We start from the raw sequence: 57,671 nt of genomic DNA on the forward strand, positions 1-57,671 counted from the left end.
GCGGTCGGACAACTGGAAGCGGGCGTCGAACACCGCCTGGACCACGCCGCCCTCCCGGGACTCGGTGCGCACGTGGTAGGTCGTGCCGTTCCGCGCGACAGTGGTGATCTCGGTGGCCCGGGTGACCGCCACGGTCTCCAGCGCCGTACGCAACGGCAGGCCCGGTGGCGGCGGGTTCGCGCCCGTGTACACGGTGGCGCCGTCGTAATGGAAGATCCAGCTACAGGCGGGTGGGCCGGCGATCGTGCCGTGTTCCGTGCCCCACTCCAGCTCACGCTGAATCTGCGCCTCCTGGCTGCGAACCAGGACCGCGTAGGAGATGCCGCCGGCCAGCAGCAGGAGGACGCCGATGGTCAGGCCGACAAGCAGGCCGATCCGCAGTCGGGCCCGTCTGACGATCGCCTGCTCGGTCGCTTCCATCAGAGTGTCCCGAGGCGGTAGCCGAGCCCGTGCACGGTGCGGACCACCGCACGGCCGAGCTTACGTCGCAGGTAGTAGACATAGGTGTCCACAATCGACGCCGCGGCGGCCTCCTCGAAGACCTTGCGGCGGAGCACGGCCCGGGGATGGACGGCGTTCGGCCGGGCGGCCAGCACCCGCAGCAGCTCGAACTCGCGGGCGGACAGCGCCACCCGGGTGCCGTCGGCGAGTATCGCGTCGCGTGGCGCCAGGTCGAGCAGCCCGGCCCCGATGCGGAGCACGTCCGTCGGCTCGGCCGTGCGCCGGCACAGCGCCCGGACCCGAGCGCTCAACTCGTCCAGGTCGAAGGGTTTGACCAGGTAGTCGTCGGCGCCCGCGTCCAGCCCGGCGATCCGGTCGTCGACCGTGCCGAGCGCGGTGAGCATCAGGGTCCGGGCCGGGACCGCCCGGGCGCGTAGCCGGGTGACCAGGTCGAGACCGTCGAGCGCCGGCAGCATCCGGTCGATGACCATCACGTCGTAGGATCGGGTCAGCCCGAGATGCAGCCCACGCTGACCGTCGAAGGCCCGGTCGACGAGGTAGCCCTCGTGACCCAGCGCCTCGGTGAGTAACTCCGTCAGATCCGCGTCGTCCTCGACCAGCAGCAGCCGGTTCGATCTTCCGCCCCGCATCCGTCCACGATCTCATAGATAAGCGCCGATGGAAGCAGTAGTAGTTGTCTATTCAATAATCTGAAACCGCCAGCACGGGCGTGCGTGCGGCATCTGGTCGTCGAGCCTCCCGGCGCTCGATCCAGCTCAGCGTCGGCGTCGTCATCAGCGTCGTGACAAGCGCGACAAGCACCAGCACGGTGAACAGGGACGGGCTCACGATGCCCGCCTCCAACCCGACGTTGAGCGCGATGAGCTGCATCAGGCCACGGGCGTTCATCAGCGCGCCGACCCGCAGCGCGACACCCGACGGCTCCCCGCGAAGCCGGGCCACCGCCCAGCAGGCGCCGAACTTGCCGACGATCGACACCGTCACGCAGGCGAGCGCGAACAGCAGCACCGGCAGGGAACCGAGCAGTCCGAATTCCGTACGCAGGCCCGAGTAGGTGAAGAACAACGGCAGGAAGAGCGTCGCGGCGACCGGGGTGAGAGTGCCCACCACCTTGTCGGTGTTCTCGGCACGGGGCATCACCACACCGACCGCGAACGCGCCGAAGACCGCGTACAGCCCGATCTCGTCGGTGTACCAGGCGACCAGGAAGAGCAGGGCGACCGTGCCGAGCAGCCGGGCGCGGTCGTCGAGGCCACGGCGGGTCATCAGCGCGGAGGCGACCCCCCGCCCGCCGAGCCAGAGCACCAGTCCGAAGACGACCGCTCCACCCGCGGTGACGATCGCCGGACCGGCCCGGCCGGAGGCGAAGGCCAGTACGACGGCCAGCATGATCCAGGCGACAAGGTCGTCGATCGCGCCACTGGCCAGGGAGAGGGTGCCGTGCCGGGTGCCGGCGTGCCCGTGTTCGGTGATGATCCGGGCCAGCATCGGGAACGCGGTGATGGCCAGGGCGACACCGACGAACGCGGCCGAGACGCCGAGCGACGTCCCGTCGGCCCGGATCGGCACGGCGTCGGCTGTCACCAGGACCAGCAGCACCCCCAGCAGGAGCGGCGCGGTGACCCCGGCCAGCGAGATCACCCCGGCGGTGCCGGCGAGCCCGGTGACCCGGTGGGCGCTGAACGCGTACCCGGCCTGGAACATGAACAGCACCAGGCCGACCTGACCGACGACATAGATGACCGGAAGCAGGGGGGTCGGGAACAGGGCGTTCTGCACGTCCGGCAGGAAGAGCCCGAGCAGCGACGGGCCGAGCAGCACGCCGGCGAGCATCTCGCTCACCACGGCCGGCTGGCCCGCCCTGCCGAGCAGCCAGGCGACCCCCTTGCAGAAGATCAAGATCACCGTCACCGCGATGAAGAACCGTGGCGCCAGCTCCGTTGGGGTCATCGGACAGCCCTCTCGAAGTAGGTGGTGCACAAACGCTTACGACGGGCGTCGACCACCATCCAGGAGCCGAACGCCAGTTGCCGGACACTGCGACCCACGTCGGCCCACCGGTCCCGCAGCCGCATCGTGGCCAGCCGCAGCCGCCCCGGGCCGGCGGACCCGACCGGTGTCAGATACGCCGGACCCCGGCTGGGCAGGGACCGGGTGTGTGCGGCCGAGGAGGCCAGGACGTACCGGCGCAGCACCTCGCGGGTCGCGGCGCGCAACATCACCGGCGCGACGCCACGGGCCGGGCAGGCCCGGTTCGCGGTGATCCCGTACGGGATGAAGTGCGCGTCGCCGCGCTTGAGCGTCCGCCACCGGTCCGGGTCGAACCGGTCGTCGCCGGCGGCTCCGCCGCGCTGGAACGCCAGGTAGTTGAAGAGCAGCACCGTTCCGGCCGGCAGCGACACCCCGGTGGGCAGGGTGATCGGCGCCGACGTGATCCGGTGCGCGACGCCGAAGAGCGGATGCACCCGCAGCGTCTCGTCGATCACCCGGTCCAGCGCGTCGTCACCGTCGAGTCCCCGCTGAAGGTCGGGATGCGTGGCGAGGGCGAGCAGCACATGCGCCGTCGCCTCGGACATCTGCACGACCGCGGTGTTGAAGAAGGCGCCCTGCAGATACCACGCCGTCTCCTGGGCGGTGAACGGCGGCGGCAACGTTACCGGGCAGGTCCCCGCCCGGATCCGGTCGTGCAGATACCCGGTCAACTCCTCACGCCGCCGCATGTGCCGCAGGCTTGTGCACTTCAACCCGTTGACCACGTCCTCGGCGTTGGCGACGATCAGCGCCCGGGCGTCCGGCGGACACGCCTCGCCGAAGACGAGCTCGTAGTAGACCTCGGCCCAGACCGGCATCATCAGGTCGCGCAGCCGTACGTGGCTGATCCGGTCGGTCGGCAACCTGTCGAGCGCCCGCCGGGTGCCGGCGCTCGCGAGGTCGTCGCAGCGCCTGTGGCGTACCGCGAGCACCCGCCGGGTCGTGGCGGCCACGGTCCGGTAGCGCTCGCCCGGCTCCAGATGTTCCTGGTGCATGTGCGGTCCGGGCGCCAGCCAGTACCAGAACAGGTCCGACAACCCGGCCCCCCGGCTGCGTCCGTCCGCCGCCGGATCCGCGTACACCCGCTCGAAATGCTCCATGCCGACCGTCGGACCCGGCACCGGCACGCCCTCGGCGCCGTTGACCCTGACGAACACCCACTCCCGCAGCCGGACCACAGTCGACGGCAGCCAGTAGGGGACGGTCCACGCCACGCCGATCCCCGCCAGGACCGCCAGGACGATGAGCGCGCTCATCCGCACGCCACCGTCGCGACCAGGTCACCGCGCAGGTCGGCCGGCCCGGTGACGCCGGCGAACGCCAGGGCCCGGTCGAGGTCGGCGTGGAGCAGGTCGAGCACGTGGCGTACCCCGGCGGCGCCGCCCACCGCGAGCCCCCAGAGAACCGGGCGGCCAACGAGCACCGCGGTCGCGCCGAGCGCCAGCGCCACCAGGACGTCGGCGCCCCGACGGACGCCGCCGTCGAGCAGCACCGGCAGCCGCCCCGCCACCGCCTCGACGACCGCGGGCAGGGCGTCCAGGGTGGCGAGCGTCCCGTCGAGTTGCCGGCCCCCGTGGTTGGAGACAAGCACACCGTCGACGCCGTGCGAGACGGCAAGCGCCGCATCCGCGGGATGCAGCACCCCCTTCAGCAGGATCGGCAGCGCGGTGACCTCGCGCAGCCAGGCGATCCGGGCCCAGTCCAGCCCGGCGTCCATCCCGATGTCGCGCACCCGGCCGCTGGCGTCGCGCATGTTCTCGCAGACCAGCCCGGGCGGCAGGTCGACGAAACCGTGCCGCAGATCGCGTTCCCGCCTACCGAACACGGGCGAGTCGACCGTGACGACCAGGGCGGTGCAGCCGGCGGCCTCCGCCCGCCGGATCACGGAGGTGGTGAAACCGAGGTCCGGTTGCGGGTAGAGCTGGAACCAGAGCTGCCCCCCGGCGGCGGCGATCTCCTCGACCGGCCGGGTGGCCGCCATGCTGACCACCATGATCGTGCCCGCCTCGGCGGCGGCGAGTGCGGTGGCCACCTCGCCCGCCGGGTGGGCCAGCCGGTGGAACGCGGTCGGCGCGATCAGCACCGGCATCGAGATCCGACTGCCGAACAGCGAGAGCCGCAGGTCGCGCCGGCGCACGTCACGCAGGACGCGGGGCACCACATAGCGCCTGGTGAAGGCCGCCTCGTTGGCGCGGACCGTGCGCTCCTCGCCGGCCCCACCGGCGAAGAAGTCCCAGTGCACCGGGTCCAGGCGACGCCGCGCGTCGGCGGCCAGCTCGGCCAGGTTCAGCGCCGGGCCGTTCAGCGCCGGGCCGTCCGACGCTGTGCCGTCCAGCGCCGGGCCGTCCGGCGGACGCATCTCAACCCTCGACACGGCTCAGGCAGCGGTCGAGGAACGCGGCAAGCGGCGCGACGTGGGTTTCCGGTCGATCCCACCGGTTCTCCAGGTTCTCCGCCAGGTGATGGGTGGCGACGACCTGGCCCGCCCGGTGGTGGCGGACCACCGGATGCAGGTAGGCGGCGTCGTGGGCCTGGCCGACGACGTCCTGGGCGACCCGGCTGACCGTGATGTCGAACGGATCCACCTGGTCGTGCTCGGGGCCGTACTCGAGGGTGACCACGAAGGCGTGCGCGTAGTCGTGGTCCGCGGTGCGCAGGCCGGTGCCGGCGAAGTACTCGACCGGAACCTCGTCGTGGTAGCGCGCCTCGGATCCGGCCACCGTGACCACGTCACCGAGGAAGCCGAACTGCTGCCACAGGGCGGAGGTGCGGTTGATCCGCGCGACGATGGCGTCGGCGATCAGCTCCGGGGTGGCGTCAAGCTTCTCCGCCGGCCACGGCGTGTCCCCGTACCGTCGCTCCAGAACCCGGTGCAACGCTTTCACGCAGTACCGGAAGCCGTGGATGAAACCGCTCGTCGAACGCCGGAAATCCCGTTCCTGGGAGATCGTACCGGCGAAGAAGAGGCCTGGTACGTTCACCGACTCCCACTCCGGGGTCTGCGCCGGAAAGCGGTCCCTGATCGCGAGCGCCGGCCGGCAGGTGTCGTCGAAGATCGACGCGTCGAAGGCGAAACCGGTGCAGGCGAGCACCCGGTCGTACCACAGTTCCTTGACCACCTCGTCCGCCCGGGAGAACGAGAACGTCACCCGGAAACCGGCGCCGTCGCGCTCGATGCGCCTGATGGTGCCGTCCAGGATCGCGTTCGCCGACTTCAGTTGGTAGGTGTCCAGGAAGTTGTTGTTCACCGCGCGCAGGTGCCCCACGTAGTGCGTGCGCCAGGCCATCCGGACCGAACTCGGCCCGGCGACGTGGATCAGCGTGGTGGTCTCCATCAGGCTGTCCGCGGTCTCGAACGCGGAGTTTCCCTTGCCGATGATCAGCACCTTCTGGTCGAGGTAGTCGCGCGGGTCGACGGACATCTCCGCGTACTCCTCGGCGAGCTCCAGTCCCGGGATCTCCGGCCGGTACGGCCGGGAGACGCCGGTGGCGACGATCAGCCGTCGCGCCCGGAAAACCTCACCGGCCCGGACCTCGAACGTCCCGTCCACCTTGCGGACCGACGTCACCCGGGAGTTGTACCGGACCCGCACCCCCGTCTTCGCGGCGAAGTCCGCCAGGTAGCGGACCATCACGTCGGCGTCGGGGAAATACCGTTCCGTGTAGCTGGTGAACCGCAGCGCCGGGTCGTCGCTGAGCAGGGAGTTCCAGTCCAGCCGCAGGTTCAGCTCCGGGTCCTCCGAGCCGGTGTGCGGCTTGTTTATGGAAATCAGTTGCCGGTGCCGGGGAAAGGTGGCGAAGAACGCCCCCGGGATCTCCGCCTGTTCGAGGACCAGATAGTCGCGTTTACCGTCGGCCTCCAGCAGAGCGGCGAGTTGCAGGCCGGCCGGCCCGGCCCCGACGATCAGATAGTCAAGCGTCATGGCGCCCACCCCTCACGACAGAGAAACGGAGAAATTCGCGATCACTTCGGCGGCCCGCCGCACGTCACCGTCCAACGGCCGGTCCGGGTCGACAGGCGGCACGGCCTCGGCCACCGCGGCCAACGCCTCGGCGCAGCCGGGCGCGGTCGGCGTACGCGCGCCGACGTGGGCGGCCTGGCGCAGCCCCAGCGCGAGCGACCCGACGATGAGGCGCAGCAGCCGGGCCTGGTCCAGCGCCCGCAGCGCGGCCTGGGTGCCGAGCGGGATGACATCCTGGTTGTGCAGGTTCGTCGGTACGCTCTGCATGCTCGCGGGCGTGGCGTCCCGGCGGATCTCGGTGATCAGCGCGGTCGCCGCCAACTGCACGCCCTGCAACCCGTGCTGCTGTCCCGGGCCGGCGGCGAGCATCGGCGGCAGGCCGCCGTTGCGGTTCGGGTCGACGAGCAGATCCAGTTGCCGTTCGGCGAGGTTGCCCACCTGCGCCACGACCATCGACAGCACGTCGGCGGCGAACGCGGCCGGCTGCCCGAAGAAGTTGCCGCCGTGTACGACGAGATCCTCGTCGGGAAAGAACAACGGATTGTCGGTGACACCGGCGAGGTCGGCCGCGACGACGCCGTCGACGTAGCGCAGGGCGTCCTCAGCCGCGCCGAGCAGTTGCGGCGCGCACCGGAGGCTGTACGGCTCCTGCAACGGACGTTTGCCGGACGCGACGAGTCCGTCGCTCACCCGTCGCATCCGCGCGCCCACGTCGATCGCGCCCGGATGGCCGTACGCCCGCAGCAGCCGAGAGTCGAGGAACTGCGTGCCGCTGCCGAGCAGATCGGCGAGCAGGCAGGTGAGCACCTGGACCGCCAGGTGCGCGGCACGGACCGCGTCAAGCGCCAGCGCGGTCGCCGCGGTGGTAAGCGACGTGCCGTTGACCAGGGCGAGGGCGTCGCGACCGTCGAGCGGCAGCGGTTCGAGGCCGGCCAGCTCCAGCGCCTCGGCCGCGGGCAGCCGCACCCCGTCCAGATAGGCGTGGCCCCGGCCCCGTAACGCCTGGGCAGCCGCGCCCAGCGGGATCAGGTCACCACTGGCGCCCACCGAACCCAGCCGGGGCACCGCGGGCACGAACGTGGTCGCGAGCATCGCCGCGAGGGCGTCGATGACGTGCGGGGAGACCCCCGACGCGCCGTGGGCCAGCGACCCGGCCCGCAGCAGCAGGGTCGCCCGGACCACCTCCGGATCGAGGTCCGGGCCCTGACCGGCGCCGAGGTGGGCGAGCGTGTTGTCGGCCTGGTCCCGCAGGTCGGCGCGGCCGGCGTACCCCACGAGGGCGCCGAAGCCGGTGGTCGCGCCGTACACCGCGCGGTCGTCGCCGAGCACCTCGGCCAGGAAGGCGCGGGCGGCCGTGACCCGGTCCCGGACCTGCGGTCCGACCACGACCTTGATCGGGTCACTGGCGGCGTGCAAATCGGCGATCCGCAACGGGACCCCGAGGTCCACCTCTGTCGTCATGCGATCGCACCCTAGAGACGAATTCTCAGAGCGCTCTGAGATCGGGTCGCTACGTTGCGGCGCATGACGCTCGACTATCTGATCATCGGAGCCGGACCTGCCGGGCTGCAGCTCGCTCACCTGCTCGAGCGCGACGGCCGCGACTACCTGGTCCTGGAGGCCGGCCCGGCGCCCGGCACGTTCTTCACCACCTATCCCCGGCACCGGCAACTCATCTCGATCAACAAGATCTGGACCGGCTCCGACGATCCGGAGTTCAACCTGCGCGCGGACTGGAACTCGCTGCTCACCGACGATCCGGCGCTGCTGTTCAGGAACTACAGCAGGCGGTACTTCCCGGACGCCGCGGACCTGGTGCGTTACCTCGCCGACGTCGCCCGCGGCCTGCGGGTCAGCTACGACACCCGGGTCACCCGGGTCACCCGCGACGGCGAACTGTTCACCGTCCACGCCGGTGACGACACCCGCACCGCCCGCCGCGTGGTCGTCGCCACAGGCGTGTCCCGGCTGCACGTCCCGCCGATCGAGGGCGCCGCGCTCGCCGAACGCTACGACACCGTGAGCGTCGACCCGGACGACTTCACCAACCAGCGCGTCCTCATCATCGGCAAGGGCAACTCGGCGTTCGAGACCGCGGACGCGCTCGTCGAGACGGCCGCGGTCATCCACGTCGCCGGCCCGCACTCGGTCAGGCTGGCGTGGCAGACGCACTATGTCGGGCACCTGCGCGCGGTGAACAACAACTTCCTCGACACCTATCAGCTCAAGTCGCAGAACGCGGTCCTCGACGGCACCGTCGAACGGATCGCCAGGCGCGACGACGGCGGCTACCGGATCGACTTCCGGTACGCCCGCAGCGTCGAGGCGATCCGGCAGATCGACTACGACCGGGTCATCCTCTGCACCGGATTCCGGTTCGACCCGAGCATCTTCGACCCGTCCGCCCGGCCCCGGCTGGTCATCGACGACCGCTTCCCCGAGCAGACCTCGGCGTACGAGGCGGTGAACGTACCCGACCTGTACTTCGCCGGCACCCTCACCCAGCAGCGCGACTTCAAGCGCTCCACGAACGGATTCATCCACGGCTTCCGGTACGGCGTGCGGGCCCTGCACCGGATCCTCAACGCCCGCCACCACGACACGCCATGGCCGGCCACGCCGCTGGAGATCAGCCCGGAGGCGATCGCCGACGCGTTCATCGCCCGGATCACGCGCACCTCGGCGCTGTGGCAGCAGTTCGCCGTCCTCGGCGACGTCGTCGTCATCTCCGGCGCCACCGCGCTGTATCACGAGGAGGTGCCGGTCGCGTACCTGCACGACGGCGGCCTGGGCCCGGAACCGTTCGCGTTCGTGATCACGTTGGAGTACGGACCGGACCACGACCAGGTCGACCCCTTCGACATCACCGTGCCCCGGATCGCCGAGAACGACGCCGCGCACGCACACGACGCCAGCTACCTGCACCCGGTCGTCCGGGTCCATCGCGGCGGCCGGGTCGTCGCCGTGCACCACCTCGCCGAGAACCTCGAGAACGACTGGGACCTGCCGGACGTGCACCACCAGCCGCTCGTGCTCTTCATCAAGGGCGTGCTCTCCGATGCCGGCTGAGATCTGGCCGCAGCCCGTGTTGGACCTGCTCGCCGCCGGCGACGACCGGCCGGTCTTCGAGGAGGGCGACCGGACCGTCACCACCGCCCAGATGTCCCGGCTGATCTGCCGGATCGCCGCCGGGCTCCGTGCCGCCGGGGCCGGTCCCGGCATCGGGGTGGCCCTGCGGCTCGGCGTCACCGCGGAGGCATTCGCCACGGTCATCGCGGCGTTCGCGGTCGGGGCGCGGGTCTCCGGGATCCGCCCCGACCTGACGCCGGCCCACCTCACCCGGCAACTCGACGAGCACACCCTGCTTGTCGACGACGCACGGGCCGCCGAACTGGCCACCACCCCCGACGACGGACGGACGCTTATCGCCGCCGGACGCCCGGACGAGGTCGCGCGGATCACCTGGACCAGCGGCAGCACCGGCAGTCCGAAGGGCTGCGCGCAGACGTACGCGGCGATGAGCGCCGCCTGGGCGCCGTACCCGGATCGGTGGCCTCCGGCGATCGCCGACCTCGCCACCCGGCTACAGCGGTATCTCGTCTTCGGTTCGCTGAGCAGCCAGGTGATGCTTGAGTACGGCATCCTCACCCTGGCCGCCGGGGGCACCCTGGTCGCGGCCCGGCCCCCGGGTTTCCCCGGCATGATCGCCAACCACCGGGCGACCGCGAGCGTGATCACCGTGGGCAGGCTGTACCAGCTCGTGCACGACCAGCGCACCGATCCCGTCGACCTGAGCAGTCTGCGGGCCCTGCTGGTCTCCGGCTCGCCGCTCGCACCGGGCCGGCTCGCCGAGGCGCTCGACGTGCTCGGACCGGTCATCTTCCACGGCTACGGACAGACCGAGACCGGCATGATCACGATGGTGACGCCAGCCGAGATGCTGGCGTCCCCGGCCGCGCTCACCTCGGTCGGCCGGCCGCCCCCGGTGACCGAACTGTCCATCCGGGACGCCGACGGCCGTCCCGCCGCCGAGGGCGAGCTGTTCGTGCGGACACCGGCGCAGGCCGCCGCCTACTGGGCGGATCCGGCCGAAACCGCAGACGTCTTCGTCGACGGCTGGGTGCGCACCCGCGACCTGGCCCGGCTGGACGGCGACGGCTACCTGCACCTGATCGGCCGGACCCGGGACGTCATCATCGTGCAGGCCAACCTGGTGTACGCCGGCCCGATCGAGCGGGTTCTCGGCGCCGACCCCACGGTCGCCGAGGCGTACGTCGTCGGCCGTCCCGACGACCTCACCGGGGAGGCGGTGCACGCGTACGTGGTGCCGGCCGCCGGTCGCGCGCCCGACACCGGGCGGCTCCGGGCCCTGGTGGCGCAGGCGCTCGGGGAACCGTCGGCCCCGCAGACGATCCGGTGCATCGACCGGGTTCCGGTGGGGCCGAGCGGCAAGCCGGACAAGCGCGCCCTGGCGCGCATGACGACCGGGTGATCGTGGTCGGACCGGTGGCACGACCTGACGCGACGCTCGGTGGCGGCATGACGGGTCTGGTCAGGTGCGGGTGGCCCATTGCTGGTTGGCGCCGCCGTGGCAGGTCCAGAGGTGGATTTTGGTGCCGTTGGTGGTGCCGTAGGCGCTGGCGTCGAGGCAGAGCCCGGATTGGACGCCTGTGATGGTGCCGTTGGGGTTGAGGTTCCATTGCTGGTTGGTTTGGCCGTTGCAGTCCCAGATGATCGCCTGGGTGCCGTTGGTGGTGCCTGCGCCGCTGGCGTCGAGGCACTTGTTGCCCAGCACCTGGAGTTGCTTGTTGGCGGTGTAGGTCCAGCGTTGCGCGGTGTTGCCGAGGCAGTCCCAGAGTTGGACCTGGGTGCCGTTGGTGGTGGTGCCGTTGGGTACGTCGACGCAGCGGTTGGACTGGCCGCCGACGAGTTGGACGTTCTGTTGGGGGCTACCGCCGCCGGCCGTGGCGTAGCCGGCGGCGGCGATGTTGGCCTGTACGGCGTTCTCGGTGGTCGCGGTCGGGTAGCCGGAGGTCAGGACGCCCTCGTAGAAGGTCCCCCGGCCGGAGACGCTGTTGTCGCCGCCGATGCCGAGCAGGATCGCGCCTTCCTTCTTCATCGGGTGGTAGCCGTTGGGACGCCGTCCGTCGAAGTAGGTCGTCAGCGCACCTGACTGGCCGTTCCCGCCTCGGATCGCCCAGTGGTTCGACTCACCCTTGACCATGGCGGTCACGAAGCGGTTGTTGATCGGCGCGATGTTGTTGTAGCCCGCGTTCACCCCGGAGAACAGCCCCCACTCCAGGTCGGCCATGATCCACGGGCCGGCCCCCGCGCCGTAGCCCCACTGCTTGTCGGCACCGAAGTAGACGGTCTCCATGATGGCGGGCGCGTCGGCCTGGCCGTCGGTCTGCGCGTTGCCGTAGTCGAAGCAGCACCACTGGTTGTAGTGCGTGCCGTCGACGACCGCGTAGATGCCCTCCGGCTGGTCGCCGGTGGCGACGCCGTTTGTGGTGTTGTTGCGGTATCCGGTGCCGGGGGCGATGTAGACGCCGTACGCCTTCTGGCCGCCGATGGTGATCGGGGCGGCCTTCGCGTCGGCGAGGTTGTCCCATCCGCCCGGCGCGGGACCGGGCCAGTAGCCGGGAGGCGCCTGGGTGAGGCGGTTGTTGCGGCCGGACTGGTCATAGATGATCGTGATGACGCATGTGGTGCTGGCGCAGAACGTGTCCTGGGTGGCGGCGTTGACCACACCGCCCGCGCCGAGAACGCCGACGTCGCGGGTGGTGTTGTCCGACGAGCGCCGGACCTGGTAGAGCGGACCGCTGTACGTCCCGTACAGGGCGCGGGTGGTGCTGTGCGCGGCCACGCACGGCGTGCCGCCGGAGGCGTAGATGTCGCACGGGCCGGTGCCGGCGGCGTGGGCGACGCCCGGCGCGGCCGAGAGCACACCGACGCCGGCGCCGAGGACGAGGCCCAGGAGGGTCCCCGTGGCGGTCGCCAGGCGACCCAGCCTTCTCGTCACATTCATCGAACTCTCCTCCGTGCGGCTCGGCGAATCGATTCGCACGGATGGTAGGACGATCCAGTGAAGACTGTCAATGAAAGGACGGTCTGGTGAACCGCAGTTTCGCCTGCGGGACACGGCGTGCCGGTGACACCGCTGGCCACCGCGCTCGGACGGTCCCACGTTCGTCCGAACCGATTTGTCGAATCGGTTCGGACGAACGTGGGCGTCCGGCGGGTACCGGTCAGCCGCCGCCGGCGATCGTGGCCGTCGGCCGCTGGGCGAGGGCCCGCCGCCCGACGACGGCGGTCACCGGCGCGACAAGCAGGACCACCACGCCGAGGACACCGAGGGTGACCAGCAGGGCGCCGGATCGCAGCAGGTCACCGGAGACCGTGATGGTGGTGGCGAGGACGGCGCCGGAGGCGACCACCAGCCCGGTGCCGACCCCGGTCAGGACGACAAGCAGCGACTCCACGCCGAGCATCCGGATGACCTGGCGTCGGGTGGCGCCGCCCAGCCGCAGCAGCGCCAGTTCCCGGCGGCGGCCGAGGATGGACACGCCGAGGGTGTTCACCACCGCGATCGCGGCGTAGGCGATCGTGATCGCGACAAGCAGCGCGTTCACGAGCGCCTGCACGTCCAGTCCGGCCCGCAGGACCCGGTCGATCTCGCTCCGACCGCCGATCGTCGCGCCTGACACGTCGGCGAGCGCCTCGCGGATCGCGGGCCGCACCGCGTCCGGGCGGCCGTCGGTGGACACGATCACCTGGGGAACGATCTGGGCGGTGGTGTGCCGCGCGACGAGTTCCGCCGGCAGGAGCAGGTTCTCGTATCCGGGCCGGTCGGTGAAGGTGGCCACCACCCGCAACTCCTCGGCGCCGCCGTCGCCGAATCGGAACGTCACCGTGTCGCCGACCTTGAGCCCGAGGTCACGGGCCGTGGCGTCCGGAACGGCGATGGTGTTTCCGGTGAGGTCCCCGAGCGAGCCGCTCACGATCGGGTTGTTGAGCACGCCGTCGGCGCCCGCGCTTATCCCCCGGACCGGCCAGGGGCGATCGCGGTGCGACGAGTCGAACGGCTGTTCGATCCAGCCGCCCGTCGTGACGAAGGCGCTCGCACCCCGGACCCCGGGCAGGGCGGCGAGCCGGTCGACGAGGGCAGGGTCGACGCCACCCGGGGCGCTCACCACCGTGTCCGCGCGGACCGTGGCGACGGCGGCGGTGGCTCGCGCGTGCCGCTCCACCGCTCCGGCGGCCAGGTTGCCGACGCCGATGCCGACGACCAGGGCGACGCACGTCGCCACGGTGGCCAACTGCGCGATCCGGGCCCGGGCGTTGTCCGCGGCGAGGGCGCCGAGGTCACCGCCGACGAGGCGACCGACGGGCCGTACGACGGCCAGCCCCAGCCGGAGGATCGCCGGCGCCAGAAGGGCCGCCGAGATGCTGCCGGCCAGGACCGCGGGCCCGCTCGTCGCGGACACCACAGATGGGCCGATCACCGCCGTGATGATGGTCAACGCCACCGCGCCGAGCCCGAACAGGACGCCGAGGACCCACCGCGCGGGCCCGACCCGCAGCCGGGGCACGTCCGCCTCCCGAAGCGCGTCGATCGGTCGCGCGCGGCGGGTGTGCCGGACCGCGCCGCGGGCCGACACCCAGACCACCAGGATGCTGAGGACGACGGCGATGAGGAACGGCAGCGGCCCGACCCGCAGTTCGAGCAGCCGGGGTACCAGCCCTCGATCGGTGATGATCCAGAAGACCCCGGCCGCCAGGGGGATGCCGAGCGGTACGCCCGCGACCGCGCCGAGGACGCCGACCACCATCGTCTCGGCGACCACCAGCCGGCGGACCTGCCGCCCCGTCGCGCCGGTGGCGCGCAGCAGGCTCAGTTCGCGGGCCCGCTGCCGGACGGACAGCCCGATCGTCGCCGAGATGACTGTGGCCAGCACGACCGCGACGATGCCGCCGAAAACCGCACCGACCACGATCGTCGGCACCCGCGACGCGGACACCGCCGGATCCTCGGCGGCTCCGCGGCGATCTCCGACCAGCCGGCGGGTGTCGGGCACGGCCCGACCGATCTGGGTGGCGAGGCGGTCCAGGTCCGCGTTCGGGTGCGGGAGGACCGCCACGGCGTCGGGTCCGTCCACCCCGCGGAGTGCGACCGCCTGGGAATCGGCGAAGAAAACGGCGGCGGGGGCGCTGGCGGCGCCCACGATCGCGCTGACCGTGTAGTCCCGGCCGGCACCGCCGACCGTGAGGCGCACCCGGCCGCCGGCCCGCAGTCCGAGGGCTTCGGCGTACGGCGCGCTCAGCGCGACCTCGTCGGCGCCGGTCGGGGCGGCCCCGGTCACCGGCGCGAACGGCCCGAGCCGGGCCGACGCCCAGTTCTGTCCGACCGTCGGCACCGGCGCACGGCCCGACGACGCGCCGCTGACCGTGATCAGGTAGACGGGAACCGCGGCGTCGACCCCCTCCACCTGGGCGATCTTCGACAGCGCCGCGCCGTCGAGCCGGTGCCGTTCCGGGTAGGGACGGTAATCGGTGGTTCGCTTGCCGTGGTCGTCGAGCATCGTGTAGCTGGGGTCGCCGATGACCACAAGCGGCGCCCCGGTCAGCCGCTGCGGCGGCGCGGCCAGCCGGATGCCGGTCTCGAACAGCGCCCCGGACAGCAGGAGCAACGCCGATCCGAGCAACGCCGCGACGAACACGGCGGCGAAGGCGGGCAGCCGGCGCCGGATGCCGCTCAGGATCATCGTCCGCATCAGCGTGCCCCGTTCGGCGGGACGGCGGACAGCAGCGCCAGTTGTTCGGCGACGCGCTGCGGCGAGGGCGCGTCCATCCGGCCGGCGATCCGGCCGTCCACCAGGAAGACCACCGTGTCCGCGTACGAGGCCGCGACCGGGTCGTGAGTCGTCATCATGACGGTCTGTCCCGAAGAGTCGACAGTCTGCCGCAACAGCCGCAAAATCCGATGTGCGGTGGTCGTGTCCAGCGCGCCCGTGGGTTCGTCGGCGAACAGCATCTCGGCCCCGCCGGCAAGGGCGCGGGCGATCGCGACCCGCTGTTGCTGGCCGCCGGACAACTGGCCGGGCAGGTGATGGCGGCGGTCGGTCAGCCCGACGTGCTCGATCGCGCGCGCCACCGCGTCGTCCGCGCGCCGCCCCGCCAGCATCAGTGGCAGCCCCACGTTCTGGACGACGTCGAGGGTCGGCATCAGATTGAACGATTGAAACACGAACGCCACCCGCTCGCGCCGTAACACCGTCAACTGGTCCTCGGACAACCCCGCCAGCGGCTGGTCGGTGAGCGTGACCGTGCCCGACGTCGGCTCGTCGAGCCCGGCCGCGCACTGCATCAGGGTGCTCTTGCCAGAGCCGGAGGGGCCCATCACCGCGGTGAAGGTGCCGGGCCGTAGTTCGAGCGTGAGCGCATCAAGCGCCCGGACACCATGTTCGCCGTCGCCGTACACCTTCGTGACGGTCTCCATCCGGACGGCGATCCGGCACCGCCCCCCGACCCCGTTGCTATTTCCCATGTCAGAGACGCTACTGCCCCCCTGGCCTGGGGATCCATCGTGCCGCCATCCCCATGGAAGGTGGGGTTTTCCCCACCCGCGCCGTAGGTGGATCATCCGGCGACCCGGCGCGCGTCAGTCGTCAGAAGACGCGCGTCCGGCGCGCACCGGACCGAAGGCCCGCGATCGGGCCGACGGCGCCGTCCCGTCCGGGTTGCCGGGGCGCGCCCGACAGGTCGACGTCCATGACGGCGGGGCTGCCGTCCACCTCCTCGAACTCCGCGTCGGCGCAACGGACCCGTGCCAGATCCCGCCCCGTGATCACACCGACGCGGGCCTCGTCGAACGCTTCGGGGAGATCGGTGACGAGCCAGAGCGCGCCATCCTCGTCGACAACTGTCGCGCTCGCGGCACCCAGTGACCGGGGCTCACGCTCACCGTCGAACGGCCGGGCGCCCGCGGCGTAGGCGTTCGCGCGGGCGTACACCGGTTGTCTCACCGCGACGTACTTCTTCTGGTCGCTTGGCGGCTGGTCGGCGAGGCGGGCCAGGTACTCCTCGAACGACGCGGGATGGCCGTCGTATCCGGCGGTGCCGGCAAGCGGTGGCCCCTCGCCCTCCGGGACCGCGCCGTAGGCCGCGCCCGGGTCGCCGCCCACGAAGAGGTTGCCCACGTACCTGTCGTCGCCGCCGTAGATCACCGCGTACCCGGCGACCTGGGTGCTGTGCGGCAGGTGGTACGGCGTCGCGCGGTCCAGCACCGGCTCCAGCCGCACCGTGCCACAGATCAGGTTGTGCACGAAGGCGCCGCCCTGGCTGAACAGCTCCAGCGCGGCGGGCGAGCCGAAGATGTTGTGCTCGACCAGGTAGGGGCCGTGGCTTACCTCGACGAAGAGGTCCCGGCAGTTGTCGTGGTAGACGTTGCGGGAGACCCGGGTGCCCTGCGCCTGCCAGTCCAGCCAGGTGCCGAGCGAGCAGTCGTGGATCCGGTTGTGCCGGATCACCACGTCGATGGCGGCGTGCAGCTTGATGCCGGCGATCTCGTACCCGTAGAACTCGCGCTTCACGCCGATGCGGTAGATGTGGTTGTTCTCGATCGTGGAGAACGCGCATCCGAGGTGACCCACTATCGCGTTCTGGCCGCAGTCGTAGATCGTGTTGCGTCGGATCACGTGCGAGCCGATGTGCTCCCGGTCCCACCCGATCTGGCGGGCCGCGAAGACCGACTCCAACTGGTACTGGTAGCCCGGCTTGTCACCGCGGAGAGCCGAGTGGTTCTGCCCGGTCGAGCCCTCCTTCCCGATCGAGATCGCCGAGCACTTGGCGTCATGGATCACGTTGTCCTCGATGACCCACCCCTTCGCCCAGTTGGGCCCGATCAGGCCCGGCTGGTCGGCGGTCGGCGGCGCCCACGGGCTGGCCGCGTGCGCCAACTCGAAGCCACGGACCGTGAGGTAGTCCAGGTGCGGCTGTTCCGGGTAGAAGACGCTGCGCCGCACATTGATCTCCACCAACTCCGTGTTCGGGTCGGCGCCCTGGAAGTTGGCCCAGATCGTCGTCCGCTCCCCGACCTCGGCATACCAGACGAGTTGCGTCTGGTCGGGATCGCCGACCGGACGGGTCATCCCGGTCCAGTCGTCGACGACGTCGGTGCGCCGGGGTGGATCGTCGACCTCCGCCCGGCTCGCCACCTCGAAGAAGCTCAGGCCGTTCAGATAGACGTCGCCGAGGTGCCGGCGCGGCGCGCCCTTGGCGTACACGATCCAGTCGCCGGTCACCTCCTCGGCGAACGGGTTGAACGAGCCGAACAGCGCGTTGTCGACGACCGCCCGCCACACCGTCCCGCCGAGCGGCTCCCAGCCCGTGACGCGTTCCGATCCCTTGATCACCACGTGCTCGCCGGGCGCCGCCTCGTAGGTGATGCGGCGGGAGTCGCTGAGGCCGCCATGGCGTGGCTTCACCCACTCGCGGTACTCCCCCGCGTGCACCACCACCGTGTCACCGGGCTGCGCGACGCCGGCCGCCCGGTTGATCGTCCGGAAGGGCCGCTCGGCGCAGCCGTCGGCGCGGTCCGAGCCGGTGATCGCCACATGGAATACGGATGCCATCCGGGGAGCCCTCCTCGACGGGTGGTTCAGATGTCACGCTTGTCCACACTCTACGCGGAGATCGAAGTGCGCAGATGTCATAGCCGCTCGCTCGTCCACATCGGCAGGTCGAGCCGGGACGGGTGGGCGCCGTCGTGGGAGATCTCCTGATGCGCCCGTACCGTGATGGTGGCGGTGGCGGCCGGTTCGCCGCTGCCCGGATTGCGGGCGTAGCGCGGATGCGCTCCGGAGCTAACCTGCACGGCGACGCGGTGGCCGGCGGCGAAGCGGTGGAACGCCGGCCACAGCGGCACCTCAAGCTCGACGAAACCGTCCGCGTCGGGCCGCGGGTCGGTAGCCGCGGCCCCCACGCCGCCGACACGGCGGATGCCGTCGCACACGCTCACCGAGCGACCGTCGGGGTGCACGTCGCAGAGCCGGACGAACACGTCCGCGCTCGCTGCCGTCGAGCGGAACCGGACATGGGCGATCGGCTCCCCGGCGAGGACGACAGCGTGATCAAGCGGTGGACCGCGGAAGACGACCACGTCCGCACGGCGTTCGTGGGCGCTGTTGTCGACCGGCCCGGAGGCCGGGCCCATGCCGGGACCGCCGAGCGCGGGTGTGGGCCGGTCGGGATCGTAGGTGTAGCGGGTGCTGCCGCCGGCGGGGACGGCCGTGTCGAGCAGCCCGTACGGATGCAGGTACCACCGCTGCGCGGCGGTGCCCGGCGGTGGCCACCCGGGTAGGTCGTGCCACTGTTCCGCGCCGGTGAGGAAGGCGCGCACGGGCGCCGGCCGGGCCGCGGGCGCGCCGGCGAAGTGTTCCCTGAGGAACGCGATCGACTCGGCGAGAAACGGGCTCTGTTCGCTGCGGTGGCCCCACGGGCCGATGGTGAGCCGCGGCGGGCGACCGGCCGCGGCGAGTTGGGCGTAGTTGCGCAACTGCCAGGGAAGGAAGATGTCGTACCAGCCGGCGGCCATGTACACGGGCGCGGTGACGTCGGGCACCGACGCGGTGTGCGACTGCCGGGCCCAGTAGTCGTCGGAGAGCTGCTCGTGGGCCAGCCAGTCCTGGTACCAGCCGATCGGATGGCCCGCCACCGCGGTGTCGCCGCGGGACAGGGGCAGCACGTCGAAGGCGTCGGCCAGCTTCCGGTCCGGCCGCCGCGCGAGCCGCGCCCGGACCAGGGCGCCGCGAACGCCCCGCAACGCCATCAGGCGCGACCAGCCGAGCGAGCCGCCGAGCGAGAAGGCGCCGTTGTTCCAGGTGACCGCGCCGAAGTCGGCCATCGTGACGTTCAGGCACAGGGCGTCCGGGGCGTTCCCGGGGTCGTCCCGGCACATCCGACCCGCCACCGCCCACTGGGTGTAGCCGAGGTAGCTCTCGCCGTACGTGGCGACCGTGCCGGTGAACCAGGGCTGGCGGCGTACCCACCGGTGGGTGGCCATGCCGTCCCGCTGCTCGTCGAGCTGCGGGCGGAAGCGGCCACCGGAGCCGCCGGTGCCCCGGCAGCTCTGCACCAGAACCGTGAACCCCGCGCCCGCCAGCGCCGGCGCGTGGGTGAGGGAGCCGTGCCGGCCGTACGGCGAGCGGACGACGACGGTGGGCAACGGCGGTTCCGCCGCGACGGCCGGCAGGTAGAGGTCGGCGAGCAGCTCGACGCCGTCGTCCATCGGCACGCGCAGCCCGCGGAGAAGCCGGCCGTACGGTCGGCGGCGGAGGCTCGCCATCACCTATCCTCGGGCGGGCTGTGCGGATGCGCGCCTTGTCGCATGCCGGCGTCGTGCCCGTACGAGAGGGAGCGGAAATGAACCCGATCCTCCCGGGCTTCTGGCCCGATCCGAGCATCTGCCGCGCCGGTGACGACTACTACCTCGTGTGTTCGAGCTTCGAGTACACGCCAGGTGTGCCGATCTTCCACAGTCGTGACCTGCTCAACTGGCGCCAGATCGGCAACGTGCTCGACCGCGCCGGCCAGCTCGGGTTGCCCGCCGACACGTTGGCCTCGCGGGGCATCTACGCGCCGACGATCCGCTACCACGACGACCGGTTCTGGGTCGTGACGACGAACGTCACGCTCGGTCGGCACCTGATCGTCACGGCGACCGATCCGGCCGGCCCGTGGTCGGATCCGGTCTGTCTGGACCTGCCCCACGTGGACCCGTCGCTGGCGTGGGACGACGACGGCACCTGCTGGATGACGGTGTCCGGGGTCGAGTCGTACCGGATCGACCCGCGTACCGGAGAGGTCTTCGAAGGGCCGGTGCCGATGTGGTCGGGAACGGGTGGCCAGTATCCCGAGGCGCCGCATCTGTACCGGGTCGGCGACTGGTGGTACCTGCTCGTCTCGGAGGGTGGCACGCACACCGGCCACGCGGTGAGCGTCGCCCGCGCGCGCTCGCCGCGCGGGCCGTTCCAGCCCGGACCGGCCAATCCGATCCTGACGCATCGCGGCACCGACCGGCCGGTGCAGGCGACCGGACACGCCGACATGGTCGAGGCCGCTGACGGCAGTTGGTGGATGGTCCTGCTGGGCATCCGCCCCCGGGGGCAGTGGCCGCCCTACCACGTTCTGGGGCGGGAGACGTTCCTGGTTCCGGTGCGCTGGGTCGACGGGTGGCCGGTGGTCGATCCGGTCTCGTCCGGGACCGACCCGGCGGGGACGGGCCGGTGGGCGGACCGGGACGACTTCGACGACGAGCGGCTGGGGGCACAGTGGATCTCTCCTCGTAGCCGGCCCGCCTCGGCCTGGTCGTTGACCGACCGGCCCGGCTGGCTGACCCTGCACGCGACAGGCGACAGCCTCGACCGGAGCGGCGCCACCATCGTCGGCCGCCGCCAGCAGCACCATGACTGTCGCATCAGCGCCCGCGTCGATCCCGGCTCCGGCCGATCCGGCCTGACCATCAGGATCGACGAGGCCCATCACTACGACCTGGAACTCGCGCGGGGCCAGGCCCGGGTCATCGGCCGGGTCGGGCCGTTCCGCCAGGTGTTCGGGGAGTGTCAGGTGCCGGCGGGGGCGGTGACCGTGGCCGTGAGCATCCGGACCGCCGACGTGCTGCCCCCGACGGTCACCTCGTCCGACGGTCTCGCACAGGCCGGCCTCGTGGGCGTCATGGCTGCCGGCAGTGACACGATCAGGTTCGAGGTCGAGACCGGAGACGGCTTGTCGCACCTGGCGGAGCTCGACGGGCGCTACCTGTCCACCGAGGTCGCCTCCGGCTTCACCGGACGGGTCATCGGCATGTACGTCACCGAGGGAACCACCAGGTTCGACTGGTTCGACTACCGGCCGGCCGGCTGACGGGACCGCCCGGGACCTCACCCCTTGAACGCGCCTTCCATGATTCCCTGCACCAGACGACGCCCGACGAAGACGAACAACACAAGCAGCGGAATGGTGGCCAGGAAGGAGCCGGACATGGCCAGGCCCAGATCGATGTCCCGGTTCTGTTGCAGTGCCTTGATGGCGATCTGGACGGTGTAGTTCTCCGGGGACTTCAGGACGATGAACGGCCACAGGAAGTCGTTCCACGCGTAGACGAACGTGAACAGCCCCAGCACGTATGCCGCCGGGCGGACCAGCGGGAAGGCTATCCGCCAGAAGATCTGCCAGGTGGTCGCGCCGTCCACCCGCGCCGCGGCCATCAACTCGTCGTCGATGGTGCCGCCGATGTGCTGGCGCATCCAGAAGATGCCGAACGCGCTCACCAGCCCCGGGACGATCACCGCCTGAAGGCTGTCGACCCAGTTCAACTGGGAGATGATCAGGTACTGCGGTACCACTGCCAACTGCGCCGGCACCGTCATGGTCAGCACGACGATGAGGAACAGCGTGTTGCGGCCGGGGAAGGACAGCTTGGCGAAGGCGAAGCCGGCCAACGCGCAGAGCACCGCCTGGCCCACGGCGATCGTGGTGGCGACGATGAGGCTGTTGAGCAGGGACTGCACGAACGGCACGATGGTGAAGACCAGATCCGCCAGGTGCAGGAAGTTGCCGCCGGGTGTGATCGTCGGGGGGAGACTCGTCGCGGTGGCGGAGTCCGTCGTCGCCACCACGAACATCCAGTAGAGCGGAAAGACGCTTACCAGCGCCATGACGGTGAGCAGCGCGTACACCAGGATCGGGACGCGGTTGGCCGAGCGCCGCCTGGCCCGCGTGGGTGCGGCGGTCGAGGGTACGGGCTTCACGGGCGCTCCGAACGGATGCGGGTGGCCAGCAGATAGTTGAGTCCGGCGAACGCCACCACGATGACGAAGAGCGCGACGCCGACCGCCGCGCCGTAGCCGAAGTGGAACTGCCCGAAGGACTGCTCGTAGAGATAGAGGGTGACGGTCTGACACTGCCGGGCCGCGCCGCACGTGAGTCCGCCAACCGGGTTGGCAAGCAGCGGCTCGGTGAAGACCTGTAGCCCGCCGATGGTCGACGTCACGACGGTGAACACGATGATCGGCCGTAACGAGGGGATGCTGATGTGCAGGAACTGTTTCCAGCCGCCCGCGCCGTCGGCGGCGGCTGCCTCGTACAGTTCCCGGGGAACCGCCTGTAGCGCGGCGAGGTAGAGCAGTGTGTTGTATCCGGTCCAGCGCCAGGCGATCATCGTGGCGATCATGATGTGGCTGCCCCACAGCGACGCCGTGAAATCGATGTGCTCGAAGCCCAGCAACCCGAGGAACCAGTTGATCATGCCGTAGTCCCGGTCGAACATCTGGGCGAAGACGATGGTCGTGGCCGCCACCGAGGTGACGTAGGGAACGAGCACCGACATCCGGAACAACGCGGCCAGCCGCAGCCGCGCGTGGTTGAGCAGGTGCGCCAGGCCGAGCGCCAGGAGCAACTGCGGCACCGTCGACAGCACCCAGATGCTGAACGTGTTCCGCAGCGCCCCCCAGAAGCGCGGGTCGTGCAGGAGTTCGGCGAAGTTGTCCAACCCCACGAAGCGGTGCTCGCCGATGGGGTCCCAGTCGAACAGGGAGATGTAGAACGTGAACAACAACGGGAACAGGCCGAAGACCACGAAGAGCACGAAGAACGGCGAGATGTACGCGTACGGCGCCAGGAACTCCCGTGCGCCGTGCCGGATCCGCCGCCTGCGATCGGGCCTCCGGACGTCCGGTGGGACCGTGGCCGGGGTGAGCATGGTGGTCAAAGCATCACCTTCCCGAGGTGCGGCAGCCGGACCGAGTCCGGCCGCCGCACATCAGCCCTCCGTCATTCGCGTACGGCGTTCTTGACATTTGTCAGCGCGGTGTTCCAGGCGTTGGCCGGGTCCACCTTGCCCTGCTCGACGCTTGTGAGCGTGTTGAGGAACTCGGTGCCGGTGGGGCCGTCCTGCGGGCCGAAGTAGAAGGGCTTGATCCCCACCACCGACTGGGTGTAGATCTTGCCGATCGGCGCGTTGCTGAAGAACGGGTCGGTCTTTCCGACCAACTGCGGGTGCGTGTAGACCGACGGCGTGGTGGGCAGCGATCCCTGCAACAGGAAGTGCGCCAGTTGGCCCTGCGGCGACTGCATCTCGGAGATGTAGTTCCACGCCGCTTTCGCGTTCTTGGCGCGCTTGGGGATGGCGAGGAAGCTGCCACCCCAGTTCCCCGAGCCACCGGGAATGGTCGCGATGTCCCACTTGCCGTCTGTTTCGGGAGCATTCGTCTTCATCTGGCTGAGCATCCACGACGGTGAGCACACCACCGCGTAGTCGCCCTTCTTCATGGCCGCGGTCCAGCCGGACGAGAACGACCCCTGTTTGGCGGAGATGCCGGCGGCGTATGCCTTCAGCGCCACGTCGAACGCCGCCTTGACCTGCTCGTTGTCGTAGTCGAGCTTGCGGTCGGCGCTGTAGTAGCGCTGGCTGCCCTGGTTGACCGCCTGGAAGAAGACGCTTGTCGGCGTGTTGTCCACGAACGGCTTCCCGGTCTGCTGGACGTACTTCTTGCCGACGTTGATGAACTCGTCCCACGTCGGCCAGAGCTTGGCGACCTCGTCCCGGTCGGTGGGCAGGCCGGCCGCCTTGAACAGATCGGTCCGGTACGCGACCGCCAGGCCGCCGACGTCGGTCGGCACGCCGATGATCTTGCCGTCCGTGGTCGTCGACTGCGCCATCACCCAGTCGAGGTAGTTCCCCTTGATGTCGCCCGCGCCAAGCGTGGTGAGGTCGACGAAGTTGTCCGCAGACTGCATGAACTTCGGCAGGTCGTCGGCCTGGATCAGCACCAGGTCGGGCACCTTGCCACCGGCGAGCGCGGCGGTGAGCGCCTGCGCGGTCTCGGTCGTGCTGCCCACCTCGGTGAGCTTGACGCGCACATCCGGGTGCGCCTTGGTGTAGACGTCGACGTCGGCCTTCTGGTTGATGTTGGCAAACGACCAGAAATCGAAGGTGTTCGGGTCGGATTTGCCATCTGATCCCCCACACCCGGCGAGGAGGAGCGCGAGGGTGGCGAAGACGGCTGCGGTGGTCCGGACGCGTTTCAACGGCCCTCCATCGGTGATCGTGAGCGGCGGCGGTCGGGTGACCGCGGCGAGTCAGGGCGACGGGTTCTCACAAGCGGGGACGCGCGGGCAGAAGCCGACGAGTGGCCGCACCGACGAGTCGGCTCGGTCCCGTCGGCGGCGAGATCGTCGCCTCCGAAAATTATCGAGGAATTTACATGTGATGATTCGTGGGCTGAGGCTACTAAGCGCGCCCGTCATCCGTCAATGACCTCGCTGCCAGCGAGAGCGTCGGACGGCAGTGCGGCTTCCCGACCGGCACGGCGCCGAAAGTTTCGGAACAAGGAGCGCGACTCCGCGCGAAGAAAGCCACCGGCAGCCTCTCGCGCGCTCTTTCGGATACGATGAGCTACATCCGCCCATGTCGATGAACGCCTGGGATCGATCGATGACCGCTACCCGAGCGGACGACGCGTCCGCCCTGATGCCGGACCCGGGCCGGGCTCAGACGCTCGATGAGCTCACCGCGGCATTGAGGTCCCTGAAGGTCTGGGCCGGAAACCCGTCCTACGAACGGATCACCAACCAGGTCAACACCGCGTGGCGGGCCGCCGGTCGCCCGGCCAGCGAGTTGACCAAGCGGCCCACGGTCGTGGACTGTTTCAAGCCCGGTCGGCGCCGGTTGAACGCCGACCTCGTCACCGCGGTCGTGCAGGCCCTGCACCCGGACGAGGGATACGTGCACCAGTGGCGCCAGGCGCTCCGGGTGGTCGGCGGGGAGGCCCGGGCCGCCGCGGTGGTGCGGGTCCAGGACCGGCTGCCGCCCGACCTGGCCGGGTTCACCGGCCGTGCCAGCGAACTCGACAGGCTCCGGCACGCCCTCACCCACGACCGACACGCCGACGGGGCGACAGCGGTCGCGGCGATCGAGGGGATGGCCGGGGTCGGCAAGACCCGGCTCGCCGTCCATGCCGGGCACCTCCTGATCCGGGAATCCCGCTTCGATCGGGCGCTCTTCGTCAACCTGCGCGGATTCTTCCCCGACCCCGCCCGGCCTCCCGCCGATCCGGCCGCCGTCCTGGACGGCTTCCTGCGCCTGCTCGGCGTACCGGCACACGAGATCCCCCACGATCTGCACGCCCGCACGGCGGCCTACCGCGACCGGCTCACCGGCACCCGTACCCTGATCGTGCTGGACAACGCCGCCGATGTCGACCAGGTCCAGCCGCTCCTCCCCGAGGTTCCCGGCTGCCTCACCCTGATCACCAGCCGGCGGATCCTGTCCGACCTGCGCCCAACCACGCGCCTGGTGGTCGACGTGTTCGCCGCGCGCGAGGCCGTCGACTATCTCGTCCAGGTCGTCAGCCAGGTCCCCGCCGGCGACGATCCCGACGCGGCGGCGCGCATCGCCCGGCGCTGTGGCTATCTCCCGCTTGCCCTCGACCTGACCACCGGACACATCCGGGCCACACCCGGCTGGACCCTCACCGACCACGCCGACCGGCTCGACGAACGCCACCGCCAGCGACGCCTGGAAACCGGCGTCGAACTCGCCCTCGACCTCTCCTACCATCATCTGCCCGCCGGCCAGCGCCGGCTGCTGCGGCTGCTGGCGCTGCACCCTGGGCAGGACAGCGACGCCTACGCCGCCGCCGCCCTGACCGGCACCGGCCTGGACACCACCCGCGCACACCTGGACCACCTGTGCCGCGACCACCTCCTCCAGCAGTCCGCCTCGGGCCGGTACACGTTGCACGACCTCGTCCGGGCGTTCGCCATCACCCGCGCGCACGACGAGGTCCGCCCCGCCGACCGCCGGGCGGCTCTGACCCGCCTGTTCGACCACTATCTCGCCACCGCCGCCGCCGCGATGAACGCGCTCCACCCCGCCCAGGCGCATCTTCGTCCGCACATTCCGCCGACCGGCACGCCCGCCCCCGACCTGGCCGACCCGGACTGCGCTCTCGCCTGGCTCGACGTCGAGCGGCCCACCCTGGTCACCGTCGCGGTCCACACCGCCGGCAACGGCTGGCCCACCCACACGACACGCCTCTCCCGCATCCTGTACCGCTACCTGGCCGGTGGCCGTGGCAGCGATGCCGTGACCGTCCACAGCCACGCCCACCACGCGGCCCGGCAGACCGGCGATGTCACCGAGCAGGCCCACGCCCTGACCGACCTCGGCGTGGCCCACCTCTGGGTCGCCAGGTACGAGGCCGCCGTCGAACACTTCACCGCGGCCCTGCACCTGTTCCGCGAGGCCGGGCACGAGTTCGGGCAGGCCCGGACCCAGACCAACCTCGGCGTCGCCGAACAGCGGCTGGGCCACTACCGCAAGGCCGCCGCCCACTTCAGGCGGGGCCGGACCGCGCACCTGCTCGCCGGCAATCAGATCGGTCAAGCCCTCGCGTTGAGCAACCTCGGCGATGTGGAACAGCGGCTCGGCCACTACCGCGGGGCCGCCAGGCACCTCCGAGAGGCGCTCGCCCTGTACCGACAGAGCGGGGACCAGGCCGGCGAGGCGGTGTCGCTTGCGAACCTCGCGGAGGTCGACACCCGATCGGGCCGGTACGAGACGGCCGCGGCGAACCTCGCCCAGGCGCTCGTCCTGTTCCGTCAGGCCGGTCACCGCAACGGCGAAGCCTGGACCCTGGACGGGCTGGGCACCCTCCACCGCCACCTCGGGCAGCCCGTCGAGGCCGCCCGGCACCACCGGCAGGCCCTGACGATCCTGCAGACGACAGGCGACCGGCACGGCGCCGCGTGGGCGCTCAACGGGCTCGGCGAGGCCATGCTCGCCGCCGGCCACGCCACCGACGCGCTCACCCAGCACACCGCCGCCCACGCCATCGCCGCCGAGATCGGCGCCCGCGACCAGCAGGCCCGCGCCCAGGCCGGGCTCGCCGGCGCCCACCGCGCCCTCGCCGACCCCGACCGGGCCCGTGCCCACTACCGGCACGCCCTGACCATCTACACCGACCTCGGCACCCCCGAGGCCGACCAGATCCGGACCTGTCTCGCCGCCCTCGACGACGCGGACGCCCGCACCTAACCGCGAGGTCTCCGGGGATGCCCGGTCGGTGGACCCATCCCCGGAGACCGCACGTTCCCTGCCGACCGGGGTTACCCGCCGGCCCGGCCACATCCCGCCGGGGAACACGTCGGTGTCGGGCAGACCGGACGGGTGTCTCCGGGTACGCAGAACGGCGGCTGCTGGGGGTTGGCGTCGACATCCGGCCGCTGGAGTCCGACATAGACGATGGCGGCGTACGCGCTGCCGAACACGCCGACGTCCAGGGTGCACGTGTCCAGCCACAGCGTGTTGACCTGCCTGTTGCGGCAGACCTCCTGCGCCCACGCGCGGGTGGTCGTGCTCAGGTTGCCGGCGTAGAACGGCGCCGTCGGGTTACCCGGGGTGACGGCGGTGCAGGGTTGCAGCAGGGTGGCCGACGGGCTGACCCGCCAACTGTTGCCGAACGTCTCGTAGAGGGCGGTATGGGTGACCGGAACGCGCAGCGGGTTGCCGCCCCTGACATCGAGGTAGTGCGGGTCGTCGTTGGGGTTTCCCAGGAGGCCGCGTACCGTCGACGCCCCGGGTCCGACGCCGACGCCCAGGTCGAGGTATCCGCTGTTGGCGGTGGCGCGGACGCTGTTGCCCAACGGGTCCGTGAAGGTGTACACGTTGTTGACCCGGTCGATCGCCACCCCGTTGGGCAGCAGCAGTGAGTCGCCGGCCGGCAGGCTGGTGGTGGTGCCGTTCACCACCAGGCGGGTCCCGTCGCACAGCGCCAACCTCGAGGTGCCCATCCGCATGGCGACCGACCGGTTGACCGAGGTGTTGGGCCAGTTCGGGGCACCTGACGCCTTGCGGGTCTGCACCTCGAACGTGGAACCGGCCTGCGCCTCGACGAAGTCGCCGGCCGCCTGGAAGTCGTAGAACAGACCGCCGAAGGTGTACTCGTGGGTGTCGCCGACGGCCAGGGCGACGCGGCAGGCCGACGGCGCGGCCGGCCCCTGGACCGACTCGTTGATGACGACTGCCGGCGCCGGAGTCGACGGAACCGGACCCGGAGGTCCGAAGTTGAGGTTGTTCCGCTCGCTGCTGAAGCCGAAGTTCTGGCAGCCGGGCTTGACCGGGCTGCCGTCCTCGACAGTCGTACGGACGTTGAAACTCGCCTCCGGATTGAACCTGGCCGTCGCGCCGTGGCCGTAGCCGAACACGTTGAACTCGACCTGGGTCCACTCCGACGCGGGCTCCTGGGGCGCCGGCGGCAGCACGTGGAGGACGCCCACCCCGGTGGACGAGTAGATCCGGCCCGCCCCGTCGTTGAAGGTGGCGGTGTCGGTCTCCTGCCCGTCGGCAGCCGTCGTGACCGCGCCGTCAAGTCGCAGGGCCGGCCTCGCGATGCTCTGGATCGACAGGTAGGGAAGCTGGACCGCCTCGGACTTCCGGGTGCAGTGGACTTCCCCGTCGTCCGCGACCTCGGTCCACCCGGACGGGCACGGCTGGCCCTGGTCCGGGTCCGGGTTGTAGTGCAGCAGCCAGTACTCGACGTAGAGGCGGCTGGGGCTGGGATCGGGATTCGGATTGCCGCCCTTGGTGCCGTCGTTGGCGAACACGAACTGCTTCCAGCCCCGGCACAGGCCGGCGGTCGGCGACCCGTTGCACTCCTGGACCCTGAGGTGGTTGGTGTTGAGCTGGAACGAGTAGCTGCCCGCCATCGTCTGCCCGCTGGGCTCCCCGGGCGGGGCAGCCTGCGGGACGCTCGTCACGCTCAACAGGTTCTGCTGGTTCACCTTCTCGAAGCTGCCGTACGCGCGGGTGATCGGACCGGCCCCCGTGGGCCTCTCCGTCACGATCCCGATCCCGCCGCCCATGTCCCGCCGCGGAGCCTGTTCGAGGTTCGGGGCCATCGGGGCCGACGGCGGAGCCACGCACCCGGTCTCCTGCCAGGCCACATCGGGATAGGCCGCGGTGAAGCACCCCTGCGCCGACGGCCGCGGTATCTTCACCATCCTGGCGTGCCAGGTCCGCAGATCCCCCTGGCTCGCCGGTGTAGTCTCGCCGCCGCTTGTGTACACCCCCATCCCCACCAGGACCGCCGCGATCGTGATGCCCGCGAGCCTGGATCGGGACCGGCGTTCCCGTGGTAGCAACCTCATCATCGTTTCCTCCCACCGCCTGACGCCCGCTCTCGGGACGGGCCTGGCTGATGAGCGTCGCGCGATGTCGGGCCGGGCGGGGGAACCCCATACAAACCCATACCCGGGTTCCCCGCCCGGTCAGCGCGCCGGGCCGGTGCTCTCCCGCTCGACGAGGTGGAAGGCGGGCTGGCTGCACGTGCGCCGGCGGGCCCGCCTCGCCCTCGATCCGGACCGCCATCCGGCCGATCGCACGCTTGTCCGGGGCGACGGTGGTCAGGGTGGGATTGCTGAAGCGCCCCTCCTCGATGTCGTCGATGCCGGCCACCGCCACGTCGTCGGGCACTCTCCGGCCGCTGCGGGTGAGCGCCCGCAGGGCGCCGATCGGCCGCCCCTCACACCCACCGCCAGCCGCCAGCGGCGCTGCTCGGCCCTGACGGCCCGTCCGATGGAGACGGCATGACACGTCCCGATCCCGTCCGCCTCGCCGCACCCCTACTGGTCGTTCTCACCCTGTTCGCCGGCCTGCTCACCGCGCCGGCCACGCCGGCGCGCGCCGTGCCGGCCAAGAACCCGCCGCTCACCACTCCCTGGACCGCCCAGGCTCTCGCCGGCACGCCACTGCCGGACTATCCGCGACCGCAGATGACCCGGCCGGACTGGCTCAACCTGAACGGCGAATGGCAGCTCCGCCAATCCGCCACCGACGACGCCCCCCAGTTCAACACCGATCTGCCCGAGCGGATCAACGTGCCGTTTCCGGTGGAGAGCGCGCTGTCCGGGGTGCAGCGCGCCGCCGGCGACAACCGCAACCACCTGTTCTACCGACGGACCGTGACGGTGCCCGAGAGCTGGAACGGACGCCGGGTGCTGCTCCACTTCGGCGCCGTCGACTGGCAGACCACCGTCTGGGTCAACGGCGCCGCGGTCGGTGGCCACACCGGCGGCTACGACGCCTTCACCTTCGATGTCACTCCGCAGTTGCGGGGCGGCGCGAACGAGATCGTGGTGAACGCCCGCCGCTGGTCGCCCGATGATCCGTTCCTCTACGGCCTGCGCGTCACCCTGCGTAATGCCGCGGGCGGTCAGGTCGACCGGACCACGCACTACTTCGGCATGCGCGAGATCAGCACCGGCGTGGTCAACGGCGTCCTACGACCCAAGCTCAACGGCCAGTTCGTCTTCCAGACCGGCACGCTGGACCAGGGATTCTGGCCGGACGGGCTCTACACCGCGCCCACCGACGCCGCGCTCGCCTTCGACCTGCAGAAGCACAAGGATCTCGGCTTCAACATGGTGCGCAAGCACATCAAGGTCGAGCCGCAGCGCTGGTTCTACCACGCCGACCGGCTCGGGTTGCTCGTGTGGCAGGACGTTCCGTCACTCACCGCGCAGGACATCAACGCGACAGACGCGCAGCAGGCGCAGCTTGAGGTCGAGGCGCGCGAGATCGTGGACGAGCATCGCAGTTCGCCGGCCGTCGTCACCTACACCGTCTACAACGAGGGGTGGGGGGAACGCGCGCTGGCCGACACCCGCCGGGTAGCCCAGAATGTCAAGAACCAGGACCCGACCCGGCTGGTCAACGCGCACAGCGGCTACAACTGCTGCCAGTCGTTGGGCAATCCCGGCAACGGCGACATCGACGACTGGCACGTCTATCTGGGGCCGGACTCGCCGGTGCCGTCGAGCAGCCGGATCGCCGTGCTCGGCGAGTTCGGCGGCCTGGGCCTGCGCGCGCCCGGACACGAGTGGAGCCCGAACGGCAGCTTCTTCGCCTACGAGTGGCAGCCGAACTCCACCGCGCTCACCGACCGCTACGTCGGCCTGGTGCAGGGCACGCAGAACCTGATGCTCGGCAAGGGGCTGAGCGCCTCGGTCTATACCGAGATCGCCGATCAGGAGGGTGAGCTGAACGGATTCCTCACCTACGACCGGCAGGTGGTCAAGATGGACCAGGCCCGGGTACGGGCCGCCAACCTGGCCCTCATCAACGCGTCGCGGTCGGTCGGCAGTTCGGTGCCGGTGGCGCTGCCGCTGAACAGCAGGCGATCCTTCCAGGTGACGACTCCCGGGTTCACCAACCGCTTCCTGCGGCACCGGGACAGCCTCGCCTACACGGAGGTCGTGGACGGGAACAGCTCGGCGTTGCTCAGGAACGACGCCACGTACACGGTCCGGGCGGGCCTTGCCGCCGCGGCGTGCTATTCGTTCGAGTCGGTCAACTTTCCCGGGCAGTTCCTCCGGCACCAGGACTCGCGTGTACGCAACTCGCCGGACGACGGCTCGGCGCTGCTCCGCGCGGATGCCACCTGGTGCGCCCGGGTCGGGGTCACCGGAAGCGGGGTCTCGTTGGAGTCCTACAACTTCCGCGGCAGGTACCTGCGGCACTACAACTCCGAGGTCTGGTTGAGCAACGGCACGGGTGGCGAGGCGTGGAACTCGCCCGCGCTGTGGGCCGCGGACAGCACCTGGAACATCACGACACCCTGGGCGCCCTGAGAACCGATCGAACAACATCTATTGACAAAGAATGTTTACCGTTTCAGGCTGAGAGCGCTCTCTCGCGCCCGTGGCACGGCGCGACGCCGCACCGACCGGAAGGAGTTCGATGACCAGGACCATGGCGCTGCTCACCGCCGCGACGCTCGCCCTGCCGATTCACGCCGCCGCACCACAGGCTGCTCACGCCGCCCCCCGGGCGGAAGCACAGGCGTCCGGCCTGCCGGCCGGCATGGCCGCGGCGATGCGCCGCGACCTGCACCTGACCGACGACCAACTCGCCGCCCGCCTCACCACCGAGGCCGCCGCGGCGGTGGTCGACCGACGGCTGCGCTCCCGCCTCGGCGCCCGGCACGCCGGCTCGTGGCTGGACCCCACCGGTCCCCTCACGGTCGCCGTCACCGATGCGTCCGCCGCCGCCACGGTACGCGCCGAGGGCGCCCAGCCCCGGCTCGTCTCCCGGACGCTCACGAGTCTCACCTCGGCACGGACCACGCTCGACCGGCACGCGCGCAGCCATCCGCCAGGAGCCGCCGTGCGCGGCTGGTACGTGGACGCCGCCGCCAACGAGATCGTGGTGCGGGTCGCGCCGGGCCAGGAGCGCACGGCCCGGGCGTTCGTCGACGGCAGCGGCCTCGCCGGCGGGCTCGTCCGCTACACCACGGCTCCCGACGCGCCGCGCCCCCTGCACGACATCCGTGGCGGCGACCAGTACGTCATCAACGGCAACGTGCTCTGCTCGGTGGGCTTCGCCGTCACGGGCGGCTTCGTCACCGCCGGACACTGCGGGGCCACCGGCAGCCCCACCCGGGGGTTCAACAATGTGGCGCAGGGCACCTTCGCCGGCTCGTCGTTCCCGGGCAACGACTACGCCTGGGTCCGCACCAACGGAGACTGGACGCCGCGGCCCTGGGTGAACAACTACGCCGGGGGCAACGCTACCGTCGCCGGCTCCCGGGACGCGGTGATCGGCAGCTCGGTGTGCCGGTCCGGACGCACGACCGGCTGGCGCTGCGGCACCCTCCTGGGCAGGGAGGAGACGGTCAACTACGCGCAGGGCGCGGTCTACGGACTCAGCCGCAGCAACGCCTGCGCCGAGGGCGGCGACTCCGGCGGCGCCTGGCTCTCCGGCGACCAGGCCCAGGGGGTGACCTCGGGCGGATCGGGCAACTGCACCTCCGGCGGCACCATGTGGTTCCAGCCGGTCAACGAGATCCTCGGCGCCTACGGACTCAACCTGGTCACCACCGGCGGTGGCGGCGCCGGGACCCGGATCATCAGCAACTGGAACAACAAGTGCATCGACGTGCCGAACTCGAACTTCTCCGACGGCATCCCCCTGCAGACCTGGAACTGCAACGGCACGGCGGCGCAGAGCTGGACCTTCACCGGCGGTAGCCTGCGCACGCAGAACAACATGTGCATGGACGTCGCCTGGGGCTCCCGGGACAACGGCGCGGTCATCCAGATCGCCACCTGCAGCGGCAACGCCGCGCAGCAGTTCGTGTTGTCCGCCGCCGGGGACCTGGTCAACCCGCAGGCCAACAAGTGTGTCGACATCAAGGACTGGAACGGCAAAGACGGCGCGCGGTTGCACCTCTGGGAGTGCGGCGGCACCGCCAACCAGAAGTGGCGCACCGGCTGAGCCGCCGGCCCTGAGACGGCGCCCCGCCCCGCCCGGTCCGACACGGGCCGGGCGGGGCGATCGTCGCCGACGATCAGCCGATGCGGAACTGCTCGCCGTAGACGGCGAACACCAACGGCGTGTGCAAATCGAGGTTGCCGTTGGTGAGGAACACCCGCTGGGCGGTGTCGACGCGGGAGGTGTCCGAGTGGGCCGCCTCCTTCTTCATCTCGATGACCCGCTCGTCGAGGAACGCGTCGAGCCAGGTCCGCTCGTTTCCACCCTGTGCCGGGGGCTTCGCCCGGGCCAGCGCGCGGCTGCGGATCTGCCGCATACCGTCGTACCCGTGCATGACCGACGCGTCGTAGTAGGCGAACTGGCCGAGTGCCCGGACCCCGTCGTTCCTGCCGTCACGAACCGACGGGTTGAAGTAGACCCGGTCCCGTTCGGCCTCCTGCGCGGCCCGGAACACCGGGTCGGTAGCGGCGGCGCGCCAGTCGCGGGGGTAGTTCGGATCGAGGCCCGCGTGCGACGCGCTGCCGTTCACGGCGCGCAGCGCCGGCAGGTAGCCGGCCAGCACGTGGCCGGGCCTGGCCTTCGTGTACGCCTGGACCAGTGCGAGCATGTCGCCGGTGCCGGAGCAGAAGCCGATGAGGCCGGCGGTGTAGCCGCGACCGTCGCCGATGTCCTCGATGTAGGAGAACCGGGCGCGCCAGTCGAGCGAGGAGTTCTCCGCCGCCGAGACGAGCTGCATGGCGACGTCCTTCTTCGCCGGGTCGTCGAGGTCGGTGGGGGTCGGGACGGTAGGGCTCGGAACGGTGGCGGTCGAGACGGTGGGGGTCGGGGTGGGCGTCGCGGCGTCGGCCGGCGGCAGGACGTATCCGGCCGCCGCGATGCCGATCAACAGGGCACCCGCGACGTGGGTGCCTGTTCCTCCGCGCAGCATGGCGTCCTCGGGAAGGGGGCAGGTGCTTCGGTTCAGGCCACGACAAGTATGCGACGCCCGCAGACGTACGCCAAAGTCACCGGGCAGCAGGTCAGGGCAGCGCCTTCAGGAACGGTCCGTGATTGAGCCGGAACTCCCACGAGTAGTAGCGGTCCCAGTTGATGGACCAGGTCATGAGGCCGCGGAAGTCGGGGTTGGTCCCGCTGCGGGGTGCGTACACGCCACAGTTCTGGCCTCGGACGAGGCAGGTCACCGCCTGTTGCACGCCGGCCGGGGCGAGGTAGCCGTTGCCGGCGCTGGTGGAGGAGGGCGCGCCGAACGCGACCTGGTCCTCGCGCAGGGCGGGGAAGACCGCGTTGGCGTTCCCGGCGACGGGGAAGCCGGCCAGCAGCATGTCCGTCATCGCGATGTGGAAGTCGGCGCCGCCCATGGTGTGGTACTGGCCGTCGAGCCCGACGATCGGGCCGGAGTTGTAGTCCTGGACGTGCAGGACGGTGAGGATGTCCCGCAGCGCGTGGATCACCGGCAGGTACGACCCGGCCCTGGGGTCCTGGCCGCCCCACGGGCCGGAGCCGTAGAACTGGTAGCCGAGCTGCACGAAGAACGTCTCCGGGGCCATCGTGAGCACGAAGCCGCTTCCGTAGCGCTGCTTGAGGGTGCGGATCGCTGAGATCAGGTTCACCACCACCGGGGTGGTGGGGTTGCGGAAGTCGGTGTCGCCGGTGTCGAGATAGAGGGAGTGGCCCTCGAAGTCGATGTCCAGGCCGTTGAGGCCGTACCTGTCGATGATCGCCGACACCGAGCGGACGAACGCGTCCCGGGCGGCGGTTGTGGTGAGTTGCACCTGCCCGTTCTGGCCGCCGATGGACAGCAACACCTTCTTGCCCTGCTGCTGCTTGGCGCGGATCGCGGCGGTGAACTGGGCCTCGGTCTCCAAAGTGGGGCACTCGGCGGCCGGGCAGAGTTGGAAGCGGATGTCGCCGGAGGTGACGGAGGTGGGTTCGCCGAAGGCGAGGTTGACGATGTCCCAGTCGTCGGGCACGTCCGCCATCCGCAGGTACCCGGCGCCGTTGGCGAAGCTGGCGTGCAGGTAGCCGATCAGGGCGTGCTTCGGCAGGCCGGTGCTCGGCGGGCTGGTGGGCGGCGGGGTCGTCGGCGGCGCGGTGGTGGGCGGCGCCGTGGTCGGTGGTGGTGTCGTGGGCGGCGCGGTGGTCGGCGACGCCGTGGTGGGTGGTGTGCCACCTCCGCACGGCGCGCCGTTGAGCGTGCAGTCGACTGGCGCGCCGGAGCCGGTGGCCAGAAGTCCGAACGACGCCGACGCGCCGGGGGCCAGGGTGCCGTTCCAGGACCGGTTGGTGAAGGTGTGTCGCTGCCCGACGCTGCTGACCGTGGCATCCCAGTACGAGCCGAGGGTGGTGCCCGCCGGCAGGGTGAAGGCGACCTGCCAGCCGGTGATCGTGCTCGGCCCGCCGTTGGTGATGGTGTAACGACCCTCCCAGCCGGTCCCCCAGTCGGAGGTCCTGGTGAAGGTGGCCGTCGGGCCGGCGGCCAGGGCTGGATGAGCGAAGGTCAGGGTCGCCGCGGCGGCGGAGACCAGGGCCGCCACGGCGGCCAGGAACGGTGTTCGGAATCTACGCGCCATCCGGTCCTCCCGAGGTTTGCCCGACCGAGGTCTATCGACGGACGGGGTCTCCGGTTTCCGGTTCTGCCTGGTCGCTGAACCTTCCACCGGAGACCTCGCCCACTTCCGATCTCGCGATGCGGCCCTAGAAGCCGGCGGAGATCCGGCTGAACTCCCAGTCGCTCTGGGCGATGCCGCTGCAGTTCGACACCACGCCGCCGCCGGCACAGCCGCGATCCCGGTTCACCGCCCAGAACGTGAACCGGGCGAGCCCGCTGCTCTTGGCGTAGTCACGGATCCGCGTCCAGGTAGCGGGGGTGGTGACCTCCTGCTGGTCGGACAGGCCGTTCATACCGGAGATGCCCATGTGGGCGTACGCCGTCTGGTCGTTCCAGCCGAACGTGGACTTCAGCTGGTTCTTCAGGCCCTCCGCGGCGTTGCGGGTGCTTGTGTACATGTCACTGCCGCCGCCGAAGTCGAACGGCATGATGGTGAAGACGTCCACGTTGGCGTTCAACGCCCGGGCCTGGTTGATGAGCCGGACGCCGTGCGCGTTGGGTCCACTCGTGGTCGTACCGAAGGTCAGGATCGTGGTCACGCCCGGGTTGTTGCGCTTGATGATGCCCAGGGCACTCACGATGCGGTCGGCGACCGTGTAGTTCTCGAATTCGTCGTAGTTCTCGATGTCGATGTCGATGGCCTTCAGGCCGAAGGTGTTGATGACCTTCTGGTACGCGCCGGCGAGGGCCTCCGGGGTGGAGCAGTTCGGGCCGAGCTTGTTGCCCTGCCAGCCGCCGATCGACGGGACGATTGTCGCGCCTGCCGCCTTGGCCTGGTTGATCCAGGACTCGTGGACGCCGCCGGTCAGGCCGCCCTCACCGTCCCAGACCGGGTTGCAGCCGTTCGCCAGCACGAACGCGACGGTGAACGCGCGGACGCCCTGACCGGTGATCGTCGAGGGCGCCGGCGGGTTGCCCCAGCCGGGATAGACGTACGGCGCCGCCGCCATCTTGCCGGCCGGCGGCGGGTTGGTCGGGCCGGTGGGCGGCGGGGTGGTCGGGGTGGTGCCGCCACAGGCGCCCTGGTTGGCCCAGACGTCCCACTGGCCGCTGTGCGTGGCCGGGTTCTCGTTCTGGGTCCACCACTTGGCCTGGTAGTTGACGCCCTGGTACGACGCCTGGCCGCCGGCGACGTAGACCTGGGACGCGGACCAGCCCGGGTAGCAGGCCGCAGCCGCGCTCGACGTGGACATCGGGACGATCGCGATCGCGGTGGCGGTGACCGTGACGGCGGCCAGGGCCAGGATCTTCTGCCTGAGTTTCATGACGCTCTCCTGCGGGGTTCAGGGAAGGGTGGTGAGATGGGGCCGGATGGTGGTGGCGAACCCGTTGCCGTTCGTGACGTCCCAGTTGATCGACCACGTCATGGCGCCACGGATTCCGGGGTAGGTGCGCGGCGGCTTGACGGAGCCGCAGTTGGTGCCCTTGGCGAGGCAGTCGAGGGCCTGGTTGACCACCGACGGGTTGACGTAGCCGCCGCCGGCGGCGCTGGGTGCGGCCGGGAGTCCGAGGGACACCTGGTCCGGCCGGAGCCCGTTCTCGAGTTGGATGCAGGCGAGCGCCACGAGGAAGTTGACCGACCCCTGGCCGTACGCGGCGTTGTTGTCGCAGCCCAGCATCGCACCGGAGTTGTAGAACTGGGTGTGGACGACGGTCAGGATGTCCTTGATGCTCAGCGCCAGTTGGAAGTACTGACCGCCGGTGCTCTGCATGTCGATGGTCTGCGGCGCCATCGTGATGATCAGGTTCGGGTTCGTCCGGCTGCGGATGTCCCGCAACGCCTGACCCATGTACGTCGCGTTGAGGCCGTTCTCCAGGTCGATGTCGACGCCGTCGAACCCGTAGGTTCCGATGAGGTTGACGATCGAGTTGGCGAAGTTCGTGGCGGCGCTGGAACTGGCGACCGAGACGGTGCCGCGCTCGCCACCGACCGAGATGACGACCTTCTTGCCACGCGCGTGCAGGGTGGCGACGTCGTTTGTGAAGTCGGCGTTGGTGTAGCCGCCGAGCGAGGCGCTCAGGCCCGCGTCGATGCTGAAGGAGACCGCGCCGGGCGTGCTCGTCGCGTCGGCGAACGCGACCGCGATCAGGTCGTAGTTGGCAGGTACGTCGCGGAGCCGGATCTCCCGGGCCGGGTTGTCGAAGTTCTGCCAGTAACCGGTGAGGAAGTGCTTCGGCAACTGACCGTTGCCGGTCGGCGGGGGCGTGGTGGGCGGCGGAGTGGTCGCGGGCGGTGGCGTGGTCGGGGGTCGCGTGGTGGGCGGTGGCGTCGTGGTCGGGGGTGGCGTGGTCGGCGGGGTGGTGCCGCCGCAGGCGCCCTGGTTGGCCCAGACGTCCCACTGGCCGCTGTGGGTGGCCGGGTTCTCGTTCTGGGTCCACCACTTGGCCTGGTAGTTGACGCCCTGGTAGGAAGCCTGCCCCCCACCGACGTAGACGGCGGACGACGACCAGGTGGGGTAGCAGGCGGTGGCCGCGGAGGCGGACGACGCCAGATAGACGGTGGCACCAGAGGCGGCCAGCACGGCGGCCAGGGCAAGGACGGCGGGGCGGCGCATGGGGGTGAGCCTTCCGGTTCGGATCGGACCGAGGCCCTTATTATTAGGACTGTTAACAGTAAAGGTCCAGAGTTTGACCGACTTGAATTTTTCTCGGACATGACACGATGGGCCGTGTCCTGCGCCGCCGGTGGCCGGGCACCACACTGATGGAGTCGGGATGTCAGAACTGGCCGGCACGCCGGTGCCGGAGTTGGCGAAACTGTGGACGCACGATCCGGTCACCGCCGGTCGGTATCGGCTGCTCGGCCGGCTGGGCGCGGGCGGACAGGGGGTCGTCTACCTCGGTGAGGACGACGCCGGCGAGCGGGTCGCGGTCAAGCTGATCAATGTCGACCTGAGTGATCCACGGGCGCGGTCGCAGTTCGTGAAGGAGATCGCCGCCGCACGCCGGGTCGCCCCGTTCTGCACCGCGCAGGTGCTCTTCGCCGACGTGGACGGCGAGTTGCCCTACGTGGTCAGCGAGTACATCGAGGGGCCGACCCTGCACCGGCACGTGCGCGAGCACGGCCCGGTGACCGGCAACGCCCTGCACCGGCTCGCGGTCGGCACGGCCACCGCGCTCGCCGCGATCCACGGTTCCGGGGTGGTGCACTGCGATTTGAAACCGGACAACGTGGTGCTGGGCAAGGACGGTCCGCGGGTGATCGACTTCGGCATCGCCCGCGCGTTGGGCGTCACCGAGACGGCGTCCAGCCGGGTCATGGGGACCACCGCGTACATGGCGCCGGAGCGGTTCCGCAACGACTCGGTCGGTCCGCCCTGCGACGTCTTCGCCTGGGCGGCCACGATCGCCTTCGCCGCCGGTGGTCGGCCGCCCTTCGGCAGTGACTCGCTCTTCGCCGTGATGCACCGGGTGATGCACGATCCGCCGGACCTGCCGGCGTTGCCGCCCGTGCTCGACGAGCTGATCCGGGAGTGCCTGGAAAAGGATCCGGCGGATCGGCCCGGCGCCGAGCGCGTGCTGGTGCGGCTGCTCCGGCAGGACGTCACGGCCACCGAGCCGCTACGTCGGGAGAGCCTGCTCGAGGTCGGCACCGAAACCGCTGGCGCGCCGACGCCGAACCACCCGCTCCCCCGGATCACGCCGACGACGCCACAGCCGCGCCCGACGCCGCCGAGGACCCCGACACAGCCGACGGTGCCGCCGACCCCGACACAGCCGACGGTGCCGTCCCAGGCCCGGCCGACCCAGCCGGCACACCTGCCGGTGACGACGCAGCCGGCCACGGAGCCCGGCGTCGGCGCCGGTCCTGACGGTGCGTGGCGGAGACTGCGGCATGAGGCCCCTGACGCCTGGGGCATTTCGACCGCGCTCTTCCTCGGTTCGGCCGGCGCCGCCGCCGGCTACGTCGCGTCGAGCGCGATCGGCCCGGCCGCCGTGGCCGGGGCGGTTGCCTTCGTCGTGGTCTACCTGGTTCGGCTACTTGTCGCGACGGCGGTCGGGGGGCGGTCCGACCGCGGGTGACTTCGCGGCAGGGGCCCGGGTCGCCGGCTGGCGCCGGATCGATAGGTTGACTGCCACAAGCGCCGGCCCAGGAGGACGCCCCGATGACCCCATCCGCTACGCGCACCCGGCAGTGGTTGCCCTACACCGCCGCCGTCACCGCCGGGCTGGTGGTCGTCGCCGGGGCGTACGTGTTCGTCCAGCAGCGCGAAGCGGGCAGCGAGGGAACCCGCACCGACTGCGCCACCACCCTCCAGGTCAACTCCTCGACGGAGAAGTCGGCTCTGCTCGTCGACCTGGCCGAGCGATACAACCGCAGCAGCCGGTCGATCGAGGGCGGCGGCTGCGCCCAGGTGCACGTCAGCGCGCTCAACTCGGGCCAGGCCACCGAGGCGCTGGCCGCCGGCTGGACCCGCACCGGCCTGCCGCAACCACAGGTCTGGTTGCCGACGTCGAGCCTGTGGACCGGCCAGCTCCGGCTGCTCGACCAGGCCGCCGGGCGGGCGCCGCAGACACCGGACCGATACCCGTCGATCGCGAACAGCCCGCTGGTGATCGCGATGCCGAAGCCCAAGGCCGAACTGGTACGCGAGCGCGGGCCGCTGGGCTGGGGGGAGATCCTGGGCCTCTCCGGGCGGGACGGGTGGGCGAGCTTCGGCAAGCCGGAGTGGGGCCGCTTCACCTTCGGCAAGGACAACCCCAACCTGTCCACCTCCGGGCTGGCGGCGACCATCGCCACCTACTACGCGGCGGTGCAACGCGCCAGCGACCTGACCCGGTCCGACCTGGCCGACCCCGCGGTCACCCAGTTCGTCCGCCGGATCGAGGCCAACGTGTCGCACTACAGCGACGACTCGGTGGACCTGCTGCGCAACCTCGCCGAGGCGGACCTGGCCGGCGGCGCGGGCAGCACGGACGACATGAGCGCCATCGTCCTCCAGGAGGAACTCGTCGACCTCTACAACACGGGTGCGCTGAGTCCTCGGGCGGACGGGCAGGAGCGGGGCCGCCGGCCGAACGTCCCGCTTGTCGCCGTCCACCCCAAGGAGGGCACGTTCAACCTGGACCACCCGTTCGTGGTGCTGCCCTCCGCCGACGAGCGGCAACGCGCGGCGGCGGCCGACTTCCGGGCCTTCCTGACCGAGGACGCCCAGCAGGAGAGCTTCGCCCGCCTCGGCTTCCGGGACCACGAGCGCCGAGCCTCGGCGGAGCTGCTCGCCTCCGTCGGCGCCGAGCCCACCGATGGACTGAACTACTTCGAGCCCCCGGACCCACAGGTGGTCGGCGCGATGCTCGACGGTTGGCGGACGCTCCGCAAGAAGGCCAACATCCTGATCGCCCTGGACACGTCCGGGTCGATGCAGGCGATGGTCGGCACCCGTACCCGTTTCCAGGTCGCCTCGGCGGCGGCGGGCAAGGGCCTCGCGCTGCTCAACACCGAGGACCGGGTGGGGCTCTGGTCGTTCTCCTCCGAGACGCCGAAGCAGCCGAAGGGCCCCTACCGGGAGCAGGTGCCGCTCGGCGAGTTCGACCGGAAGCGGATCAACAGCAAGATCGCCGGCCTGCAGGTCGACGGCGGCACCGCGCTCTACGCGACGGTCCGGGCCGCGCACCGGGCGCTGCTCGACAGGTACGACCCACAGCGGATCAACGCGATAGTCGTGCTTACCGACGGCAAGAACGAGTACGGCAAGGACAACGACCTGGCCCGCGTGCTCGCCGAGGTCGCCCTGGATCCGCAGCGTCCGGTGAAGGTGTTCTGCATCGCCTTCGACCGGGAGTCGGACTTCGCCACCCTGGACCGGATCGCCAAGGCGTCGTCGGGCAAGGCCTTCGACGCGACCGATCCCGCCAAGATCGATGAAGCGTTCGTGAATCTGGTCAGCAGCTTCTGACGCTCCCGGCCCGGCCCGGATGGGGCGGGCCATTCGGGCGGCCGGTCGGCCGCTGCTCCACACCGTTTCCCATGTCTACGGTGTAGACATGGGAACAACCGCCGACCGTCTGGTGGGCATTGCCCGCGACCTCGTCATCGCCGAGGGGCCCACCGCGGTGACCATGCGCCGGGTGGCCACCGCAGCCGGGATCACCCCGATGGCGATCTACCGCCACTATGCCAACCGCGAGGCGCTGCTGCGGCGCGTCGCCGACGAGACGTTCAGCGACATCTCGAAGCAGTGGGCCAACCGCCAACCGGGTCCCGGCAATCTCATCGCCGACCACCTTGACGATCACCTCGACTTCGCTCTCGGCCAGCCGAAGCTGTACGACTTCGTCTTCACCGATCCGCGCGAGGGCGCACGTCGGTTCCCCGACGACTTCCGCGACGGCGGCTCGCCGTCGCTGTCCCTGGTCGCCGACGCGCTGCGCAACCAGGGCCTCGGCGACGGCGACGATCTCCTGGAGATGGCACTTGCCGTCGGGGCCCTGATACACGGCCTGGTGCGGCTGTACCACGGCGGTCGGATCGCCATGTCCCCGGCCGAGTTCCGCGCGCTCTGCCACCGACTAGTAGGGAGGACGTTCGATGTACACAAGTGAGCCCGCGTCGGCACCGATGCGGGTGCCAGATTTTGCCCGCGACGGCCACGCGGCAGGTGAGAGATGATCGCGGCGCGCTATGTGACGGGCATGATCGACGCGTTCGACAGGTACGGCGACCGGACCGCGTTGGTATCGGCGGACCGGAGCATCGGATATCGCGAGCTGCTGGCCGTCACCTACCGGCTGGCCCGGGCGCTGCGGACACAGGGAGTGGAGCGCGGCAGCGGCGTCGTCTGCCTCGTCACCAACACCCCGGAGGCGCTGCTCCTACGGCTCGCGTGCCATGTGCTCGGCGCCCGGTACGTCGCCGTACAGCTCAATGCCCTGACCGAGGATCTCGAACACATTCTCGCCGACGCCGACCCGGCCGTCGTCGTCTTCGACCCCCGGGGGACCCCGCCGGACCAGCCCGTTCCGCTTGTCGCGGAACGTGCCGGCGTGCGGCTCGTTCTCGCGCTCGGTCCGTCCGCGGCGAGGACCGACCTCCTGGCGCTGGCGGCGACGCAGCCGGCGACGCCGATCGCCGTCGCGGCCGAGGAAGGCGACGTCGCAGGCATCTGCTACACAAGCGGGACGACAGGCGCCCCCAAGGGGGTGGCGTGCACCTTCGCCGCCCTCGCGGCGGCGTCCGAGGCCAGCGCCCGGACGGCGGCCGGCCTCCCGCTGCCGGACGGACTCCGGTTCCTCGCCGCCACCTCCATCGCCTACGCGGTAGGTGATCTCGCCGTGCAGATGCTCGTCCTCGGCATCGCGGTGGAGTTGCACGAAGAGTTCGACGCGGGCGCGTTCTGGGCGGCCGTACGGCGTTCGAGTCCGGTCGCCACCTTCCTGTACCCGCCGCAGCTCTACCAGTTGCTCGACCATCCCGACGCACCCACCGGGCCCGGCAGCAACCTCGCCCTGGTCGTGTACGGCAGCTCACCCGTCGCGCCCCGCCGACTGCGCCAGGCGATCGAGCTGCTCGGCCCGATCTTCCTGCAGGGTTACGCGCAGACCGAGGTCACCTCGGTCACCATCCTGACGCCCGAGGATCACCTGGCGGCGGTGACCGACAGGCCACAGTTGCTGGCTTCGGTCGGCCGCCCGGTGCCCGGCTGCACCGTCTCCATCGTGGACTCGCAGGGACGCGACCGGGCGCCGGGAGAGGTGGGCGAGGTCTGCGTACGCTCGGCGTCGGTGATGACCGGGTACTGGCGCCAGCCGGAGCTGACCGCCCAGGTCATCCGGGACGGCCGACTGCACACCGGTGACCTCGGCTACCTCGACGACGACGGTTACCTCTACCTGGTCGGCCGACTCCGGGACATGATCATTGTCAATGGCCGGAACTGCCACGCGGCGCCGATCGAGGCCGTCCTGACCGGTCATCCGCAGGTGCGGCAGGCGGCCGTGGTCGGCGTGCCAAGTGACGAGACGGGTGAGGCGGTGCACGCGTTCGTCGTACGCGCGCCGGGCAGTCCGACGGGCGCGGCCGGACCGGGCAACCAGGCGGAGCGTGTCGAGGCGGAGCAACTGCGGGCCCTCGTCACGGACCAGCTCGGCGTGCTACGCGCGCCGGCAGCGGTCACCTTCGTCGACGACATACCGCTCACCGCCGCCGGCAAGCCTGACAAGAAGGCTCTGCGGGCCAGCCTGGACGCGACGCTTGCGGGTGCGCGGTGAATACCTCATCGGTGGTCGAAGCCCCGGCGGTACGGCGGCTCGAGCTGACGGAGGTGGAGCGCGACGCGCTCGGCCGGCTGGTCGACGCGTTCACCGCCACCGACCGGTCGGCGGATCCGCTCACCTTCGCCGATCTGGCGCCCGCGTACGCCGCGCGGCTGCCGGAGCGGGTGCGGGAGTTTCTGGGGCAGGTTCGCGCGGACGAGGCGCCGGTGTCCGTGATATCCGGACTTCCGCTCCAGGCCCTTCCGCCGACGCCGCTCGACTGGACGGCCGCCGCGGACGGCGTCGGTCGACGGGAGGAGCTGTTGCTTGTGCTGTGCGGTCTGCCGCTCGGCGAGCCGTTCGGCTGGGCGGCGCAGCAGGGCGGGCGGCTCGTACACGATGTCTGTCCGTCCCCGGCGATGGAACGGTCCCTGACGAGCGCGTGTAGCGCGTCACCGCTGTCGCTGCACACCGAGGACGGGTTCCATCCGTGCCGCGGCGACTATGTCTCACTGCTGTGCCTGCGCAACCCCGACGCCGTACGGACGACGTTCGTCCGGCTGGCGTCCCTCGGTCTTCCCGAAAAGCTCCAGAAGGTCCTTCAGGATTCCCGGTTCCGGTTCCTGCCGGACGACGCGCACGTGGGCGGCGCCGGCGCCGAACGTCTTCGCGTCGACCCGGCCGGTACGGGGCTCGACCCGATCATCTTCGGCCCCCCGGAGCACCCCTATCTGAGGTTCGACGCGGACTTCACCGCCGTCGAGGACGGCGACGACGAGGCGGCGGCGGCGATGGCGGACCTGGACGAGCAGCTCAGCGCCGCGACCGAGTCCATCGCGCTGGTCCCCGGCGACCTGCTGTTCATCGACAACTACCAGGTCGTGCACGGCCGGGCGCCGTTCCGGGCCCGCTATGACGGCACCGACCGCTGGCTCAAGCGGCTGAATCTGATCCGGGACCTCCGCCGGATCTACGCCGCCGCTGACACCCGTTCCCGGATCATCCGATGACCGCCCAACGATCGGCGAGCGACGTGACCGCCATGGAGCTGCGCGCCGTGGCCTACGACCATCCGGACGCCGTCGCGCTGGTGTCCATGCTGCAACGCCACTACCTGGCGGTTTACGGTGAGGAGGATCCCCGGCACGGGGATCCCGGTGAGTATCTTCCGCCGCGCGGTCTCTTCCTGGTCGGCTACCTCGACGGGCGTCCCGTGGCCTGTGGTGGTTGGCGCGCGAAGGACGCCGGCAGATGGGGCTTCCAGGACGGCGACGCCGAACTCAAGCGCGCATACGTCGTCGAGGAACTGGCCGGCCTGCAGATGCTTGGCGCTGCCCACCGCATCCTCACGGCGGTGGAGAGCGCGGCGGTTCGCGCGGGACGCCGGCGCGCGATACTTGACGCCGGCGTCAAACAGGTCACCGCGCTGAGGTTCTTCGAGCGGGCCGGATACACCCGGATCCCGAACTACGGGGTCTACCGCGATGACCCGCAGACCGTCTGCTACGCCAAGGCGCTGCGATGAGCGCCCCGGTGGGCGCCCCCGGCCCGAGTGCCGCCGCCACACCGGCGACGATGGCCGGGCTCGTCTTCCGGCCGCTGGCGACGTTGCGGTCGTTGGCCAGGTACGGCGATGCCGTGGAGCTGCCCCTCTATCCGGGGCGCCGGCTCTTCGTCCTGAGCGGGTCCCGACACGCCGAACACGTCCTGGCTCGCCGTCAGGACAACTACGTCAAGGCCTTCACCTACCGGTCGATGCGGGCGGTGCTCGGCACCGGGCTGCTGTCAAGTGAGGGCGAGACCTGGCGCCGCCATCGCCGAGTGCTGCAACCGGTGTTCACCCGCCGCAGTGTCGCGGGCTTCGCACCACAGATCGTCGACGCGACCCGGCAGTTGCTCGACTCCTGGGATCGACATCGCGATGGCACGCAGATCGAGGTGTCCGGAGAGGCAAGCGCGCTGGCCCTGGACATCGTCGGCCGAGTTCTGTTCAGCACCGACATGACCGGCCGCACCGGCGAGATCGCCCACGCCCTCACGTTCCTGCTGCCCGCCGTCGCGATCGGCACCTACCTGCCGTTCCTCTGGGGGCCGCGCAGCACCCGGGCGATCCAGGCGGCAAGCGGACGCTTCGGCGGACCGCTCGCCGCGATCGACCGGCCGGTGCGCCAGCTCATCGCCGAGCGGCGGGCGACGCCCACCGTCGACGGACCGGCCGACCTGCTGGACCACCTGCTCACCGCGCGTGACGAGGGCCAGGCCCGACTGACCGATGCGGAGATCCGCGATGAGGTGACCACGTTCATGCTGGCCGGGCATGAGACGACGGCGACGACTCTGAGCTGGTGCCTGGCGCTGCTGTCGGCCCACCCGGCCGTTCGGGACCGGCTGGAACACGAGGTGGACGCGGTCCTTGCCGGCCGCGAGCCACAGGCCGCCGACGTGGAGAAGCTCAGTTGGACCACCGCCGTCGTGAACGAGGCGTGGCGGTTGTACCCGCCGGTGTGGACCACCGAGCGGGAAGCCGTACGGTCCGACGTCGTCGAGGGGATACCGATCCCGGTGGGGAGCACCGTCGCGGTGCCCGCGTACCTGGTGCACCGCAACCCCGCCATCTGGCCCGACCCCGAGCGCTACGACCCCACCCGCTTCCTGTCCGACGCTGACCGCGACCGCTACGCCCATATCCCGTTCGGCGGCGGCAGGCGCGCCTGCATCGGCGCCGGCTTCGCGCAGTTGGAGGCGGTGCTGGTGCTCGCGATGATGACCCAACGCTACCGGCTGGAGCTGACCGCCGGGCTGCCCCGCCCACTGGCCAGCGCCACCCTTCGCCCAGGTCGACGGCTGCCGATGCGTCTGACGCGTCGGTCATGAGCCCGGACACCGGCCCGACCGTTGGAAAGGACGAACCCAGATGAGCAGCCTTGCCGTCAGCCGGGAACTGCTTCTCGGTTGGCTTGACGCTCCGTCGACAGAGCGTGGCGTGCGGTTCCACGAGGATGGACAGGACTGGTCGCGTCATACCTACGAGGATCTGGCGGAGCGCGCGTTGCGCGCCGGCGCCGCCCTGGCCGACGCCGGGGTACGCCGCGACGAGGTGGTGCCGCTGGTGCTGCCGTCCGGCCCGGACTTCGTCGCCAGCTTCTTCGGACTCCTCGCCATCGGCGCCACCCCGTCGGTGCTGCCACTGCCCGCTGCGCTTCAGGACACGGCGGGCTACGAGACGCAACTGCGGGCCATCGCCGCCGCGGTACGACCCCGGTTCGCGATCGCGTCGGACGACAACCGCGACGCGTTGCTGGCCGGCGTCCACCAGGCCGGCCAGAGGACCACCATCCTGGCGCCGAGCTACGGCGACGCCGCGGCGGTACCGCGTGCGCACGGGGAACTGGCCGTCCTGCAGTTCACCTCGGGCTCGCAGGGACGCCCGCAGGGCGTGCGGATCACCGTCGACAACCTGGCCGCGAATCTCCGGATGATCCAGCGCTGGCAGGGCATCACGGACCGCGGCGGGGTCTCCTGGCTGCCGCTCTATCACGACATGGGTCTCATCGGTGGGCTGCTGACACTTGTGACCCTGCAGACGGAACACGCGATGATGCGGCCCCAGCAGTTCGTCCGCGACACGCGGGGCTGGCTCGCCGAGTACGGCGGTGGCAGGTACGCCCAGATCTTCATGCCGAACTTCGGCTTCGAGCGTGTCGTCGACCGGGTCAAGCCGGACGATCTGGTCGGGCTCGACTTCTCCGGCGTCACGTCTGTGGTCAGCGGGGCCGAACGGATCAACCCGGCGGCGCTGGCGCGATTCGCCGCGCTGCTGCAACCGCACGGTTTCGACAGCCGCGCGCTGACCCCCGCCTACGGGCTCGCCGAGGGCACCCTCGCGGTCACCGGCGTGTCCCGACACGAACCGGTGCGGATGGTCCGCACCAACGCGCCGGGCCGGAACCTTGACGACAAGGTCGAGGTGACCGGAAGGGCGGTCCTCACCACCGACCTGGTGTCTGAGCCGTGGGCCTGGCAGGTGAGCTGCGGTCGCCCGCTCGACGGCCTGCGGGTGGACGTGGTCGATGAGGACGGGCAGCCCCAGCCGGACGGCGTGTTCGGGGAGATCTCCGTACAGGGCCCTTCGGTGACCGCCGGCTACGCCGACGCCACGTCGCGGGACGGCGCCCGACTGGTCGGAGGGTGGCTGCGTACGGGCGACGCCGGCTTCTTCCACGACGGCGACCTGTACGTGGTCGGCCGCCTCGGGGACAGTGTGAAACTTCGTGGGCGCAGCATCTTCGTCGAGGACGTGGAGCTGGATCTGCGCGCCCGTACCGGAATCGCGCCCCGCAACCTCGTCGTGGCCGGCGGCATCGTCGACGGCCGGCCGACGTTGCTTGTGGTGGTGGAGCGGGATCTGGGTGACCAGCTCGACGTGGTCGTCGAGGCGGTCCGCACCTTCACCGGCTCCGCCGTCCGGGTGCTGATCCTGCGGGCCAGGCGCGGCACCATCCCCTTGACCTCCAGCGGCAAGCCCCGCCGTCGCCTGCTGTGGCGCCGCCACCTCGCCGGGCAGTTGACCGGAGAGTGGCTCGGCGACCCTCCGGCGCCGAGCCACACCGACACCGACACCGACACCGACACCGACCAGCAGAATCGGGAGGCAGGCCGTGAGCCCGTCGCACGCTAGCGCCCCCGCCGTCATCCCACTGACCGGCGAGGCGCCGGACCGGCCGCTGTTCGCGGATGGTCCCTTCGGCCCTCGCGTCGACGCCGCCCGGGCACGGGCCGCGGAGTCGATCGGCGCCGCTTTCGCCCCGCACACGGCGGCCAACGAGCGCGGCGTGTTTCCCCGCGAGGTGCTTGCCGACCTCGGACGCAGTCGGTTGTTGCGGCAACGCTGGCACCCGGGCCCCTTCGGTGACGCCGGCCTCGGTGTGCTCATCGCGGAGGAGAGCGGCAGGTACGGTCACGCGGGCCTGTCGGTCGGGTTGAGTCTCTGCCTGGAGACGGTCGGTTCGATCCTCGTGCGCTACGGCGACTCACCACTGCTGCAGGAATATCTCGACGGGCTCCTCGACGGGAGGCTTGTCGGCTGCTTCGGGGCCTCCGAGCCGACCGGGGGTTCCGACCTCACCGGCATGCGCACCGCCGCCCGGCGGGTGCCCGGCGGCTGGCGGGTCACGGGTGAGAAGAAGTACCTGTCGCTCGGCCTGGTATGCGACTTCGCGCTGCTGCTGTGCCGGATCGAGGATGACAGCGGCGGAGCCGACGGCGGCCTCGGCGTGTTCGCCGTACCCGCCTCGGCGTTGTCGATCCGCAAACGGCTGCGCAAGGTCGGCACCTCGGCACTTGACACCACCTGGATGGCGATCGACGCCACGGTGCCGGACGAGGCGCTCGTCGGTCGGCCCGGCGCTGGTCTCCTCGTGGCGACCTGGGGGCTGAGCCACGAGCGGCTGTCCATCGCCGGGCAGACCGTCGGCGCGGTTGCCGCGGCCACCGGCCTCGCCACCGCACACCTGCACAGGCGGGAACAGTTCGGCCGGCCGTTGCTCCAGCACCAGGCGCTCCGGTTGCGGCTGGCCGACCTGTCCGCACGGCTGCTGTCGTTGCGGTTCGCCGTCTACTCGGCGGCGCAGGGCATCCCTGTCACCGGCGCCTGTGGACCTCGGGAGACCGCCGCGCTCAAAGTCACCGCCACGCGCTTCGCCGAAGAGGCGATGAGCGAGTGCATGCACCTGTTCGGCGGTGCCGGCTACCTCGAGGACGCGACCCCGCTCGGCCGGATGTGGCGGGACACCAGGCTGGGCCGGATCGGCGCCGGCACCGACGAGATGATGTGGGAGTTGGTGGCAAGCGGCATGATTCCCGATTTCGTCGGCTACGACGAACTGGTCGACCTCGGATGACGACGTACTCCTTCCGCGCCCAACCATCAACCTGTGAAAGGTGAAGAACATGACCACACGAGCCGTCCCGGTGACCGAGGCCGACGTCATGTCGGCACTCGATGCGATCTTCCTGGAGATCAAGCGGGTCCGCCGGGAACTGCGACCGGAGGACCACCTGGTGAAGGACCTGGACATCGATTCGCTTGCCGCGCTGGAACTGTTGATCGCGCTGGAGGCCCGCTTCAGCGTCAACCTCCTGAACGACCCCCGCGCATCCACCGTGGCCACGGTCGCCGAACTGGTCGACGTCATCCGTCGCCAGGCCGCGTCACGTTGAGGCGCCACGCGGGCTGCGCTCGTCGGCGTCGGCGCGTCGCGCGGACCACCGACAACAGCACGAGCACCGCACCCACACCCATCCCGACCGGCATCCAGCGCGCCGGACCGCTGGCCGGGTCGATCGTTTCGGCGATCCAGTCGCCGAGGATGTCGGTGCGGGCGCTGAGGTCGGGGCCGGGATGTGGACATCCCGGGCCGGTGCTGACGACCGCTACCAGGACGGCCGTGCCGTCCGCCTGCTCCCGGAAGTAGGGGCCGCCCGAGTCGTGCGGGCAGGGGCTGGTGTCCGCACGAGGCTGCCGGCCGGAGGTCTCGATGACGTCGGCACGGACCCGACCGACGGTGAACCGGCCGGTCTGGAGCCGGCCCGCCGGGACGAGTCCGTCGGCGGTGGGCGAGCCGTACCCGGTCAGCCGGAGCACTTCACCCGCCACCGGCGGGGTGTCGGCGAGCCGCAACGGCGCCACGCCGGTGATCGCGGTGTCGAGTTCGACCAGGGCCACGTCGACGGTGTCCGCCTGGCGGACCGCGACCACCGTCGCCTCGTACCCGGCCCGAACGGCGAGGTCCGTGCGCCCGACCGTGACCGTGGTCCGGTCGGCGACGACACGGCTGACCCGCTGACCGTCCGGTGCCCGGAAGCAGTGCCCGGCAGTGATCACCCAGCGTGGGGCGATCAGCGCGCCGGAGCACCAACTGTCCCGGGTGCCGCCGCCGGGCACGGGCAGACCGGTCATGGTCAACCGGACCGAGAACCGGTACGGGCCGTCAGCCGCGTCCTCGCCGTGCGCGATCGCCGACGCCGGCCGGGCCGAAACGGGAGCGACGGCAACCACGGTGCCGGTCAGGGCGACCATGGCACACTTCGTGAGGAATCGGAACACGGGCTCACCAGCCTGTACGAACGGGGGCAGGAACGCTCCAATGATGAGACTCCGGTTGTCGGCGGAGCGTACGCGGCGCCCTTATCGGTTCTTTATCCGCTAGCTGGCAGCCTTGCGGGCGGCGGTTCCGGGCACGACCGGCGACGGAGAGGAGAACCGTGCGGGTGCTCATGGCGGACGACGAGCGGATGCTCGCCGACACGGTGGCCGAAGGGCTGCGCCGGTTGTCCATCGCGGTCGACGTGGCATATGACGGTGACAGCGCCATGGAGCGGCTCGCGGTGAACCGCTACGACGTGGCCGTCCTCGACCGGGACATGCCGGGGCAGACCGGCGACGAGGTGTGCCGGTGGATCGCCGGGTCCGGCACCGGCACCCGGGTGCTGCTGCTGACCGCCGCGGCCGGCATCCGCCAACGCGTCGAGGGTCTCGGCCTCGGCGCGGACGACTATCTGACCAAGCCGTTCGCCTTCGCCGAACTCGTCGCCCGGGTGCAGGCGCTGTACCGGCGCTCGACCCCGGCGCTACCTCCGGTGCTCGAGCGGGACGGGATCGTGCTGGACATCAGCCGGCACACGGCCTCCCGCGACGGGCTGACGCTCTCGTTGTCGCCGAAGGAGTACGCCGTCCTGCACGTGCTGATGCGGGCCGACGGCCGGGTGGTAAGCGCCGAGGAACTGCTGGAGCAGGCCTGGGACGAGCACACCGATCCGTTCACCAACACGGTACGGACCACCGTGATGACCCTGCGCCGCAAGCTCGGAGATCCGCCGGTGATCCACACGTTGCCGCGCGTCGGCTATCGGCTCAGGGCATGAGTCTCCCCTCGCCGGCCCGGCGGATGCTCCTGGTCTTCGGGCTGCTCCTGCTTCTCGCGCCGTTCGTGACGACGGTGGCCGAGCTGCTGCTGGCGCTGTGGCGGGAGTTCGGCCCGTCCTGGTGCGCCACACCCGGGTTACGGGCGCCGGGAAACGACGCCTCATTCGTCTGCGTACAGGTGTTCCGGCGGCCCCGCATCCCCATGGTGATTGCGGTGACGGTCGTGTTGCTGGGCCTCCTGGCCGCCGGCTACCCGGCCGCGCGCTGGTGCCTGCGTCCGCTGCGGGACCTCGTGCCGGTGATCGCCGATGTCGGACCACAGAACCTGGGCCACCGGCTGAAGCCCGGCCCGGGCCGCGACGAGCTGACCGTTCTGGGCCGTGCCATCGACGAGATGATGGACCGGATCGCGGTGGGTTACGAGGCCCAGCGCCGGTTCGCCGCGGACGCGTCCCACGAACTGCGGACCCCACTCGCCGTTCAGCGCACCCTGATCGAGGTCGGCATGGCGCGCACTCTCAGCGATGATCAGCTCGCGCTGCTCACCGCGCAGCTACTCGAGACCAACGAGCGCAACGAACGGCTGATCGAGGGGCTGCTGGTGCTCAGCGAGAGCGATCGTGGTCTGCAGATGCGCGTCCCACTGCGGCTCGACCGGATCGTCGCGACGGTGCTCGACGCCCATCGGGCCCGGGCCGAGGAGGCCGGCGTCACGATCATCAGCCGGCTGAGCCCTCGACTGGTCGCCGGTGAACAGGCGCTACTGGAACGACTGGTCGTCAACCTCGTGCAGAACGGCCTGAAGTACAACCGACCCGGGGGCACCCTGGAGGTGCGGGTGGGCAAAGACCCGGCGCTCGTCGTCAAGAACACCGGCGACGACGTACCCCCGGACGAGGTCGCCGCCCTGTTCGAGCCGTTCCGGCGCAGGTCCGGCAGGCGCATCGACCACAGCGGCGGCGCGGGCCTCGGACTGGCGATCGCCCGCTCGATCACCCGGGCGCACGAGGGCATCATCACCGCGTCCTCCACCGGCCGGGACGGGCTGCGGATCCAGGTGACGTTCCCAGCGGTGGACAAGAACCCAGCGGACGCGGCCGGCGACTGAGCCGCGGCGACCCCGCCGACGGCTGCCGGCACCTCGGACTCCGACTCACCTACCAGCCGCTTCGTCGGCGTACTCCACCAGGTTGGCCCGGAGCGCCGCGATCTCGTCGGCGCCGAAGCCCTCCATCGTCAGCCAGGCGGCGACGCCGCCGTGCCGCTCCTGCACCCGCGCCAGGAAGTGTCGCATCGTGGCGGGCTCGGCGGTGTGCGCCTCCTCGGGCAGCGACGCGATCCGCTTCTCCCAGGCCGGCAGCACCCGCGTCTGGTTCCGGATGGCCACCAGATGCTCCCGCGAGCGTGCGTAGTCCTCGATCACGTCGCCGGGACGCACTCCGAGCGCGGCGAGCAGCACGGCGACGACCACGCCGGTGCGGTCCTTGCCCGCGGTGCAGTGCACAAGCAGCGGATGGTCGCGGGCGTCCACCGCGTGCCGCACCGCCGCGATGATCGTCCGGGCGGACACGACGAGCATGTCGGCGTAGTGCTCGGCCAGGCGCACGCTGGGGTCCGGATGCACCGGCCGCAGGCTCGACCGGCCGAACGGCAGGTGCATGACGCGCAGCCCGCTGGTGAGGCGGTCCCGTTCGCTGGTTTCCGCGATCTCCCGGCGGCCACGCAGGTCGATCCGGATCCGGATGCCCGTCGCCGCGCGGAAGACCTCCGCCTCGTCCGGACCGAGGAAGACCGGGGTGGCGCTGCGGTAGAGCGCGCCGGAGCGCACCCGCCCGCCCTCGACTGTCGGTAGGCCGCCGAGGTCCCGGAAGTTCAGCGGGGCGGGACGGCTCATCCGACGGCGAGCAGGCGGTCGATGAGTTCCTCCCGCTGGGTTGCCGGCCCGTCGAACAGCAGCTCGCTGCTCTTGGCCCGCTTGAAGTAGAGGCCGATCGGGTGCTCCCAGGTGAAACCGATGCCGCCGTGCACCTGCACGGCGGTGGCGGTGACCCGGAAGTACGCCTCGGAGCAGAACGCCCGCACGGTCCGGGCCTGAACGGCGAAGGCGTCGTCGTCGAGGGTGTCGTCCACCGCGAGCACGAGCGACCGCATCGATTCCACGTCGAGCAGGCGTTCGGCGCACAGGTGCTTGACCGCCTGGAAGCCCCCGACCGGGCGGCCGAACTGTTCCCGGGTCAACGCGTGTTCGACAGTCAGCTCCAGCGCACGGGCCGCGCCGCCGGCCTGCTCCGCGGCAAGCGCGACCATCGCCTGGTCACGTACCCGGGCCACCACCCCGGCCGCCTGCCCGGGTTGGCCGAGCCGCCGCGCCCGGACGCCGTCGAACCGCACCACCGCCTGCCGTCGGGTCGGGTCCAGCACTTGCGACGGCGCCACGGTCACCCCCACCTCGGCCGGGTCCACGGCCAGCACGTCGACGCCGTCGGCGGTCCCGGCGACCACGAGCAGGAGCGACGCCGCCTCGGCGTCGACGACGTGGGCCGCCGTGCCGTCCACCAGCCAGGTCCCGTCCGCGCCGGTCCTGCCCCGCAGGTCGCCCCGGAGCGGGACGGCCGTGCGCAGGGACCCGTCGGCGATCCGCGGCAGCCAGTCGGCGCGGGCCCGCTCGTCGCCGAGGCGCAGCAACAGCTCGGCCCCGAGAGCCACGGTGGCGAAGTACGGGCCGCCGTACAGGACCCGGCCGAGTTCCTCGAACACGAGCCGCGACTCCGCGCCGCCGAACCCCTGCCCACCGTACGCCTCGGGAATGGCCACGCCGGGCAGTCCCAGCTCGTCCGCCATCCGCTGCCAGGTCGCCGGATCGAAGCCCACCGGATCGGCCATGAGCCGCCGGACCTCGGACTCCGGTGACATCTTCGCCAGGAAGCCGCGCAGCGACCGGCGGAAGTCGTCCTGTTCGTCGCTCACCGGGTCGCCTCCCAGGTGTCCCAGTAGACGACGGACTCCAGCGGACTACGCCGGGCCTCGCCCCAGCGGCCGGTCGGGACGCCGACCGGGATCAGCGCCCAGGTGATCGCGTCCGGCGGCAGGCCGAGCACCTCGCGCACCTCGTCGGCGGCGTGCCGGTGCGTGGTGGTCAGTGTCGTGCCCAGGCCCAGCGCCCGCGCCGCAAGCATCAGGTTCTGCACCGCCGGGTACACCGACGACGGCTCGTCCACGGTCGTCACCGGCACGATCAGGGCCGGCGCCTCACCCATGTGCTCGGCCAGGTGGTCCGCCGAGCGCAGCATCCGGGCCTGCCGCTCGGCCGCCTCGGGGTCGGTCGGCACGCGGTCGTCGTACCGTCGGCGGACCGGCGCCCAGCAGGCCCGGTAGATCTCGCCGAGCCGGGCGCGCCGCGCGGCGTCGGTGACCACCACCCAGCGCAGCCACTGCGCGTTGCCGCCGGACGGCGCGCAGTGGGCCGCGGCCAGGATGGTCCACAGTTGTTCGTCGGTGACCGGCACGGTGGGATCCAGCCGGCGCATCGCGCGCGTGGTCCGGATCGCCTCGAAGACGTCCAAGGGTCAGGCTCCTTCGGCGGAGTGCATCAGGCGGCGTTCCAGACTGGGGGTCGCCGAGATCAGGGCGCGGGTGTAGTCCGACTCCGGGCGGGTCAGCACCCGATCGGTCGGCCCGTGCTCCATCACGGTGCCGTCGCTCAGCACCAGGACCCGGTCGGCCAGGTGGCTCACCACGGCGATGTCGTGCGAGATGAAGACGATCGCGATGCCGAGGTCGGCGCGGACCTGGTTGAGCAGGTTGAGCACGGTGGCGCGCACCGACACGTCGAGCGAGGACACCGCCTCGTCGCAGACCAGCACCGTCGGTTCGGCCGCCAGCGCGCGGGCGATCGAGACGCGTTGACGCTGGCCGCCGGAGAGCTGTGTCGGGCGACGGTCCGCGTCGGCCTCGCTGAGCCCGACGTAGCGGATGTATTCCATCGACGGTTCGCGGAACCGGCGCGACAACCGGCGGTTGACCGCTTTCACCTCGGCCATGGAACGCCATACCGGCAGCCGCGGGTTCAACGCCCCGGCCGACTCCTGGACGATCATCTGCACCGACCGGGGTCCGCCGGCGAGGTGCTCGACGGTGCCCTCGGTGGGGGGCAGGAAGCCGGCGATGATCCGGCCCAGCGTGGACTTGCCGGAGCCGGATTCGCCGACGACGCCGAGCACCTCGCCGCGCGCCAGATCCAGGCTGACGTCGGAGAGCACCCGGTGGGCCCGCTGGCCGGCACCGTAGTCCTTGGACACGTTCTCCACCCGCAGGACCTGGTTCATCGACACACCTCCGCCCGGTCGGCGCCGGTGGCCGGGGTGGTCCCGCCGAGCGGGTGCCGGCACCGCACCAGGCTCTCCTCGACGGGCCGCAGGTCGGGGTGCTCCCGGCAGTCGTCGGCGGCCCGGGCGCACCGGGGCGCGTAGTTGCACCCGCCGCCGGTCCAGCCGCCCGGCCGGTCGGCGGTGATCTCCGGGAAGGTCCGCAGCCGGTCGCCCCCGAGCCTCGGCACGCAGTCGAGCAGCGCCTGCGAATAGGGATGTCGCGGCCGGCTCAACATCGCGTCCACCGCGCCGACCTCCTTCACCTCGCCGCGGTAGAGCACCATCACCCGGTCACTCACGTCGCCGAGCACGCCCAGGTCGTGGCTGATGAAGACGGCGCTCAGCCCGCGTGCGGCGACCAGTTCCCGGATCAGGACAAGGATGTCCTTCTGCAGCGAGACGTCGAGCGCCGTGGTGGGCTCGTCGGCGAGGACCACATCGGCCTCGCAGCTGAGCGCCATCGCGATCATCACCCGCTGGCACATGCCCCCGGAGAGCTGATGGGGGTAGCTGTCCAGGACCCGGTCCGGGTCGAGCCGGACGTCGCGCAGCGCCACCGCCGCCCGCTGCCGGGCCTCGCTCCGGCTTGCGGGCAGGTGCGCCCGGATGACCCGGACGATCTGGTCGCCCACCCGGCGCATCGGGTGCAGCGCGGAGACGCTCTCCTGGAAGATCATCGCGACCCGCCGGCCGCGGATGGCGCGGAGCTGGCGGCCCCGGAGCCCGACCAGTTCCTGGTCGTCGAGACGGATGCTTCCGGTCACCTCGGCGTCCGGCGGCAGCAGGCCCAGCG

44 protein-coding genes and 1 pseudogene (2 of these 45 only partly in view) are annotated in these 57,671 nt (G+C 71.0%); 18 read left to right on the top strand and 27 right to left on the bottom strand.

What is annotated here, in order from left to right:
- The 7 genes in view from SM450_RS22110 to SM450_RS22140 are tightly spaced (at most 52 nt apart) and all read right to left on the bottom strand, a layout consistent with a single transcriptional unit that may run on beyond the window.
- Positions 1-420: the beginning of a sensor histidine kinase gene (locus SM450_RS22110; RefSeq protein WP_474621662.1), read on the bottom strand. Its footprint begins 843 nt before the window's first position; the window shows 420 of its 1,263 coding nt (coding positions 1-420); its start codon is at positions 418-420; its stop codon lies beyond the left edge, outside the window.
- Complete coding sequence (locus tag SM450_RS22115) at positions 420-1,091, bottom strand: response regulator transcription factor (protein ID WP_474621663.1); 672 nt, start codon at positions 1,089-1,091, stop codon at positions 420-422. The genes SM450_RS22110 and SM450_RS22115 overlap by 1 nt, the downstream gene beginning before the upstream one ends.
- A 52-nt stretch (positions 1,092-1,143) precedes the next feature.
- A complete protein-coding gene (locus SM450_RS22120; protein ID WP_474621664.1) occupies positions 1,144-2,412 on the bottom strand; it encodes a cation:proton antiporter in 1,269 nt (422 codons plus the stop codon).
- On the bottom strand, positions 2,409-3,749 hold the full coding sequence (locus SM450_RS22125) for a cytochrome P450 (RefSeq protein ID WP_474621665.1): 1,341 nt from the start codon (positions 3,747-3,749) through the stop codon (positions 2,409-2,411). Before SM450_RS22125 ends, SM450_RS22120 begins: the two co-directional genes overlap by 4 nt.
- Positions 3,746-4,852 (bottom strand): alpha-hydroxy acid oxidase, encoded by a 1,107-nt coding sequence (locus tag SM450_RS22130; RefSeq protein ID WP_474621666.1) that lies wholly within the window; start codon positions 4,850-4,852, stop codon positions 3,746-3,748. The genes SM450_RS22125 and SM450_RS22130 overlap by 4 nt, the downstream gene beginning before the upstream one ends.
- A 1-nt stretch (position 4,853) precedes the next feature.
- Complete coding sequence (locus SM450_RS22135; RefSeq protein WP_474621667.1) at positions 4,854-6,416, bottom strand: NAD(P)-binding domain-containing protein; 1,563 nt, start codon at positions 6,414-6,416, stop codon at positions 4,854-4,856.
- Positions 6,417-6,428: 12 nt separating this feature from the next.
- Positions 6,429-7,916 (bottom strand): HAL/PAL/TAL family ammonia-lyase, encoded by a 1,488-nt coding sequence (locus SM450_RS22140; RefSeq protein WP_474621668.1) that lies wholly within the window; start codon positions 7,914-7,916, stop codon positions 6,429-6,431.
- 63 nt (positions 7,917-7,979) lie between these two features.
- Between SM450_RS22140 and SM450_RS22145 the strand changes: the two genes are divergently transcribed.
- Both SM450_RS22145 and SM450_RS22150 read left to right on the top strand, forming a co-directional pair.
- On the top strand, positions 7,980-9,524 hold the full coding sequence (locus SM450_RS22145; protein ID WP_474621669.1) for an NAD(P)-binding domain-containing protein: 1,545 nt from the start codon (positions 7,980-7,982) through the stop codon (positions 9,522-9,524).
- Positions 9,514-10,947, top strand: a complete 1,434-nt coding sequence (locus SM450_RS22150) for a class I adenylate-forming enzyme family protein (protein ID WP_474621670.1) — start codon at positions 9,514-9,516, stop codon at positions 10,945-10,947. The genes SM450_RS22145 and SM450_RS22150 overlap by 11 nt, the downstream gene beginning before the upstream one ends.
- Before the next feature lie 60 nt (positions 10,948-11,007).
- Here SM450_RS22150 and SM450_RS22155 read toward each other — a convergent pair whose 3' ends face one another.
- From SM450_RS22155 to SM450_RS22175, 5 genes are all read right to left on the bottom strand, one after another.
- Complete coding sequence (locus tag SM450_RS22155) at positions 11,008-12,483, bottom strand: arabinofuranosidase catalytic domain-containing protein (protein ID WP_474621671.1); 1,476 nt, start codon at positions 12,481-12,483, stop codon at positions 11,008-11,010.
- A 220-nt stretch (positions 12,484-12,703) separates the two neighbouring features.
- Entirely contained in the window at positions 12,704-15,229 is a 2,526-nt protein-coding gene (locus SM450_RS22160) for an FtsX-like permease family protein (RefSeq protein ID WP_474621672.1), read from the bottom strand.
- A complete protein-coding gene (locus SM450_RS22165; RefSeq protein WP_474621673.1) occupies positions 15,229-16,002 on the bottom strand; it encodes an ABC transporter ATP-binding protein in 774 nt (257 codons plus the stop codon). Before SM450_RS22165 ends, SM450_RS22160 begins: the two co-directional genes overlap by 1 nt.
- A gap of 121 nt (positions 16,003-16,123) precedes the next feature.
- Entirely contained in the window at positions 16,124-18,088 is a 1,965-nt protein-coding gene (locus SM450_RS22170; RefSeq protein ID WP_474621674.1) for a right-handed parallel beta-helix repeat-containing protein, read from the bottom strand.
- Positions 18,089-18,165: 77 nt separating this feature from the next.
- Positions 18,166-19,800, bottom strand: coding sequence for a CocE/NonD family hydrolase (locus tag SM450_RS22175; protein ID WP_474621675.1), 1,635 nt, complete (start codon positions 19,798-19,800; stop codon positions 18,166-18,168).
- Between the two features lie 77 nt (positions 19,801-19,877).
- Between SM450_RS22175 and SM450_RS22180 the strand changes: the two genes are divergently transcribed.
- Positions 19,878-21,377, top strand: coding sequence for a glycoside hydrolase family 43 protein (locus tag SM450_RS22180; protein WP_474621676.1), 1,500 nt, complete (start codon positions 19,878-19,880; stop codon positions 21,375-21,377).
- Between the two features lie 17 nt (positions 21,378-21,394).
- On the opposite strand, the gene SM450_RS22185 is transcribed toward SM450_RS22180, so the two are convergent.
- The 3 genes from SM450_RS22185 to SM450_RS22195 all read right to left on the bottom strand — a co-directional run bounded on the left by SM450_RS22185 (position 21,395) and on the right by SM450_RS22195 (position 24,542).
- The gene (locus SM450_RS22185; protein WP_474621677.1) at positions 21,395-22,264 is read right to left on the bottom strand and encodes a carbohydrate ABC transporter permease; all 870 of its coding nucleotides are present in this window, start codon (positions 22,262-22,264) and stop codon (positions 21,395-21,397) included.
- Positions 22,261-23,214: a carbohydrate ABC transporter permease gene (locus SM450_RS22190; protein ID WP_474621727.1), complete on the bottom strand. Its 954-nt coding sequence runs from the start codon at positions 23,212-23,214 to the stop codon at positions 22,261-22,263. The genes SM450_RS22185 and SM450_RS22190 overlap by 4 nt, the downstream gene beginning before the upstream one ends.
- 71 nt (positions 23,215-23,285) lie before the next feature.
- Positions 23,286-24,542: an ABC transporter substrate-binding protein gene (locus SM450_RS22195; protein ID WP_474621678.1), complete on the bottom strand. Its 1,257-nt coding sequence runs from the start codon at positions 24,540-24,542 to the stop codon at positions 23,286-23,288.
- Positions 24,543-24,948: 406 nt separating this feature from the next.
- On the opposite strand from SM450_RS22195, the gene SM450_RS22200 reads away from it, so the two are divergent.
- On the top strand, positions 24,949-27,552 hold the full coding sequence (locus SM450_RS22200; RefSeq protein ID WP_474621679.1) for a tetratricopeptide repeat protein: 2,604 nt from the start codon (positions 24,949-24,951) through the stop codon (positions 27,550-27,552).
- Positions 27,553-27,623: 71 nt separating this feature from the next.
- On the opposite strand, the gene SM450_RS22205 is transcribed toward SM450_RS22200, so the two are convergent.
- Positions 27,624-29,357 (bottom strand): hypothetical protein, encoded by a 1,734-nt coding sequence (locus tag SM450_RS22205; RefSeq protein WP_474621680.1) that lies wholly within the window; start codon positions 29,355-29,357, stop codon positions 27,624-27,626.
- Between the two features lie 493 nt (positions 29,358-29,850).
- A pseudogene (locus SM450_RS22210) lies at positions 29,851-30,135 on the bottom strand (substrate-binding domain-containing protein); the annotation flags it as partial.
- Here SM450_RS22210 and SM450_RS22215 point away from each other — a divergent pair.
- Together SM450_RS22215 and SM450_RS22220 are read left to right on the top strand one after the other, a co-directional pair.
- On the top strand, positions 30,102-32,144 hold the full coding sequence (locus SM450_RS22215; RefSeq protein WP_474621681.1) for an AbfB domain-containing protein: 2,043 nt from the start codon (positions 30,102-30,104) through the stop codon (positions 32,142-32,144). The pseudogene SM450_RS22210 and the gene SM450_RS22215 overlap by 34 nt on opposite strands.
- A 109-nt stretch (positions 32,145-32,253) precedes the next feature.
- Positions 32,254-33,789 carry a ricin-type beta-trefoil lectin domain protein gene (locus SM450_RS22220; protein ID WP_474621682.1) on the top strand — a complete coding sequence of 512 codons (1,536 nt, stop codon included), beginning with the start codon at positions 32,254-32,256 and terminating at the stop codon, positions 33,787-33,789.
- 73 nt (positions 33,790-33,862) lie between these two features.
- Here SM450_RS22220 and SM450_RS22225 read toward each other — a convergent pair whose 3' ends face one another.
- The 4 genes from SM450_RS22225 to SM450_RS22240 all read right to left on the bottom strand — a co-directional run bounded on the left by SM450_RS22225 (position 33,863) and on the right by SM450_RS22240 (position 38,949).
- On the bottom strand, positions 33,863-34,714 hold the full coding sequence (locus SM450_RS22225) for a chitosanase (protein WP_474621683.1): 852 nt from the start codon (positions 34,712-34,714) through the stop codon (positions 33,863-33,865).
- Between the two features lie 91 nt (positions 34,715-34,805).
- Positions 34,806-36,356 (bottom strand): chitinase, encoded by a 1,551-nt coding sequence (locus SM450_RS22230; RefSeq protein ID WP_474621684.1) that lies wholly within the window; start codon positions 36,354-36,356, stop codon positions 34,806-34,808.
- Positions 36,357-36,480: 124 nt separating this feature from the next.
- Positions 36,481-37,659 carry a carbohydrate-binding protein gene (locus tag SM450_RS22235; protein ID WP_474621685.1) on the bottom strand — a complete coding sequence of 393 codons (1,179 nt, stop codon included), beginning with the start codon at positions 37,657-37,659 and terminating at the stop codon, positions 36,481-36,483.
- Between the two features lie 18 nt (positions 37,660-37,677).
- Complete coding sequence (locus SM450_RS22240; protein WP_474621686.1) at positions 37,678-38,949, bottom strand: chitinase; 1,272 nt, start codon at positions 38,947-38,949, stop codon at positions 37,678-37,680.
- Positions 38,950-39,109: 160 nt separating this feature from the next.
- Between SM450_RS22240 and SM450_RS22245 the strand changes: the two genes are divergently transcribed.
- From SM450_RS22245 to SM450_RS22290, 10 genes are all read left to right on the top strand, one after another.
- Positions 39,110-40,417: a serine/threonine-protein kinase gene (locus SM450_RS22245; protein WP_474621687.1), complete on the top strand. Its 1,308-nt coding sequence runs from the start codon at positions 39,110-39,112 to the stop codon at positions 40,415-40,417.
- Between the two features lie 83 nt (positions 40,418-40,500).
- The gene (locus SM450_RS22250) at positions 40,501-42,291 is read left to right on the top strand and encodes a vWA domain-containing protein (RefSeq protein WP_474621688.1); all 1,791 of its coding nucleotides are present in this window, start codon (positions 40,501-40,503) and stop codon (positions 42,289-42,291) included.
- A gap of 88 nt (positions 42,292-42,379) precedes the next feature.
- A complete protein-coding gene (locus tag SM450_RS22255) occupies positions 42,380-42,937 on the top strand; it encodes a TetR/AcrR family transcriptional regulator (protein WP_474621689.1) in 558 nt (185 codons plus the stop codon).
- Positions 42,938-43,000: 63 nt separating this feature from the next.
- Complete coding sequence (locus tag SM450_RS22260; RefSeq protein WP_474621690.1) at positions 43,001-44,602, top strand: AMP-binding protein; 1,602 nt, start codon at positions 43,001-43,003, stop codon at positions 44,600-44,602.
- Positions 44,599-45,597: a TauD/TfdA family dioxygenase gene (locus SM450_RS22265; RefSeq protein ID WP_474621691.1), complete on the top strand. Its 999-nt coding sequence runs from the start codon at positions 44,599-44,601 to the stop codon at positions 45,595-45,597. Before SM450_RS22260 ends, SM450_RS22265 begins: the two co-directional genes overlap by 4 nt.
- Positions 45,594-46,112, top strand: coding sequence for a GNAT family N-acetyltransferase (locus SM450_RS22270; RefSeq protein WP_474621692.1), 519 nt, complete (start codon positions 45,594-45,596; stop codon positions 46,110-46,112). Before SM450_RS22265 ends, SM450_RS22270 begins: the two co-directional genes overlap by 4 nt.
- On the top strand, positions 46,109-47,461 hold the full coding sequence (locus SM450_RS22275; protein WP_474621693.1) for a cytochrome P450: 1,353 nt from the start codon (positions 46,109-46,111) through the stop codon (positions 47,459-47,461). The genes SM450_RS22270 and SM450_RS22275 overlap by 4 nt, the downstream gene beginning before the upstream one ends.
- A gap of 40 nt (positions 47,462-47,501) precedes the next feature.
- The gene (locus SM450_RS22280; RefSeq protein WP_474621694.1) at positions 47,502-49,265 is read left to right on the top strand and encodes an AMP-binding protein; all 1,764 of its coding nucleotides are present in this window, start codon (positions 47,502-47,504) and stop codon (positions 49,263-49,265) included.
- Complete coding sequence (locus SM450_RS22285; RefSeq protein ID WP_474621695.1) at positions 49,246-50,487, top strand: acyl-CoA dehydrogenase family protein; 1,242 nt, start codon at positions 49,246-49,248, stop codon at positions 50,485-50,487. Before SM450_RS22280 ends, SM450_RS22285 begins: the two co-directional genes overlap by 20 nt.
- Positions 50,488-50,536: 49 nt before the next feature.
- Complete coding sequence (locus tag SM450_RS22290) at positions 50,537-50,806, top strand: phosphopantetheine-binding protein (protein ID WP_474621696.1); 270 nt, start codon at positions 50,537-50,539, stop codon at positions 50,804-50,806.
- Here SM450_RS22290 and SM450_RS22295 read toward each other — a convergent pair.
- Positions 50,778-51,665 (bottom strand): S1 family peptidase, encoded by an 888-nt coding sequence (locus tag SM450_RS22295; protein ID WP_474621697.1) that lies wholly within the window; start codon positions 51,663-51,665, stop codon positions 50,778-50,780. The two genes, SM450_RS22290 and SM450_RS22295, sit on opposite strands and share 29 nt — an antisense overlap.
- A gap of 185 nt (positions 51,666-51,850) precedes the next feature.
- On the opposite strand from SM450_RS22295, the gene SM450_RS22300 reads away from it, so the two are divergent.
- Together SM450_RS22300 and SM450_RS22305 are read left to right on the top strand one after the other, a co-directional pair.
- Positions 51,851-52,510, top strand: a complete 660-nt coding sequence (locus tag SM450_RS22300; RefSeq protein WP_474621698.1) for a response regulator transcription factor — start codon at positions 51,851-51,853, stop codon at positions 52,508-52,510.
- Positions 52,507-53,619, top strand: coding sequence for a sensor histidine kinase (locus tag SM450_RS22305; RefSeq protein ID WP_474621699.1), 1,113 nt, complete (start codon positions 52,507-52,509; stop codon positions 53,617-53,619). The genes SM450_RS22300 and SM450_RS22305 overlap by 4 nt, the downstream gene beginning before the upstream one ends.
- 45 nt (positions 53,620-53,664) lie before the next feature.
- Here the strand turns inward: SM450_RS22305 and SM450_RS22310 are convergent, their stop codons facing one another.
- The 5 genes in view from SM450_RS22310 to SM450_RS22330 are tightly spaced (at most 3 nt apart) and all read right to left on the bottom strand, a layout consistent with a single transcriptional unit that may run on beyond the window.
- The gene (locus SM450_RS22310) at positions 53,665-54,405 is read right to left on the bottom strand and encodes a tyrosine-protein phosphatase (RefSeq protein WP_474621700.1); all 741 of its coding nucleotides are present in this window, start codon (positions 54,403-54,405) and stop codon (positions 53,665-53,667) included.
- On the bottom strand, positions 54,402-55,478 hold the full coding sequence (locus SM450_RS22315; RefSeq protein ID WP_474621701.1) for an acyl-CoA dehydrogenase family protein: 1,077 nt from the start codon (positions 55,476-55,478) through the stop codon (positions 54,402-54,404). The genes SM450_RS22310 and SM450_RS22315 overlap by 4 nt, the downstream gene beginning before the upstream one ends.
- Positions 55,475-56,074, bottom strand: a complete 600-nt coding sequence (locus tag SM450_RS22320) for a nitroreductase family protein (protein WP_474621702.1) — start codon at positions 56,072-56,074, stop codon at positions 55,475-55,477. Before SM450_RS22320 ends, SM450_RS22315 begins: the two co-directional genes overlap by 4 nt.
- 3 nt (positions 56,075-56,077) lie before the next feature.
- Positions 56,078-56,836, bottom strand: a complete 759-nt coding sequence (locus SM450_RS22325) for an ABC transporter ATP-binding protein (RefSeq protein WP_474621703.1) — start codon at positions 56,834-56,836, stop codon at positions 56,078-56,080.
- A protein-coding gene (locus SM450_RS22330) for an ABC transporter ATP-binding protein (RefSeq protein WP_474621704.1) crosses the window boundary here: on the bottom strand, positions 56,833-57,671 show its 3' portion. 166 nt of this gene lie beyond the right edge of the window; only the last 839 of its 1,005 coding nucleotides appear in the window; its start codon lies beyond the right edge, outside the window — the gene reads right to left on this strand; the stop codon is at positions 56,833-56,835. The genes SM450_RS22325 and SM450_RS22330 overlap by 4 nt, the downstream gene beginning before the upstream one ends.

This window comes from Micromonospora marincola (genome assembly GCF_056150385.1).

Bases quoted from the DNA above. Each gene is read 5' to 3' on its own strand.
- SM450_RS22115 (WP_474621663.1), bottom strand. From the start codon at position 1,091: ATGCGGGGCGGAAGATCGAACCGGCTGCTGCTGGTCGAGGACGACGCG.
- SM450_RS22120 (WP_474621664.1), bottom strand. From the start codon at position 2,412: ATGACCCCAACGGAGCTGGCGCCACGGTTCTTCATCGCGGTGACGGTG.
- SM450_RS22125 (WP_474621665.1), bottom strand. From the start codon at position 3,749: ATGAGCGCGCTCATCGTCCTGGCGGTCCTGGCGGGGATCGGCGTGGCG.
- SM450_RS22130 (WP_474621666.1), bottom strand. From the start codon at position 4,852: ATGCGTCCGCCGGACGGCCCGGCGCTGGACGGCACAGCGTCGGACGGC.
- SM450_RS22135 (WP_474621667.1), bottom strand. From the start codon at position 6,416: ATGACGCTTGACTATCTGATCGTCGGGGCCGGGCCGGCCGGCCTGCAA.
- SM450_RS22140 (WP_474621668.1), bottom strand. From the start codon at position 7,916: ATGACGACAGAGGTGGACCTCGGGGTCCCGTTGCGGATCGCCGATTTG.
- SM450_RS22145 (WP_474621669.1), top strand. From the start codon at position 7,980: ATGACGCTCGACTATCTGATCATCGGAGCCGGACCTGCCGGGCTGCAG.
- SM450_RS22150 (WP_474621670.1), top strand. From the start codon at position 9,514: ATGCCGGCTGAGATCTGGCCGCAGCCCGTGTTGGACCTGCTCGCCGCC.
- SM450_RS22155 (WP_474621671.1), bottom strand. From the start codon at position 12,483: ATGAATGTGACGAGAAGGCTGGGTCGCCTGGCGACCGCCACGGGGACC.
- SM450_RS22160 (WP_474621672.1), bottom strand. From the start codon at position 15,229: ATGCGGACGATGATCCTGAGCGGCATCCGGCGCCGGCTGCCCGCCTTC.
- SM450_RS22165 (WP_474621673.1), bottom strand. From the start codon at position 16,002: ATGGGAAATAGCAACGGGGTCGGGGGGCGGTGCCGGATCGCCGTCCGG.
- SM450_RS22170 (WP_474621674.1), bottom strand. From the start codon at position 18,088: ATGGCATCCGTATTCCATGTGGCGATCACCGGCTCGGACCGCGCCGAC.
- SM450_RS22175 (WP_474621675.1), bottom strand. From the start codon at position 19,800: ATGGCGAGCCTCCGCCGCCGACCGTACGGCCGGCTTCTCCGCGGGCTG.
- SM450_RS22180 (WP_474621676.1), top strand. From the start codon at position 19,878: ATGAACCCGATCCTCCCGGGCTTCTGGCCCGATCCGAGCATCTGCCGC.
- SM450_RS22190 (WP_474621727.1), bottom strand. From the start codon at position 23,214: ATGCTCACCCCGGCCACGGTCCCACCGGACGTCCGGAGGCCCGATCGC.
- SM450_RS22200 (WP_474621679.1), top strand. From the start codon at position 24,949: ATGACCGCTACCCGAGCGGACGACGCGTCCGCCCTGATGCCGGACCCG.
- SM450_RS22215 (WP_474621681.1), top strand. From the start codon at position 30,102: ATGACACGTCCCGATCCCGTCCGCCTCGCCGCACCCCTACTGGTCGTT.
- SM450_RS22220 (WP_474621682.1), top strand. From the start codon at position 32,254: ATGACCAGGACCATGGCGCTGCTCACCGCCGCGACGCTCGCCCTGCCG.
- SM450_RS22225 (WP_474621683.1), bottom strand. From the start codon at position 34,714: ATGCTGCGCGGAGGAACAGGCACCCACGTCGCGGGTGCCCTGTTGATC.
- SM450_RS22230 (WP_474621684.1), bottom strand. From the start codon at position 36,356: ATGGCGCGTAGATTCCGAACACCGTTCCTGGCCGCCGTGGCGGCCCTG.
- SM450_RS22235 (WP_474621685.1), bottom strand. From the start codon at position 37,659: ATGAAACTCAGGCAGAAGATCCTGGCCCTGGCCGCCGTCACGGTCACC.
- SM450_RS22240 (WP_474621686.1), bottom strand. From the start codon at position 38,949: ATGCGCCGCCCCGCCGTCCTTGCCCTGGCCGCCGTGCTGGCCGCCTCT.
- SM450_RS22245 (WP_474621687.1), top strand. From the start codon at position 39,110: ATGTCAGAACTGGCCGGCACGCCGGTGCCGGAGTTGGCGAAACTGTGG.
- SM450_RS22250 (WP_474621688.1), top strand. From the start codon at position 40,501: ATGACCCCATCCGCTACGCGCACCCGGCAGTGGTTGCCCTACACCGCC.
- SM450_RS22255 (WP_474621689.1), top strand. From the start codon at position 42,380: ATGGGAACAACCGCCGACCGTCTGGTGGGCATTGCCCGCGACCTCGTC.
- SM450_RS22260 (WP_474621690.1), top strand. From the start codon at position 43,001: ATGATCGCGGCGCGCTATGTGACGGGCATGATCGACGCGTTCGACAGG.
- SM450_RS22270 (WP_474621692.1), top strand. From the start codon at position 45,594: ATGACCGCCCAACGATCGGCGAGCGACGTGACCGCCATGGAGCTGCGC.
- SM450_RS22275 (WP_474621693.1), top strand. From the start codon at position 46,109: ATGAGCGCCCCGGTGGGCGCCCCCGGCCCGAGTGCCGCCGCCACACCG.
- SM450_RS22280 (WP_474621694.1), top strand. From the start codon at position 47,502: ATGAGCAGCCTTGCCGTCAGCCGGGAACTGCTTCTCGGTTGGCTTGAC.
- SM450_RS22290 (WP_474621696.1), top strand. From the start codon at position 50,537: ATGACCACACGAGCCGTCCCGGTGACCGAGGCCGACGTCATGTCGGCA.
- SM450_RS22295 (WP_474621697.1), bottom strand. From the start codon at position 51,665: ATGGTCGCCCTGACCGGCACCGTGGTTGCCGTCGCTCCCGTTTCGGCC.
- SM450_RS22305 (WP_474621699.1), top strand. From the start codon at position 52,507: ATGAGTCTCCCCTCGCCGGCCCGGCGGATGCTCCTGGTCTTCGGGCTG.
- SM450_RS22310 (WP_474621700.1), bottom strand. From the start codon at position 54,405: ATGAGCCGTCCCGCCCCGCTGAACTTCCGGGACCTCGGCGGCCTACCG.
- SM450_RS22325 (WP_474621703.1), bottom strand. From the start codon at position 56,836: ATGAACCAGGTCCTGCGGGTGGAGAACGTGTCCAAGGACTACGGTGCC.